The following is a 57,671-nucleotide window of genomic DNA, read 5'->3' as shown; positions in this document are numbered from 1 at the left end:
GCCACCTTCTAGGCCACCGTATGTAGGGAAACCTTCTTGAACCACACATAGAGTACGACAGTCAGTATATACATCCATGAAAGATTCATCTTTGAAGCACAATAAGCCGCCCATTTGAACCATCGCGTCTTTCTTCGCAGACATTGCTAGGCCATCAGCATACTTGTAAGACTCACGAGTGATCTCTTCGATAGTCCAATCTTTATATCCAGGTTCACGTTGCTGGACAAAGTATGCGTTTTCAGCATAGCGAGCAGAGTCCATAATTACCGGAATATCGTATTTTTGCGCGATTTCATATACCGCTTTTAAGTTCGCGATAGAGACTGGCTGACCACCCGCAGAGTTACACGTGATTGTACTTACGATATAAGGTACGTTAGCTGGGCCAGCTTCAATGATCGCTTCTTCTAGCTTCTCTAAGTCAAAGTTACCTTTAAAGTCTGCATTTACTGCTGTATCAAACGCGTCTTTTGTATAAACGTTCTTAGCTACGCAGCAGTTCACTTGAGTGTGACCTTGTGTAGTATCAAAGAAGTAGTTAGACAGTGCTACCATCTTTGAACGGTCCAAACCTTTCTCTTTTTCACGCTTTTTAATTAGTACTGGGATGTAAATCTGTTCAGCACCACGACCTTGGTGAGTCGGAATGGTCAGTTCATAACCAAAGATGTCTTTTACTGCGTTAGCTAGAGCGTAATAGCTGCGGCTACCACTGTATGCTTCATCACCGCGTAGCATTGCTGCTTGCATATCTTGAGTAATTGAACCTGTACCACTGTCTGTCAGTAGATCGATAAATACATCTTCACTATCTAGTAGGAATGGGTTCATGCCCGCTTTAATAATTGCTTCTTCACGGTACTCACGCGTCGTACGTTTTACTGGCTCAACAACGCGAATACGGAACGGTTCTGGTAGATGTTTGAAGTTTTCCATTTTAATTTACCTAATATATTTATTTCTTATCTAATATTTAATTAACCAACAGCAAGACAAGAAATATAATTAAAGAGAACCCTATCCAGAATATATATCCAGATACGATTTAGTTTTGTTTCTATATTTAATCTATGAACATACTTAAACCATTACGACAATAATGCACGTTATTGCATATTGATTCATTAGGGATAGCTGTACATAGGCTATGCGCACTGGACAGTGCGAGAGACAGGGTTATCTCGAAGGGAAGAAGAAAGCGATTTTGTAATCTAGAGTAATCCAGATACTTGTGATGTTGAACTTTTCCATTTGTTTACCTACTTGAGATGTTCAATACCTTGCTGAGTGAGGTATATTCCAAAGTAACTAAGTTAATTATCTATAATTAACCGTATATGTCATCACTATAGAATATAATTTGAGAAGTCGCTAACAAAAAAGTTGATTATGCAGGATATACGGCTGTTTAATAAAGTTTATTTTTGACGACGATCAACACAGCGTACTAGTTAATAAAAGCACTTCGAGACATTAATAAAAATAAATCTATAAATATCACTGTCTTTGAGCCATAAATTCGATAACTCGCACCATCATAGGTTCAAAGTAAGGATTCCAACTCAATCTAGCACTGATGGTATCTTCATCAAACAATCCCCAAGCTGAATAAGACAAGGTTGGCATCTTAGCGCAATCGACCATATAGACCTCTCCTTCTTGAGAGCCACCGCATTGTCTCATCCACCCTCTACGTCCATACAAGATATTATCATCACGATACAAGACCGAAATGTGTGAACCACTCTGTATGTTAGAATCTGGCAGTTTCATACTAAATTGCACGAAGCGCGAATCTGAGTAGTTCTGTTCACCAAACCAAATAAGTGAACTATTTTCGTTACGAAAGCGGGTTTTAAAGAGATCGTATATAACTTTGGAGTTTATTAACTCATCTGTTTCCGTCACTAACAGTAGGGCTGGCAATTCAAAAGTTTTTTCTTTTAGCGCGTCTTGAACATCAACCGCAGTTTGATAGTACAGTGCTGCCCCATTCATTGCCAATGAATCATAGCGAGTAAAGTTCTGCTCTTTCTCGAGACTTACCCAATCGACAAAATGACGCGCAAAACTCGCCATTGAAACGAGTGGGTCTTTTGGCGCAAACGCTGGCGAAAATAGCACAAGCCCTTGAATTGCTTTAGGATGAGCTAAAGCGTATTCAGTCACCAAATTGGTGCCTGTTGAAAAACCGCCTAACCATATTTTGTCGACATCATCACGCAGCAAGTTGACTTGATGTTCCACCGCCAAACGCCAGTCTTCATTGGTTGGATTCATTAGATCAGCCGGTCGAGAACCGTGACCCGGTAACAGCATGACATGAACTAAATAACCATGTTTTGCTAAGTAAGGTGCAATGTCGACAAAGGAGTAAGGCGAGTCTCCCAGTCCATGGACCAGTAATATACCTTCCCCATTAGGATTATCAGGTAGCAACCTGTAAGGGCTAACAACATCCATTTCGACTTGGTAACCGGCTCCATGAAATACTCTAGTCTCATCAAGCCAAGCTCTAGTCTCATCGACATATTGTTCAAAACTAGATTGTGTATAAGGAGCAATAGAGCCCGAACTGGTATACATTTCGGGCTCTTGTTGGATAATCTGATTACTACAACCAACCGTGACGAGTGCAATAATGAAAACGAAAAAACCTGTTACTTTACTCTTTTGCACTATACCGTCCTTGTTGTTGGCAGCAATACGAACTTAGCTGCTCGTAGATTGATGATCTCTGAAGTAGCTTTCTGCATCCATAACTTTACCGTCTGGGAGCGCACATTTGCTCGAATCTTGCATATAGACGCCACCTGTCGATTCACAATATCTCGCCGCCTCGTTTGGCATTTCCTTATGATTTTCTCGATAATAATCCCAAGCATCAACAGCCTCACCCGACTTTAACGTACATTGACCAGTTTGAAGGTCATAAGTACCATGCTCTTCGCAATAGACCGCGGCTGGATTGGCCATCCCGATAGGTTGCTCTTTGTTAACCTGGTCACTGCTTGAACATCCGGCTAATACCAGCGTAGATACCGCAATAAGACCAGCAAGGCATTTTAAGCTATTCTTTTTCATATTATTTCCTCTTACTTACCTTAGATAAAGTTAGATGAATCTAATCAAACTTCAACCTTTTCCGCACATTGTATGGGTAATCTAAGTTCTAGTATCTTCAAAGAATATTTGAAACTGCATCAAACTCCACGGTGTTTTTACTTGCGGCTGGTTTCGCTATCCTCGGGGTAACACCCGTTAAGTAGAGACACGTTTATGAACATTGCTGACAACGCTAAAAACCGCTATTCAACCAAAGCATTCGACCCATCTTTTAAGCTATCTTTCCAGCAGATAGATGCGATTAAAACACTCCTTCGATTCAGTCCATCCAGCGTGAACTCTCAACCATGGCACTTTATCATTGCCAGTACTGACGAGGCCAAACAGCGTGTTGCTACTGCCACACAAGACCGCTACAGTTTCAATGCTCCCAAAGTGCTTAACGCCTCTCATGTCATCGTATTCTGTACAAAAACAGAAATTGATGACAACTACTTACAGTTGTTACTCGAAAATGAAGAAAAGGACGGTCGGTTTGCTACTCCAGATGCAAAACAAGGACAACAGAATGGACGACACTACTTCGTTGATATGCACCGCTCCAACTTGAAAGATGCTCAGCATTGGATGGAGAAGCAAGTGTACCTGAATGTAGGCACGCTCCTACTTGGCGCTTCGACTCTAGGCATTGATGCCGTGCCTATCGAAGGGTTTGACAGTGCTGTTCTTGATAAAGAGTTCAACTTAGCCGCGCAAGGATATCGTAGCTCAGTTATCGTACCGCTCGGAAAACATAGTGAGCAGGACTTCAATGCAAAACTGCCAAAGTCGAGACACAGCTCAGACTACTTGTTCAGTGAATGTTAGCTATTTAAACGAGGTAAACAATAACTAGCCTTATACGATTAGGGCTAGTTATTTAAAATGTGACTGACCTTATCAAACTGACTTTGACACTTCTCTTTCAAGAACTTTTGGAACTCTCGAATAATTGGTCTTAACTGCCTTTTATCAGCACACACCATATACAGCGGCACCGACTCTCCTTGCCAATCAGGCAGAACTTTCCTCAAATTACCCTCAATAATGTCCTGACTAGCGTCGATTAACGACTTATTGACGATTCCTCTGCCTTTTAATCCTAAACGCCTCACAACATCGCCGTCATTGGCTGATATCGCCCCTTTGGTTTCTACAACAACTTGCTGAGAATCGTAGGATAACGGCCAATGATTATGTACCGAACCCGCGACCATAAAGCTTATGCAGTTATGTTGATTCAAATCGTTTGGGTGTAACACTGGTGAGTGATGACGAATGTAGTCAGGGCTAGCACAAAGTACTCGAACATTCTGTGGACATAGCGGTATTGCCACCATATTGGAATCTGGAAGTTCCCCATATCGAATAGCAACATCAATTGGTTTGCTATACATATCCACCAACTGATCAGATAACTCAAGACGAACCGTAACGTTTTCATGTAAGTCAGTGAACTCATTAATCCAATCAAGCAGTAAGTTTCGCCCAAAGTCGGACGGTGCAGACACATAAATGTTACCTGTTAGCGCGCCACGAGCATTTGCGATCTCCTCGACACCTTCATTCAAAGTTGCAAGAGCACAATTAACTTTGGCTAGGAATAGTTCTCCCTCTCCAGTTAAGCTCAATCTTCGTGTTGTTCGAACAAACAGCGGGAAGCCAACTTGCTCTTCTAAACGCTTTATTGATGCACTGACGGCTGCAGGCGTCATATCCATTTGATTCGCTACTTTAGAAAAACTACCTTGTTTGGCCGTTTCGGCAAACAAAGTCAGTTCATTCAGTGCTTTCATGTTACTTTCACCATATTCACTACAATCTTTTCCATCATATACAAAAAATACCTCGACTCATAAAAGAAGAGGTATTTTTAACTAACATGCTGATTGTTTAATCAAAGTTGATGGCAAGCTTACCGATCATAGCGCCACTTTCCATCAATCGGTGCCCTTGCTTTAATGACTCTGCATTGAAGCCATTGATCTCTTTGGTCAAGGTTGATTGAATTCGTCCAGAGTCAATAAGATTAGCGACTTGTTTTAAGATATCACCTTGCTTGTACATATCCTGTGTTTTGTATATTGAGCGTGTGAACATAAGCTCCCAGACAAAAGCGACTGACTTACCTTGAAGCTTACTAAGATCAATACCGCTATCAAACTCAACGATTGAACCGATCATGCCTTGAGGTGCAATAAGTTCTGCCATCGCATCCCAATGACCAACCGTGTCAGCGACATTGAAAATATAATCTACCGTCTCAAACCCCAATTCATGAACAGATTCAACTAAGTTTCTATGATTGGCCACATAGTCTGCACCCATCTCTTTTACCCAAGCTTCGGTCTCTGGGCGTGATGCTGTCGCTATAACCGTTAGGTTAGTGAGCTGTTTTGCAATTTGAGTAGTAATAGAGCCGACACCACCAGCACCACCGATAATTAATAGCGTTTTACGCTCTGACGGGTCTACACGAAGACGATCAAACAGAGCCTCCCATCCCGTTAATGCAGTCAACGGGACTACAGCCGCTTCTGCGTCAGTGAGTCCTTTTGGAGCTCTTGCGACAATTCGAGAATCAACAGCATGATATTGTGCATTGGTGCCTGGGCGAGTGACATCACCCGCGTAATACACTCGATCGCCCTCTGTGAAGTTGGTAACCTTACTGCCCACTGACACCACTTCTCCCACGGCATCAAAACCCAGAACACGTGGACTTTCTAATGTTTTATTCACTGCTGAACGAACACGTATTTTTGCATCTGCTGGGTTAACGGAAATGGCCGCAACTTTTACAAGTAGGTCGAATTCGCCGATTTCAGGCATAGCCATTTCAAACTCATACAAGCTGTTTTCTTCATCGATAGTTTTTGATTCACTAAAACCGATTGCTTTCATCATTGTTGTCATAACGTGTTCCTCTATAGTGTCTAGCTGCAAGTGTTCTTGCTCAATGAGTTAACTATAGGTTGAGAGTAGGAAGCTAAAAACCACCAAAGACTTGAAACACTTTCAAATAAAAACCGATGTATCTAACAAGCTCAACCATCCCATAGATGATAAGCATTCTTATCTTTACTTAACTTTACACATATGCACCTAGAACAAAAAAAGAGCATAAGGAATAATTATTGCCATAAGCCCACGACAAAAATATGGACTAATATGCTCAACAACAAACTTAGTAAACCTACCATGGTGTTTCATTGGCTAACTGCTGTTTTCTTTATAGCGACGCTTGCCATAGGACTTTATCTCGGCGATATGGCCAATGGCCCAGACAAAAATGAGCTAAGGAATCTTCATAAATCACTCGGAGTACTTGTGATGTTTGCAGCTTCACTCAGGCTAGTTTGGCGCCTGAAAGAAGGCATGATCGGTTCCATCAAACAGCTACCTGCGTGGCAAGAGAAATCTGCCCACTTTGTTCACTGGTTTTTGCTTTTAGCTACAATAATGATGCCCCTATCTGGAATCACTATGAGTATCGGAGGAGGACGTTCGGTCGAGTTTTTTGGCATAAGTCTTATCTCAGCAGGAGAGAAAATCGAATGGCTACAACAAATTAGCTCTACCATTCACTTCTCATCTGTGAACATTGTAATCGCTATACTTGTATTGCACGTTCTGGCAGCCCTAAAACACCAACTCGTTGATAAAGATGGCACACTCTCACGTATGTTAGGCAGAAGCTAAAATCATAATTTCAAATGATGAAAGTACCACTTCTTGGTCTTTCATCATTTGATGTCATTGGAAAACGGGGGGTAATTATTCGATTGTGAGAAGGTAACGGGGAGTATGTTACTTGTTTCTCTTTCCAATTCCTTGAAAATTCATGAGTAAATTATTAATAGAGGTTCTCACTCATGAATGGCATTCGACTGTGGCATTTCGCACAAGCTTCTCTTGGTATTGTCCAATGGGTTGGTATCGCGATTCTTCTCAACCCAATCATCATTGAAAGAACATCTAGTGGCGCACTACTAGGCCAAGTCATGGCGCTCATTGGAGGCGCAGGCTTGTTGGCACCGTTGATTGGTGGGATGGCTGATCGTTATTGTTGTCATCGACTGCTACAACGAATGGCCTTGTTTATTCATTTTATTGCTCTGTTAATTCTTTACTTCGCCGAGACAACCGCTGCGATCTACTGGACAGTGGGTATACTGATAGGCATTGGTAGCGTCGCATTGTTAGTACTGAATCCAACCTTCGTCATCGCGTCTAGCAAAAACCAAAATGATGAAGGCCGCGGTCTAGCCAGCTTATATCAATGTCAGTTCTTTGGTGTTGTTGTGACTGGTTTACTTATTTCTATTGCTGACTTCTACAATGTGCCAAGTGACGATCAGCTGCTTATACTTATGTCTTTGGTCATCATCGTGCTTTGTTTGGTTTCTGTTTGCCCTCCTCCATCCATTGAAACGGATAAATCCTACTTTGAGGGTGCTGAGAAGAAATTAGGTAATGAAACCACTTCACAACAAGGTGCAGCACCTTGGTTTCTCTTTTTGTTGGCAGTCTTCTTCTCAATGTTTCTCTCTTCTAACCTGATGGAACTTGGTCCTTTGCTAATCAAAGAAGTTTATCAAGTCAATATCGGCAACTCCGCACTTGGTATGGCTATCTCTGCCATTATCAGCATTTTTATGCTCGAATCGGCCGGAAGATGGATGCAAAGAAGCGGGCCATTTAAAGTTTGGTATGCCGCTCAAGTGATTTATTTAATAGTCGGCACTCTATTTTGGTTAACCGCTGGAAATGATGTTCAGGCTTTCGTGCCTATCGCACTGTTAGTGTTACTCATGCAAGCAATGTCTTGGAATGACATGATCATTCCATCCATCGCAGGTCGTTTGAGTCCCAATTCTCCAGCGTTAACTCAGGGTCTTTTGATGTTATGTATGGCAGGCGGTTTTGGTGTCGGCGCAATGCTTGCTGGCTTATCCATTGATAAATTCGGCTACGCATCAGTATTCACCTTGTCATTAATCGGGATTATCATTGCGCTCTTGTGTATAGGATTACTCACCCTGTCTACCCAGAAAAACCGACGTACCATTTCTGCCTCTTAAAGCCCCTTTCCGCTACACTCCCAAAGCACAGTAACTCGATACTGTGCTTTGATATTGCTCACATTCTTCCTTAACTGCCTATACTGTTTAGTATCTAGTGCTAATCTTAGAATATTATCAAAGGCTTAGTTCAAGGAAGACAGAATGGCCGATCTATACTTGGCATCGACCAGTGAGTTCACTGCCAAAGATTATAAGAACAATGAGTACCTAGTAACTCATGCGACAATTCAAGAGCGGTTCTTTGAACCTTTTGAGATCAATCTACAACTGGTCGCAAAAGGGCTCTCTGCCTCTGATCAACTCGGTCAGACAATGACGCTTAATCGCTATACTTTTGAGTCAGGCTCACAAAGCCTAGTGCGTAGCTTTCATGGCTACATCGCAAAGATCGTTTGTACGGGTTTCGATGAAACTCAGCAATATGCGTTTTACAACATCACTTTACGGCCTTGGCTATGGTTACTTAACTTTTCTAAGAAAAGCCGTGTTTTCCAAAACCAATCAACCAAAGATATCGTTTCTTCTGTGTTTAGTGATGCCGGTTTCTCAAGCCTATTTACAGCCAAATCTCTACCAAGTACCAAACGTGAGTACTGCATACAGTTCAATGAAACGGATTATGACTTTGTCTGTCGGTTGCTTGCTCAAGAAGGAATTCAATTTCACTTTGAACACACATCAAGCAGCCATAAACTGATCTTACAAGACGCGGAGAAACCATACAGCAAAGCGGATATCAATAAGTTCGATATGGCTAACCTACCCTCTGGTAGCAACCCACTCATTCAATCTTGGCATTCTGACCTTCAGTTTCACGGAACGAGTTTGGAGCTCACTGATTACGACTACAGTCAATCTAAGTTGCTCTCCAGTAAAGCAAGTAAATCGAGCAATAAAATCGCCAATAACACTAAACTAGCCGCAACACATTTTTCTAACGATAGCGTTTCTGGAGACATGACCGATCTGTCCACTCTGGTCAAACGTCGTGTTGAAGCGATAGAGAGCCAGTACAGTACAATACAGGCATCCAGTGATGTAGACGCATTTTATGTGGGACAATACTTTTCACTAGCCAGTCACACAGACAACGCACAGTTGGGAGAGTACTTAGTTGTCTCACAAACCGTTCAATATGATGGCCAGTCAAGCGGCCAGTCGAATTGCCAAACTCAAATCACTGTAGTGCCCAATTCCACTCCTTATTTACCAGCCGTCATTGACAAACCTTCAATTCAAGGTGTTCACAACGCTGTAGTTGCAGGAAAAACAAGTGGTGATATTAGTCAGGATGACCAAGGAAGAGTAAAGATCCAGTTTTTGTGGGACAACGAAACGAGCGGCGATGATACCAGTTGCTATGTTCGTGTTGCTCAACTAATGGCGGGGAAAGGTTACGGGACACAGTTTATCCCACGAGTTGGCCAAGAAGTGCTTGTCACTTTCATAAATGGCGATGCGGACAAGCCAATTATCACTGGCTCGGTATACAACAGTCAAAATTCCCCTCCATATAAGACAGCAAACTCTACTCAAACTGGTATTAAAACCATGCTTAAAGGTCAGAGTAACGAGTGGTACTTCGATGATAAAAAAGATAACGAACTGTTTTATCAACATGCCGCTAAGGACTTTACCTTAGAAGTAGAAAACAACGTCACCACGACCATCAAAGGTGAAGTCGCCTATAAAGCGACCAAAGCTATTACCTACACCGCTGAGGATGCGATGACGATGAGTGTTGCTAAAGCGTTTAGCGGCAAAGCCAAGACCGTCAGCATTGAGGGTGAAGACTCTCTGGAGCTAAAAGTAGGCTCAAGCAAAATCACCATCAGCTCTTCCTCTATCAAGATTGAATCTAGTGCAATCGAAATTAAAGCCTCTAACGCACTTAAACTTCAGGGCATGACGTTGGATGCCAAAGGCTCAACGTCTGCCAAATTGTCCGCTGCGTCTGTAACGGTAGACGCCTCGGGAAGTGGGACTATAAAAGGGACGAGCTTGACATTAGATGCCCAGACGACCTTAACCGCTCAAGGAAAGCTCTCAGCCGATCTCAAGTCAAACCTAAAAGCATCCATTAACGGTGCGGTCATGTCCGAAGTCAAAGGCGCTATAGTGAAGGTAAATTAATGATGACTCAACAACTTCAATATCGAAAGATACCCTACGTAAACCCTGAGCAAATCACACCATTGTTTAGTGCTTCAGAGGATCTCACCGAGATACTGGCTCAGTCACAGAGCATTGAAGATTTTATAGCGACATTACAAGAGAAAGAGCTCTATTTCGATCTGGTTCAATTTCTTGCACACGCTTTACCGGTAAGGGAAGCCATCCTTTGGGCTTACTTATGCCTTGAGATTCGGATGCCGGACTGGAACAAAACACAACAGACTTGCCTTGCAAGCTGCAAACAATGGGTATTTGAACCAAGTGAAGAGGGAAGGCGGCGCTGCGAACTCTATGCAACTCGATTAGAGTTAAAGTGTGCACCATCATGGTTAGCACAAGCTGTATTTTGGAACGGTGCTGGTAGTATTGTGTCACCTGAACTCCCCAGTGTACTCCCCGACCCCAAGCTATACGCCAAAGCCTGCGCTGGGGCCATTAACACCGCCGCTGCGATACCTGAATGGGACAAGCATGCCGACTATTATCAACAATCCATCGCAGTCGCTCTCAATATAGCTCATGGAGGCTTAGGAAAGTTATGACTTTGCCAGCAGCTCGTTCAACAGACATGCATGTCTGCCCAATGCAAACACCTGCAGTGCCCCCTATTCCGCACGTAGGAGGGCCTATTATTGGGCCAGGAGTACCAACCGTATTAATCGGTAACATGCCTGCCTCAGTCATGGGAGACATGTGTACATGCGTAGGGCCACCGGACAGCATAATTAAGGGCAGTGCGACAGTGCTTATTTGCAATCGGCCAGCAGCGAGATTAGGTGACACAACAGCACACGGAGGTACCATTGTTGCGGGAATGCCCACTGTCCTAATAGGGGGATAAACCCCTAATTTTATTATAGTTAATTAGCGTTCGCGTGTGACGTCGTTCCAATATTCCTACCGAAAAGTAAAAAAATGACGAAATTTCACAAATTTCCGAGACTTTCTGAAAAACGCTTCTAATATTAAAGCAATGTAATCATGTTGTTAAGCTATTGATACTTTAAAAAGTAAATAGTTTTGTTAATTGCTTTGATATGCATAAATGAAATAAACCAAGGAATGGTATGTACAGTTTCGATGACCTATCAGGCGCTCTATCGGAAGACGCTCCCAGTGGACAATACTTAAAGCTTGATCGCGGCGAATATAGAGCGATCAGAAATGGATATAACACCGCCCTTTCATCCTTTAGACAAATGTTAGAAGCCCCAGATGCATTTGCTGACGAAGAAAAGTCTGAACTCAATGATCAAAACTGGCAGCAGTTTAGAGAACAGCTCAACGAAGCACTCGGTTCGAAAACAAAAGATACGGAACTTTGGAGCTGGTACATAACTAGCTTGTCATTTGACCGAGAACCTATACCGAAGCTGATTGAAGGTTTTAAGCTTCTTCAAAACTACATTGACAACTTTTGGGATACCTTGCATCCAACACTGCCTGACAACAAGGTCAAGGCGACGGATGAGTCTGGAAAACAAAAAGAACTGGTGGAGTTTCGCATCAAACCGTTATCGCAGTTCATCGGTGACGCACCCGAGGCCTCCGCGCTCTTTATGCCAACACAGTTCATTCCTCTTGTTGGCAACATAACTTATTCTCGCTATTTCCAAGCAGAACGCAGCGGCACATTGAGTGATCTGCAAAACGAAGCTAACGACGCTTTTAGCCTTGAATGTACCGACTTGATTCTCGGCTTAGGGCAATTGGTAGAGCAGGTAAATCAGGTAGAAACTGTGCTAGCAGAACGTTGCCAAAGCCATGGCGTCCAAGCGCTCAGCTTTAAATTCGTCCGTGAAATCTTCGAAAGCCATTTAACGGCACTGCGAACATTAATCGGTAACCAATATAGTCAGTGGCCTTTAGACGATATGAACACTGAAGCAGCTTCTGGCGAGGCTCAATCTCAACCAGATAGCTCTGAGCAGTCAGACGCTCACGATAATATAGACTCGGTCAGTTCTAATCCAGATACCGTTAGTCTTCCCGATGCGACGCCTAATAAAGCACCAGTATCTGCCCCCCCTATTTCAGCGACAGTTTCAACTATCTCAACACAGCCTCTCACACGAGACGCCGCTTATAATCAATTGAGAACTCTGGCGGACTTCTTTAAGCAAACTGAACCACATAACCCAACTAGTTACCTACTTGAACGGGCGATTGTTTGGGGACAACTACCCTTACCAGAACTGATGAAAATTCTGGTAGGAAATAATTCCAATGCACTTAATCAAATCGATTCACTGATTGGAATGAATGACGCCCCTATAAACATGGAAAACAGTTCACTATCAACTCAGTCTGGTGGTCACTCTCAGCAGTACACAGAGTCTCCTACTAGCAACTCGAATGGTGCCGAATCCCCGGCATCAAACCAATCCAACAACAATGAAGTAACTCAAGCTACCGCAAATTCAGACGTTTCTGATTTTGAATGGTAACGGTTTAACGCGATACGCGAAGGAGAAAACTGATGGCTTCTATTTTTATGAGAATTGACGGAACCAAACCTAAAGGTGCAGCAACCGTTGAGAAAATTGGTGGTAAAGATGGGTTCTTTGCCATTGATAATGTGTCTTGGAGCGCCGTTCGTGGCGTAGGTATTGATGTAGGTAACGCTAACAATGCTGACCAAGGCATGGTGGCTCTGGGGGAAATCACAATTGGTCGTGGCTGTGATGGTGCCTCACCTTACCTAACGACTTTCTTATATGCGCCTGGTGCTGAAGGTAAAACCATTGAAGTGGTGATGACTAAACCAAATCGCGAAGGTTCTGGTGCTGATCCGTACCTTATCTTGACGCTGAAAAACGCACGTATGTCTAACTACACAATGACCGGAACAAACGGCTCACTACCAAGTGAGAGCTTTGCGCTTACCTACACCGAAATTTCCAAAGCTTATTATATCGAGGGAGAAGGCGGAAAAATCGAGAAAGGCCCAGAAGTCGGCTTTGACGCAACTGAAGCGAAAGTCACTTCAACCGCTAGCTAATTAATCAAGGAGAGATGTTGTGGCACTAAATTCTCAGCACAAACGCGTAAGTAAGAACCGCGTTAGCATCACATATGATGTAGAAACCAATGGAGCAGTGGAAACAAAAGAGCTGCCTTTTGTTGTGGGTGTAATCGGTGATTATTCTGGTCATAAACAAGACAAAGAAGATGTTGAAGATCGCACATTCTATAACCTAGACAAAGATAACTTCGATCATGTTATGAAACGCGTTGGTCCTGAGTTATCCATGAAAGTAGACAATGTTCTTGCCGAAGATGATAGTCAATTTGAAGCAAGCCTTAAGTTTAATTCTATGAAGGACTTCGAACCTGAAGCCATCATTGACCAAGTCGAGCCTTTAAAAAAGCTCGTAGAGACTCGCAATCAGTTGAAGGTACTACTTTCTAAAGCTGATCGCTCTCGTGATCTAGAAAAGCTCTTGAAAGAGGTGCTGCAAAGCGCAGACACCATCAACGCTTTATCTCAAGAACTTGGTATTGAACAGAAAGGAGCAGAAGAATGAGCACTGAATCAGACGTACAAGGCCAACCGTCCGCTGAGGAAGGCTCACTGAGTTTCCTTGACAGAGCGATTGAAGCCACAACACAAACTCCTGCGGATACAACTAAAGAGCTGTTTTCAGTGCTTGCTGAACAGGCTCTTTCAGGTACCGTGACGTGGGATAAAAACTTAACTAAAACCATCGAAAGCGCAATCAGCGAAATCGACAAGAAGCTGTCAAAGCAGCTTTCTGCAGTAATGCAACAAGACGACTTTCAAAAGCTTGAAGGTTCTTGGCGTGGTCTACAAAAACTCGTCAAAGAGAGCGATACTGGGCGTTCATTGAAAATCAAAATGGTTGATTTCTCACAAGATGAATTGCTCGAACAATTTGAAGATGCACCGGCGATCGACCGCAGTCCTCTCTTCAACGCACTTTATCAAGATGAATACGGCACAGCAGGTGGTGAGCCCTACGGCACATTCATCGGTGACTATGAGTTCAGCGCAAAAGACGAGGACGTAGCACTTCTTCGTTATATGGGTGAAGTAGCAGCGGCGTGCCACGCTCCATTCATTGCCGCAGCCAATGCGCAAATGTTTGAGTTCAACGATTTCTCTACATTTGAAGAAGGCAAACCTGTCGCAGCAGGCTTTGACTCTCCTGCATACGCTGCTTGGAACTCGTTTAGGGAAAGTGATGATGCACGTTATGTCACTTTGACGCTTCCTCGTACTATGGCGCGCTTACCATACGGACAAAAAGGTCTGAGCACAGACGTCTTCGCTTATGAAGAGCTGGATGTGGATATGGATGGTAATCCGAATCCGAAAAATAACGATGAGCTTGTCTGGTCTAATGCGGCGTATGACTTAGGTCTTAAAATGACTCAAGCATTCACTGCCTACGGCTGGTGTACTGCTATTCGAGGTCTTGATAACGGCGGTAAAGTAGAAAACCTACCTAACCTAACGTACAAGACTGAGGCTGGCGATTTAGTCCAGCAATGTCCAACAGAAGTGAATCTCACCGATGAACGAGAGAAAGAACTCAGTGACCTTGGTTTCCTTCCTCTAGTTCATTACAAGAACACCAACTATGGCGTTTTTATCGGCGGGCAAACTACCCAGAAACCGAAAACCTATACCGATCCGGATGCTACGGCTAACGCTGCTATCTCCGCACGACTGCCATACATCATGGCAAGTGGTCGAATTGCCCATTATTTGAAAGTAATGGGACGTGATCGTTTGGGTTCAAACATTGAAGCACCCGATATTCAACGTGAACTTCAACTTTGGATCGACCAATACACCAACGCAGGTGCGATTGGTAACGATTCTAGAGCTCGTACGCCACTGGCAGAGTCTCGTATTGAAGTGGTTGAACAACCGGGTAAACCAGGGGCTTATTCTGCGATTGCACACCTAAGACCATGGCTTCAACTCGAAGAACTCACTACCTCTGTTCGCATGGTTGCGAAGATTCCTGGTTAATTGTGATAAGCCGCAACCCTTGTGGTTGCGGCCAAATGCTGCGGTAGTTGATGTAGATGTTTAGTACAGACTGGCAAAAACAATTTAACGCGCTCGACCCCAAACAAGACTCATACTTGTTTGACGCACTCGCAATGATGGTCGAACTAGCTAAAAAAGAGCACCAACACTCTACTTATTCAGCAGAGCGTATTATTGCGCAAATTACTCAACTTATTCTTGTCTTAGATGAGCGTCTCTCTAAACAAATGGATCTCATTCTGCACAATGACGACTTTCAAGCTCTGGAGGCCAGTTGGCGTCAGGCACTTTACCTCGCAACACAACCCGTCAGCAGGCAAAGAACCAAACTCAAAATTCTTGATATGAGCTGGGAAGAGGTATCAAACGACCTCAATCAATCATATTCCATCAAACAAACTTTTTTATTCAATACCATTGGCAATAAAGAACTGAATACACTCGGTGGACAACCCTTTGGTTGTATCGCCTTCACACACCCTATTTCCATGGACCTAGACGTCAATAGCGAGTTTGACGACATCTACACATTGGGCTTAATTGGTCAGCTGGGCGAACAAACTTTATGTACCATGCTTGCTTCCCCTGATTCACTTTTTTTTGCCGACTCAGGCGCCGACTGGCTTTCCAATACTCAAAGAATAGAAAAAGTCTTAAACGGGCCCGACTACACAGCTTGGCAAGCTCTACGCAAGCAACCTAGTGCTCGTTTTCTTGGCTTAGCGATGCCACGCATCAAATTACGTCAACCGTATAAAGATCACCGCTGTGGATTCCTTTATCAAGAAAAAGGCGCCACGCTTTGGGGGTATGCCAATATCGCTTTCCTATCTACGGTCATGAAAGAACACCATCGTATCGGTTGGTTTGGCTTCCTAAAAGCTCGTTGGAACGATAAAGAACAAGGGGCTCTTCTGGCTTGGAAACACAAAACATCTGAGCTTACTTACAGCGAATGTGACAGTTATTTGTTTGGCAGAATCGCTAGCTTTTATTCCAATCAAGGTTTCATCTCTCTCGCGAGAAACTCATTAACAGGCAAGCTCTACTTCTCTGGTAACAATTCTGTATGGGCACCATCAAATAGCGATAACGACAAAGTTTTGGCTCAACTACAAACGACGCTGATGTGCTGTCGTGTTGCCCATTTTCTCAAAGTTCAAGTGCGTGAAATGATTGGTAACTTCAGTGATGCGCGAGAATGCGAACAATTTCTCCGTAACTGGATTGAGAAATTTTCCAGTAATGTGAACTACGCCAACGAAGAGACCTTGGCAAAATACCCGCTCAGCAAAGCACATATTGCTGTTAATGAGATCGAGTCCCTCCCCGGCCATTTCTCTTGCACGTTACGAATGGTTCCCCAATATCAGTTCGACCATTTCAATGGCGAAGTGATATTAACTACGGAGCTTGGGGAGGTCGGCCAGTGAGTTTCTACAGTGCTTTTATTCAATCATCTCGCCAAGACGATGAGATTGACGACATTCGCTACCATCTGACTCGATTGCTAGAGTCTGAAGCACCATTAATTGCGGTTGAAAACAGTCTTTCTGAGGTCAGACGCTCTAGCTTTACCTTTGGTATTACTGATGTTCAGCTGCTGACTGCCAACCTCGACCAAACACAGTTGGCAAGAAAAATAGAAACATGGCTTATCACATACGAACCGCGATTATCCGATGTTTCCGTGGAGATGTTAGAGCGCCGTGAAGGACAAAACTGTATTCAATTTACTATTTTGGCCAAACATCTATCTCAGGATGGTGAACAGACCCTCGTCTTTGACTCGAAAATAGCGCTTGGTGACTTCAGTGCCAAGATATCAGAGGAAGAATATGACTGATCCTTTGCTTCGATATTATGAAAGAGAGCTAGCTTTAGTGAAGCGTTCCTTAGGATTTTATGCCGAGGAGCACTCTCATATTGCCTCGCTACTCGATATGCATCAAGGACAAATCGAAGACCCTAGCCTCGCTCGTTTACTGGATGGCGTTGCCCTGCTCAACGCCAAAACAGAAATGGCATTGGAAACCCAATATTCGCAAGTTATCGATAGCTTGATAGACGTGATATACCCTTCCATCAATCAACGAGTTCCAAGTATTGGTTACGCAGAACTGAATGCACCGGATGGTATTACAGAGAATGCGAATATTCCAATAGGTAGTCAATTCTCAAATATGATTGGAGAGCAAGAGTGCCTGTTTCAAACGGTTGATAACTTAGCGGTTAACCCATTCACCATAACAGATATATCGGCAACTACTGCACCGTTTCTAGTCCATAAGCCAGAAGAGGCGGAGCTGGCCAATGCTGCGCTTCAGATTCAATTATCAACGGGGGATGAAGGTGTCCACTTTTCCTCGCTAACTTGTTCTGACTTAAACTTCTTTGTAAAAGGTTTTGCTAACAACGCAGACTTGTTAGTAGAACTTCTGCTCTCAAACTGTCTTGCTATCTCCCTATCAGACAGTGAAAACAACACAATTTCTGAGCTAAGCGGTGTGCAATTACAAAGCCGTGTCGGTGATCCTGACTTTAAGTTTTTACCCGCAAAAGGTAATCAGTTTGATGGTTTTCAAATCATAAGAGAGTTTTTCTTATTCAAAGAAAAGCGACAGTTTTTCGTTTTAAGAAACTTCGCGAGCGCTATTAGCAAGGTTAATGACCATCAATGTACTTTGAATATCTTCCTTAATGACATTCCTTCTGAGTTTTTGCGTTTATTTGATACCGACGTCATTCGTCTGAATGTTGTGCCCGTAATTAATACTTTCGAACACATAAGCGAACCGATTACTGTAGATGGGCGTCGCCTCGCTTATCCTATTCAACCTAATAGTGGCAATGACTCTGTCATCGACATCATCAAGATCCAATCAGTCAAACAAATCACTGCGTACGGAGATGTCGAACTGGTGCCTGTTCTCGGGGACAAATACAAACACAGCAAAAAGACGTACGGTACAAGCACTGCCTATTGGGAAGCGAAAATGAACTTAGAGCGACAGTTTGAAGTCGTCGTTTCAGAGTCTCTTTATCAATCGGAAAATGCCACGCTAATTGCCCGCTTATTGTGCTGCAATGACAAACTAGCCTGTAGTGCGTCTGGTGAGCTTGAATGCCGAGAGAGCATTGACCTTCCCGGAGTCATGACCCTGATGTACCCGCCATCCGCGCCGCAAGATGTACAAAATAGTGAAAAGTCATTAAGCCAGCTGATTGGACTTTTAACATGTAACTTTAACTCCTTGTTGCAAAGCGATGATCCCGCATCCATGCTAAAAGGGATTTTTAAGCTATTTGCTCATGATGCCAAAAACCTTGATGAAATTAACACCATCAACAATGTGAAATTCCAAACTCAAGTCTCTACGCTGCGAGTTCACAATAAAAATGTATTTGTCCCGGGTACAGAAATCACAGTAGAGCTCAACTCTGAGATGCCCTATCACTCGTTCTCAATAGTCATGAACGAGTTTTTCAAACAATTCTGCAGCTTTGACCGCTATATACAACTTAGTGTCAATCTATATGGTAAGCCGCAAAGCGGCCTCTGTTTTGCTAAAGTTCACGGGAATCAGCTATGTCTTTAAAACTATCTAGTTCGCCTATGAACGGCCTCTGCAATAAGCCCGATGATTTTGAGTTTGCTCAAGCTATTCGTGTTCTGCAGTCATATTGTTCTGACAATCCTCAGAACCGGACTCGATTGAAACTAGAACCAGAAGTCATTCCCAGTGGAGATTTAAGTGACGTTAGTCAGGTAGAAGTTACCAATAGACAAATACGTTTATCTATCGCAAAGACTGCTTTGTCCGGTGTATATGGTGTCATCCCTGATTACATCTATGAAGAATTGCTTGAAGCATTACATCAGGAAGACGAAGGATTAAAAGCCTTTCTTGATGTCTTCAACCAACGTCAGTTTGAGCTTACTTACAAACAAGAGACACGCGCGTGGTTACTACTTCAAAATGAGCAAAACAATAAGTTAAATACCACGCTTTATCATTTGTCAGGATTGGAAAATAGCAATCGTCATTTGATTCAATACACCATGCTACTCGGTCAAAATAGCCGAAACCTTCGTACGTTAGAGCAGCTATTAAACGACTACTACGAACTAAAGATCTCGGTACAAGTCACTCCGTACGAGACTCGAAAGCTACCTGAAGCCGCAACTAGTAATATTGGCAAATCTGTTAAGTCTAGGAAAAACAATAAATTAGGACACGGCTTATTAATAGGAAGTTGCTGTGACGTACCGAGTGCCAGCATTAAAGTTTATATCGAGCCTCAGAATAGACATGAAGTCGAACAGCTCAAACGGGATTCAAGATTGGCAAACGATGTGAAGTCGACGGTTCAACATTACCTCAAAGATGACACTCCAGTAACGATCTATCTACTCATTCTTAGGCAGCATCTAAATGCGCCAGTTCTTAGCTCCAACGCTTTGACCTCTGCGAAGCTGGGAGAAGTCGACTGCTTAGCTCCTGAGCGTTTTCCACAATCCAAGGTACGAATAAGGCTACGCTAGTCTAGCTTTAGGACTCTAGGGATATCAAAAAAGGGAATTTATACATGGCACAAGTAACACTCACTAATTTAGTTAGCAAGCTCTCACCCGAATTAAAGCAGGCTCTAGAAGTATCGGCTGGAGCAGCAATGAACCAAGGGGTGCCCGCTATCGAAGTAGAGCATTGGATTTTGCAGCTCATCTCGCAGAAAGACAAAGGTCTAGAAAACCTCTGTCGTTCTCAAAACATTGCTCAAGATGCCTTGGTTAATGAACTCACGGATAAAATCACTCGTCTTCCTAAAGGAAGTGAAGGACAACCAACACTAAGCCATGAGCTCACTGAATTGATTAAAGATGCGTGGATGATTGCCTCGGTAAACTACGGACATGGTGAAATAATCAGTCTGCACCTTATTCAGTCCATGCTTCAACAAAACGTGATGGGTGTTTCCACTTTGAAACTTGAGAGCTTGAAAGATGTTTCCACTGAATCTTTACAAGGTCTTATTCGGAAAAGTGGTGCGCCGACTTCTACCACCTCCCATGGCACTAGCACAGGTGGCGAGTCGTCTAGCGGTGGCGATGCGCTCTCAAAGTACACTATCAACCTGACTCAACAAGCTCAAGATGGCAAGATCGACCCCATTTCTGGACGCAACAGTGAAGTGCGTAAAGCTATTGATATTTTGTGCCGTAAGAGACAAAACAACCCTATTTTCGTAGGAGAACCCGGTGTCGGTAAAACCGCAGTGGTTGAAGGCTTAGCGCTTCGAATTGCAACTGGCGAAGTGCCAGCGGCGATTCAAGGTGTTCAAATTCACTCTTTAGACCTTGGGCTCCTCCAAGCAGGAGCAAGCGTTAAGGGTGAATTTGAAAACCGACTAAAAGATGTCATTAACGAAGTCAAAAACTCCGAAGAACCCATTATCGTCTTTATTGACGAAGCACATACGTTAATTGGTGCTGGGGGTGCAGCCGGACAAAATGACGCGGCGAACCTATTAAAACCAGCCTTGGCTCGTGGCGAATTCAAAACCATCGCAGCAACGACTTGGGCGGAATACAAAAAGTACTTTGAGAAAGATCCGGCTTTAACCCGAAGATTCCAAGTTGTCACCATTGAAGAACCAAACGCAGAAGATGCAATGCAGATGCTAAGAGGGGTTGCCGACTCACTTCAAGGACATCATGGTGCCTTCATTACCGAGTCAGCCATTGCAGCCGCCGTTAATCTGTCAATACGCTATTTACCATCACGACAACTTCCAGACAAAGCCATTAGCTTGCTCGACACTGCAAGTGCTCGAATTGCATTAACTCAAGGCGCAAAGCCAGAAATCATCGAGTCTTTAGAACAAATGATTCGCTATCAAGAAAACGAATTGATGGCATTGACTAAAGAGCAAGCGCTATTCGGTGGCAATGAAACCGATATTGCAGAAGTCACACAGCAAAAAGAGCAAAACCAAAATAAACTCGACGCCTTGAATATTCAGTGGAATCAAGAAATTGAGCTAGTTGATAAAATTAAAGAAATACAATCTGATATCAGCAACGCGAGCGAAGAAACCGAAAACCCTGCTCAACTTACGGCAGAGCTGAACAAGCTGCGAGATGAGCTGGCAGAACTACAAGGCGAGACGCCTCTGGTTCACGCATTGGTCGATGAAGGAACGATTGCTGAAGTGATTGCAAACTGGACTGGAATTCCCGTTGGAAGCATGTTGAGTGATGAAATTAATAAGCTGCTTACTCTGGAGTCCGAGCTCGATAAGCGTGTGATTGGGCAGAATGTGGCCAAACAAGAGCTCGCTAAGGCAATTCGTATCTCTAGAGCAGGCTTGACCGACAACCGTAAACCTATCGGCGTGTTCTTGATGTGCGGCCCAAGTGGTGTTGGTAAGACTGAAACCGCCATGGCACTTGCAGAACAGCTCTATGGTGGTAGCAACGACATGACCATCATTAACATGACGGAGTTTAAAGAAGAACACAAAATATCAATGTTGCTTGGTAGCCCCGCGGGCTACGTGGGCTTTGGTGAAGGCGGTGTATTAACCGAAGCGATTAGACGCAACCCCTACTCGGTTCTGTTACTTGATGAGATGGAGAAAGCGCATCCTGGTGTCCACGATCTCTTTTATCAAATCTTCGATAAAGGACATATCAAGGACAGTGAAGGCCGTAGTGTCGATTTCAAAAATACCATTATTATCATGACCTCAAATGCGGCTGACCAAGCGATTTGCGATGCTTGTGACGAAGCTGAATCCCAGCTTGATAACAGCACGCTGCTAGAAATGATTCGACCCGACCTTCAACGTTACTTTAAACCCGCATTTTTGGGCCGTACGACCATTGTGCCTTACTACCCACTTAACGATAGTGAGCTAGGCAAGATAACCGAAATATCACTGAATCGTATTAAGAAAAAACTGGCTGAGCAATACCAAGCATCATTCCGATGGGATGAGTCGTTCATTAACTACGTTGTGGAGAAAAACAACGACCCAACAACTGGCGGTCGCGCGGTAGAGCAGATCATTAATCGCTCGCTCATGCCCAAGTTAGCTGAAGAGTGTATTAATCGCTTGAGCAGACAAGAAGCCATAAATCATGTGGAGGTCTCAGGTGATGACAAAAATGGTTTCTCTTTGAGTATTAGCTAGCAAAAAGGCGATAGTGATGAGTCGACAAAAAACGGACATTCAGGATGAAAGTGCAAAGAGCAAGTCTCGCGGTATGTTACCGGGACTTAGCTTCAAGCTTTCTTTCGCTATTTTTGTCGTCTTGTCACTGTCTATTTTCCTGACCGCTAGCCTAAACTACCTAAATTTTGATAAGCGTTTAACTGAGACGACTGACTCCAAATATAAGGTGGTGATGCAAGAAACCTTGTCCGATATCAACAATGCTATTGCCTTCGGTGTTCCTTTGCATGGCATCAGCAATGTGCAGTCTCTATTGGAACGTCATTTAGCCAGCGTTTCTGGCCTTATCGCTCTTGAAGTTACCAATAGACAAACTGAGCGACTCTACTTTGCCAACCAAGCTGAGGTCTCTGTCACTGAGAGCCAAGCTAAACAGCTACGCACACCTATTTACAATGCATTCGGTCAGTTGGACGGCGAGATCTCACTCACTTACTCCCTCGAACATTTAGGCTCGTTGCGTAGTGGGCTCATTTCAAAAAGTGCGTTCTACGCTGTAATTTGGATTGCTATTGCGACACTGTGTAATTTAATTTTCATTCACGGCATCACAAAGCACATGTTGCGCCGAACCTCAGAGGTCGATCAATGCTTGTCATCGAAAGAAATTGCTGGATGTAAATTTGAACTTGCAAGCCAAATTATGGAAGGCAACCAACAGCATTTGACCCATTGGCAAAAATTCAGACAAAGACATACCACGATGTTGATTCTGGTGTTGGCATTCACCACCACTTTTGTTGCCAACTTTATGACTTCATTACAAATGATGGACTACTTCGCGGATATCTATCAACAAGAATTAAACGAAAAAGCCTCCATTATTGCCTACTCACTCGTTCAATTACTAGATTACCTCATAGCTAACGGCTTTGATGTTGCTAACCTACGTGGTCTTGATAGTGAGTTAGCCAACTATCTGGTCAATCACAATGACATTATCGCGATGTCTATCGTCCAAGAATCACAAACATTGGTGAACGCTGGTGCTCAATTCGATGAGTTGCAACTCAACACCCATTTATTCCCACTCAATAACCACGACACCATCGCCTTAACCATATCATCTGACAAGAATCTCGTTGCTACTCTCCTCAAAGAGAACTTGCTCGATATGTTATCCATATTGGTTGCCTCTTTGCTAGTCGTTACTGAAGTGATTCTTTTCCTATGTAACTATATGATCATGTCACCGTGGCACCAACTAAAACAATTAGTTGCTCGGCTCAGTAAAGGCTTTTCAGACACGACGGCTAAGGTCACAAGCCGTGATGAAATCAGCACGCTACTTTCGAAAATAAACCGAGCAACCCTAGCAACAAACACCTCGCAAACATCGGTAATTGAACATCAGAACTATCGTTTTGTCCGTCTACCATTATTTTTGTTTGTCTTTGCCGAAGCGGCGTCTCTTTCTTTCTTTCCCAACTATGTCTCGACCTTAGTCATGGATGTCTCTTGGATACCATTAAGTATGCAAGCGAGTTTTCCAATCTCGTTATTCATGTTGGTCTGGGCGATTTCTCTACCCTTTGCAGGATACTGGTCAGATAGATTGGGACGACGTAAAGCGCTTATCATCGGTGGTTTGGTTATTACTGTTGGCATGGTTTCCACCAGTTTGTGCAATACGTTATCCGCTATGCTTCTCAGCCGAACCATAACCGCATTAGGTTATGGGTTAGTATTTATTTCAGCACAAGGCTTTGTCAGTGACTATACCGACGACTCAAATAGAACCAAAGGTATGGCTACGTTCTTGTCTTCGTTCTTCTCAGGCTCTTTGTGCGGAGCAGCAATAGGAGGCTTATTTGCTGACCGTATTGGATATAGTGGCACTTTCTTTTTAGCTTCGGGAATCAGCATCGTTGGCGTGTTGTTAGTTTGGCGTTTCTTCGAACAAGGCGGCAATAACCAGTCCTCAGTGCCAATCAAGCTATCCGACTTTAGTGATTTGTTGAGCAATAAGCACTTTGCTCTTATCAGCTTTTGTAGCGCGATTCCTGCCAAGGTAGTGCTTACAGGCTTTCTCTATTATTTATGCCCGGTTTATCTGCAGCACCTTGGCGAGAGTAATGCCATGTCTGGACGTATTTTGATGATCTATGGGTTAGCCATTGTGGTTATCTCTCCCCTAACTGCGATATGGATAGACAGATTTAGAAACAAACTTGTCTTCGTAGTGATTGGCGGGCTGTTGTCCTCATTTGCTTTGCTCAACATCTATTACTTTAATGGCACCCTTGGATTACTAGTTGTTGTTCTCGTTGTTGGTGTCGCTCACAGCATCGGTATTTCACCACAGATCCCTTTGGTGATGAGTCTAATGAAAGTCTCCACCAGTGAACGGGGTAAAGCGATTGGTATTTTTAGACTTACAGAGAGAATCGGTAATGTAACAGGTCCTATTTTAACCGGAGCATTGCTTGGCATTTATGGGTTTATTAACACCGTAATGATTCTGGGCGGACTGCTATTTATCAGCACCATAAGCCTTGTATTGGTGTATTACTTTTGGCAAAAGAAAGAAAAAATATTTAGTGACGTTGAAGGGGCTTCCGCATGACTAGATCACTTCAATCCATCGCCTTAATCATAACGTTGCTGCTTACGTCAGTACTCTCGGCAAATGAAGATAGTCCTAGCTCTAATTTGTATGACTCCAAACATGTCGTCATGCTGCTTTGGCGAGGGGTGACTCAAGCAGAGCAAGGGTTTGTTGATGAAATGAATAAGAATGATAACGTCCGCATCACTATATTAGATGCGGATAAGAACCGAGAAACTTTGGCGAAGCACATCGATTCCTTGGAAGGCCTTGAGCCTGATCTTGTTTATACCTTTGGAACGACTATTACCTTGTCACTTTTGGGTAGCACTAATGCCCCTACGGAATTTAACAGTAGCGGTGAAGTTCCGGTTGTCTTTAATATTGTGAGCGACCCGATTGGTTCAAAAATAGTAGATAGTGTAGATAGCACACAAAGAACCCAGAACTATACCGGAGTTAGCCATATTGTCCCCTATGAAGTGCAGCTTAACGTCATCAAGGAGTTGGGGAATATCCGTACTGTTGGTATTTTGTTTAACCCACTAGAAAACAATTCACAAATAGCTGCAAACACTTTGCTGGCCGTCGCGACACAAAACGATATTAACGTCAAACGCTACCCAGTCAAGAAAACGACTAAAGGCATAGACGAGAACAATATTCAATCTCTGGTCGCTGAGATGAAGAAAGATAATGTGGATTTAGTATACCTGCCGGCGGACTCGTTACTAATCTCGAATGCCAAGGCCATTACCGATATTGTACACGGCGCGGGGCTACCTACTTTCTCAGCCACAGAATCACCAATACGCAATAGTGGTGCACTTGTTGGTGTTGTTAGCCGCTATTACTATGCTGGTCAATTTGCAGCCTTTAAAGCGCAGCAAATACTCACCGAAGATACTTTTGCTGGAGATATACCCATTGAAACACTCCAACAGTTTTCCTATATCGTTAATGCCGATACCGCAAACCTAATCGGGTATTTCCCCCCCGTTTCTATGTTAAAAATTTCAGAGTTAGTAAGGAATAAGGATGTTCTTGAAACCCAATAACATGACAAGTTATCTATCATTTTCAAGGCGATGTATCTTGTTGCTCGCTAGTGCCATGATTGCATATGGTGCTGCGGCTAATACGATAGGCCCATCTAGATTGATGTTAACAACCCAAGACTGGCCGCCCTATCAATATTATGAACATGCCGAGATGAAAGGTGTCGCCATTACCACAGTCAAATGCGCACTTGGCTCAATGGGTCAACCATACCAATTTACTATGACCAGTTGGTCTGATGCCCAAATGCGAGTCCAAAATGGCAATCAGCATGGCTTTTTTGTCGCAACTGAGACACTGGAACGAAATGAGTATGCAGCAGTTTCAACCCCGATCGCCGAACAGAAGATTAACTGGTACTTCGGAGCGGGTGTCGAACCCCAAATCACCGAATTGGATAAACTCAACCTCAAATTTTCTGCAAAATTTGGGTCAAATAAGTGGTTTTGGCTTAAAAGACAGGGATTTAACGTAGTGAAGCAGCCAAGAGATGCTAAAGTTTTATTAAAGCTGTTAAAACAACGTGAAATCGACATTGCACTTGAAGACCAACTGGTTTTCGAAAATGAGCTAGACGTAGCTGGGTTATCCAAAGACTACTTTCGCTCACAGCATATGGAAACCAAGAAGATGGGGGTCTACTTTTCAAATCGATTCCTCAACGAATACTCCGGGTTCTTAACAAGCTTTAATCGCGCAGTGGAAAAGTGTAAGGGGTAACTATGGCCATTAGTATTCATTTAGTGTCAATTCCGGAGCAGGAAGCTGTCGCGTCCCGAATTGTCCACCTTCCAGAAGAAGGTGGAGTGATTGGCCGCAGCCCTGATTGTGATGTCGTTTTGCCAGATCACTCTAGTCGAATATCACGTAAACATGCTGCCATCACACTGACCAATGACGGTTACTTTATTCAAGACTTAAGTCGCAATGGCATTAACTTAAATGACAAATCGGTACAAGGTGGGCTTCAGCTGCCCATTAGCGATGGCGATATCATTGCAATAGCAGATTACAGCCTTCTCGTCAGCACATTGACAGCCTCGAAAGCGGCTGAGGTCAATAAGGAAGTCGATGTTGATACCCTTAGTTTCAACATCAACGCCAGCGATGATGTTGATTTTCTTGAAACCAGCACACTCAGTTCAATACAAGTCGAACCTATGACCAACGATTTTTCTACCCAGAATGTACTGGCTGAAGACCCATTTTCATCGGATCCTTTTGACGGGTTTGAACAGGAAGAGATTTCTCGATTTGAAGAACCAATCAACAACGTACAACACGTCAACTTTAGCGAAGAAACAGAGCCCTCTTCGACTATTGAGTTCGTTCCCATGAATAGAGAAAACGACGACATTACCTCGTCGCTACAGCAGCTTATTGCACTATCAAAAGAAAACCAAAGCCTGTTGCAAAACCCATCATTTCAACACGACCAACTTTTTGCTGCCTTGGAACAAACCATAGAACAGTTTTTAGATGAGTTCTGCCCTGAGCAACTGGAGTCTCAGTTTAACGAATATGTAGGCAACAGTCTGTTTGTGAACAAAGAGAAGCGTTACTGGCGCATTTACAGAAAGACCTTCGAGCGCAGACAGAAGAATGGTGATTTTCGCCGCCAATTTAAAGCGCTGTTTATTGAAAATATGCAACGCGGAGGAGAAGACTAATGCGGTTATCAACGCTATCAACCGCTTTGTTTGTGCTCAGCATTACAGCATGTTCTTCTGACCCCGTCCCTGTGACTACGGCCTATAGCATGACTGTTAATGCGGACGATACTATTAACAAGTATCAATCTGACTCAGCCAACCCTGTCGTAGTGAGATTATATCAACTCGCGAGTAAAGAGAGCTTCGAACAAAGCAGCTTTATTACTCTGTATAACACCGACCTCCAAGCGCTAGGAAGTAGTCTGGTGGTCAAACAAGTTTTACCGTCAGTGATGCCTGACAGTAACCAAACTATCTCACTAGATATCAACAAAAATACCCAGTACATCGCCGCATTAGTGGAGTATGCCAACTACCGTGAAAGCAATGGAAAAGCAGTAACTGCTGTACCCACTGATGGTGAAAGTAGCATCGCGCTTAGACTATCTGGACTTAATGTAGAGCTTGACATCGTCGCTCCTGAGTCCAGTTGGTGGCAGATATTCTGATAGAACGATAAAAAGGATTTTTCGTGGACGCGCATAAGAAAGTAGTATGGAAAGAAGGCATGTTTATTGCCCCTCAACATTTTCAACAGCAGGATAGATTTGTCCAAAACTATGTGAGACAAAACGTCGACACTCTCTCTCATTTTGCCCCATTTTTTGGTTTGACGGAGCTCTCTATTAACACAGACCTGTTAAAGATTGGAAAGTTAGCCATCACCCAATGCTCTGGGATTTTCCCCGACGGCACTCAGTTTAACACCGTCAAAGAAGTCGCCATAAATATCCCTGTTGGTACTGTCGATAACACTATATATCTCGCTCTACCTTTAGCTCTGCAGGGCAATAACGATTATTGCGAGGATGAGAGTGGGACAAGCCGTTATGTCACCAAGTCCATCAATGTATTTGACTCAGCAACTCATGAAAACACCAGCCTTGAAGTGGATGTCGCAAGATTAAACGTTCAACTTCTGTCTGACCACGATGACCACTCAGGTCACTCGTTGATTCCTGTCGCTCGCATACTTGAATGTACTGAGGCAGGAGAAGTCATTTTAGACCGAGCATTTATCGCAGCGTGCCTTCACTACGGCGCGTCACGTTATCTAACGGATAAAGTCAAAGAAACACATGCCTTACTGGTCAGCCGAACACAAAACCTATTTAAGCGTATTCAAGCAGGTCAAAGTCAAAAAAGTGACCAGTCGTTAATGCTTGATTACCTATGGCTACAAACTTTGAATAGTTGGATGCCTTGGTTTGATTTGACGTCACAAAATGAGCGATATAGCACTTACGACTTGTACGTACACCTCAATCGTTTTCGTGCTGAGTTAATGGCATTAAGTCCTGAACTCGCCCCGGAGGCGAGCGCGCTAAAGGTGGATAAGTTGTACAGTAACTTCAGCCCGCTTTTCGCCGATTTACGTAACCTCTTGACGCTTGTTCAACAAGACTCGGTAATAGAGTTCACTTGGGATACTGCACTATTTGAAAAACGCCGACTACTTCGAACTATTATTAAAGACCCATTATCTGTCCAATCAAGGCGCTTTGTGCTTAGCGTCACCTCGTCATTGTCGGCCGGTGAACTCAGTGAAACCTTCATAGCTGCGGCGAAACTAAGTAGTAATACCCGCATTGTTGAATTGGTTCGTAACTCTCTCTCGGGTATCAGCCTGACCGCTCTTCCTGTTGCACCAAGCGAACTTAAACCGGTTCAAGGTACGACCTATTTTGAACTCAATACTTCAGACCCTATGTGGCAAGAGATGCTAACGATGAGGGATGCCTTGGCGCTTCACGTCGATACTCGCGTGCCTGATCTTGAAGTACATTTATATGCGCTGAGGTAATCCATGCTCGACTACTTGGATGAAGAGACCGTCATTTGGGAACAAGACCCAAAAAAGAAACTGTCAGAAGTTAGCTCTGATAAGCCTGCAGTATTTCGCACACCAGATGCTGGGAAAATGGAGTTTCTTAAGCAATTCGACAAATCAGAAAATCAGCTTATTAATATTAGTGCCGAGCTCTTGGCTGTGACATTAAAAATCGACAGTATTCCCGAACCAGATGATATCGCCGAGCTAAGAGAACAATTGGTAGCGAGGATTAGTGATCTCAAGGACAAGGGGAGTCACCTCAATTATCCCGTGGCTGTCATCGATAAGTTGTGCTTCTTATTTGCCGTAGTTCTTGACGAATTTATCGTCTATACCGATTGGGGTGAAAAGCGCGGCTGGGAAAACAAAACACTTCTCAGTGAGCTGTTTGGAATGAGAAATGGTGGTGAGCTGTTCTTCTCCGTGGCAGAAAAGGCCGTAAGACAACCCAATAAAATGATCGACCTTATCGAGATCATCTATCTTTTCTTGAGTATTGGATTCAAAGGGCAGTATCACTCACAAGGTTCTGAACAGCTTAAACGCTTTATCCACCAGCTAGAACAGATATTAAGTCAATACCGCCAATCGACTCGCATTCACTGTCAAACACGCGTGCCACACCCTAAAGTCCGCCGCCCTAGCCGCAAAAAGCGCTATGCCGTTATCAGCTTGCTGTTTGCTACACTTATCGGCTCAACGTTAGCCCTCACCTACTTCTGGTATAGTAAAACTCTACCACAACGATCCCGAGATTTTACTTATCTGCCAGATTTCAGCCAGCGATATATTCTGTCTGGGCAAGTTAATGATATTGTATTTATTTCAAGCGATAGCGACCTTTCATCCCCTCCTATTAGAGGAAGTCGAGTAGAGGCTCAACAGAGTCCGCGTGTTGCCGCCTCTCCAATCAGTAGCGACTCTAAACTCTGGTTAGTTCAACTCGCCACCTTCTCAAATGAACAAAATGCACAACTGTTTATTGAGCGTTTGAGTGCCAGCAAGTACGAGCCTCGAGTCGATGGTTATAAACAGTATTTTAGAGTAGTTGTTGATGTTGAGGATCGTTCGCAAGCGATTCAAACCCAAAAATGGCTCAAAGATAACCAAAATATTGATTCAATTGTGATCAAGACAAACAAAAAACAATAACGATCTAAAGACAGTTTTCAGGGAAGAAAATAGACATGGCAGATGGAAAAAAACAGAAGACAACTGCAAAGCCATTAATCAGCGGTATTTCCTCCGGATTTTTACTTTGTATATTACTTTTGGTAACTGTGTGGTTTACGCCAGCACTTAAGACCTACCTCGTCATAGCGATTGCTCTTTGCATCATTCTATCTGGCATCCTTGGTATCTTCGTCTATTGGTTTAGCCGAAAGAACAATAAACCTAGCGACCCTGATGAGAATAAAAAGAAAGAGCTTGTTACTAGACGATGTCAGTTACTGCAAAAACACTTTCAAAACGTACTTAAAGTTCAGAAGACAAACAAGAGACTACAGAGTCGTTATGATTTGCCCGTCTATCTTTGGTTCAGTGACAAACCGCAAAACGATTTCAATGTCATTACTCAAATGGGCTACGAAGCTTACCAAGTGGACGAGTTTGGCAATGATATCGAGTTCCCTATTCTTTTCTGGCTCAGCGAACACTCGTTGGTTATATCGGTTAGCCAAGGAGAGGACCAACACCCAGAATACCTCAAGACACTCTACAACTGCTTGAAAAAATGGCGTCCTAGACAGGCCCTCAACGGATTACTGCTAGCAACCAATGCTGACGCATTACTAGGGCAAAAAGAAGCCATAAAGATGAGAGCGGATCAGATAAAAGCCGATTTAACGCGATTGAATCGAACCTTTGGTTTGTCTATTCCGGTGTACAGCATTATCACTCACAGCAGCAGCATCAGTGACTTCTGCCAATACTTCTCTGGTTTTGAAGACGCAAAGCGTGAAGATGCATTTGGCTCAATGATGCCATTTAGAGAACACGGTGGCATTGACGCAGACTGGTATGATCATGCTTATGATGCCTTGATAGGTCAACTGATTGCCAATATGACAAGTGCCCTCTCAGGGCAGCTAAACCTAGACTACCGGAAGTCTATCGCCGCGGCTCCACTTCAATTTGGACTGTTAAAACAAAACTTGTGGCTACAACTAAACCGTATATTTGGCGTCAATCAGCTGGGTGATGGCTTGATGTTCCGTGGCTTTTTCTTCACTCATGAAGGAAGCGACAGTAAGAACGTCGATGCACTAGCCGCAACAATCAGTAACGACTTAGGTCATGAGTTCTATCATCCAAAATCTAGTCAACCAGTTCAGCAAGTACTTTTTGCCCAGCATCTTATGACTCATGTTTTGATCCCTGAACACATGCTTGTAGGAGTAAATAAGAACAAAGAAAACTGGTTGCTGACCATGCAAACCACTTATACACTCCTATGCGCTTTATTACTAATTGCAATACTCACAATCATCAAATTTGATTTCGACTTCCAAAGCCAGCGAGAAGCTCGCGCAGATGCTCTTCTAGAGCGCTACAAAGAAGCCATTACCGCGTCACCTTATGATGTGGAAAATCTTGCAGACAATATTCCTAACCTTTATTCACTTCGCAAGATCTACGAACTTTATAACAAGCCAGAACCTTGGTACGTCTTACCATTCATGCCTTCTTACACTATTAAGCCAGAAGTCGAAGTAGCCTATATCACCGAGTTACAAGCCGTGTTGATGCCTTCTTTAGAAAAGTCGTTGGCCAATGACTTATTCGTATACGTAAACCTTGAAGAGCAAGCAACAACACTTTCATTGCTCAATAGTTATCGTTTGCTATTTACTCCTAACAAGAACAATACCGAGGAGCTGAGAGCCTATTTTGTTCAATCTCTGGAGGATCAAGGAGTAGGTACAACGAGTACTCTCAATCAATTGACTAGCTTACTTGATGATGCCTTCGCTAATCATTTGATACCTCTGGAATCTAATACTGATTTGGAGCAACTGGCTCGTAAAGTCATTAATCAAACGGGTATTGAAACGCTGCTTTATCAACATATTAAGAGTCAAACCAAATACGCCAATCGAATAGATATTCGCTCAGAGCTCGGTAGCAACTACTCTCAAGTCTATTCATTTACTGCTGGCTTTGTAGGTTACCTTGTACCCCATATCTATACCCCGAGTGGATTTACCGAGTTAGATCTTTCCGTAGACTCCCCTATTATCAAGGAAGCTTTATCAGCCTACGCAGGTGTTGCTGGCGAAGCTCCGAGCGCATTGGAAATGTATCGGATTAGTCGAGACCTACGCCAACTCTATAAAAATGATTACATCAACTATTGGAAAGACTTCACCAATAACATCGTCGTCAATCCGGTTAAAGATGACACTGAACTCAGTCGCCTTCTAACATTATTGACCAACGCGGGAGATAACCCGATCCAAAATTATTATAATACGGTCAGTAAATATACGACGATAAACATAGAGCCAGTAGAGCCAGCGAAAGACGAGAAAGCCGCCGAAAAAGAACAGACACCGGTTGACCAAGATCAACTGGAAGCAATGAGACTGATTAATGTCAGTTTTTCCGATTTTCATAGCTATGTCAGCTCGGTAAATGACGCACCAAAACCAGTAGACCAATGGCTAGCTACAGTCAAAGCCGCGAAAGCTTACCTTGATACTTTCTATCAAGCTGAGGATGCTCGCAAACTCGCTTATGACACGTTGGCAAAGCCATTACAAAGTTCCAACCCGATAGCCGCTATACAACTCATTGCCTCAACTCAACCCACTATGACTAAGAATTTGTCTGATGCGATTACTCAACTTAGCAATGATGCTGTTTTATCACTGGCGCATCAGCATTTGAACCTGCAGTGGAAAAACTCAGTACTAACCACATTCCAGTCGAGCTTAGCCAGTTACTACCCATTCAGCAAAAATGCAGAAACTGACGCAAGTGTTGCTGACGTAAAAGCGTTCTTTTCTTCGAGTGGTGCTTTTGAGGCTTTCAATAAAAAATACTTAAACTCCTTCTTACAAGGCACAGAAGGAAGCCCTTACCTTCCCGGTCTGCTTCCTCGTTCTGGGTTAGAGATCACACAGGAAGTTTGGGATATGGTTGATGTTGCTAATCAAATACGCAGCGCGCTATTTTTGGCATCACCAGACAATGTTTCGGTTAAGTTCCAAATGAAAGCCTTAACAATGAGTCCAAAAGCGACAGAATTTATGATTTATAGCGATCAACCACTGTTCACCTACCGGCATGGGCCAACCCTGTGGAAGTCCATCAGTTGGGATGGAGAGCAACAGGCAGAGGATAACCTTAATATTGAACTTAAAGACAGCGTGACATCGTTGTCCCAGTCCAATTTCAGTGGTAACTGGAACTGGTTTAAGCTTATCAACTCACAATTAGTTAAGGCGGATAATCAAGGCGCGGAGATTTCCATTGGCAACAAAGGCGAGCAAATTCGTATTTCGGTGAAGACGCAAGGTCAAGTAAACCCATTTACACCCAATTTCTTTACTCAATTTAAGTTACCTGAAAATATATAACGATGTTTCGAGTTGAGTTTAGACATGATCAACAAGGACTATCACTCATAGCATCAGTCCTTGAAGTTCAACCTGAAAATATTGAATGGCATTCAGACCATGTTTTTGAGTGCCACTCAACAAAGTTCGGTCATTTGAGAGGCCGTTTAGGTCGAGGCATAACCGCTAAAAAACAGCTACAACTTGAAGTCGAACTAACTGCGCTCATTTCCCCACAAGATGTGTCACCGCGGCAATCTCTGATCTCTTTAGATGAGACTCACCTACTCCTAACGGCTTGGATAGAAGGCGAAACATTGAGTCAACTCGCGCGAAGCCATACCACACCTTTAAGTTGGCATCATGATATTGAGCAGCAAATCCTAGCTTTGCATCGTGCAGGTTACGTGCACGGTGATATCAAGCCCAGCAATATCGTCATTGGACCTAATGGACAAGCTACGCTAATTGATCTTTCAATGGCTATTAAAATTGGTAGTTCATTGGAAACACTGCCTTTTCGCCACTATTCACCGTCATACTCTCCACCACAGCAAATAGACGCGGTCGGTAACATAGAGCCTATATTGGATTGGTATGCCTTAGCTATCTGTTACTGTGCCACTCATCGTGCACATCCTTACGAGGGCTTAGATATTACTCAGCATCAAACAAGCAAAAAGTTGAAGTTTTTTTCACAATGCCGGACCAGTTATCAGAGAATTATTACTCACACACTAGCTGAGTTTCAGAAAGAAAAGCAAAATTCGTGTCATATCACATACTGGATGGACCATTAAAGCCAATTACTCATATATAATTCGTGACAATTGAGTTTAATCTAAGAGTATTATGTTTCTAGCTCCTTACGTTTCTACTAACAACGAACAATTCGAGTTCACACGCCAACAAGCAAGCCACTTTGCGAAAAAAGTAGCGGGCGACTTTAACCCTATCCATGACGAAGACAACAAGCGTTTCTGTGTTCCTGGCGATCTACTGTTTGCAGTATTACTGCAAAAAGAAGGAATCAGTCAGAAAATGCGCTTTGATTTCTCAGGGATGGTCAGCGATGGCGTCGCTCTAAACGTTGTAGAAAAGGGCGAAACAGAAAGTACCGTTGTAGATCAAACTGGCAAAGAATACCTTCAGATGACTCACGATGGTGAGACAAGCCACAACCAAGAGTTTATCGAACACGTAGTCACTAACTATGTTCAATTCTCTGGTATGAATTTCCCTCACATCATGGTTCCGCTCATGCAAGAGCAACAGATGATGATCAACTGCCAGCGCCCTCTAGTTATTTACGAGAGCATGGAAGTGGAATTTGAACACCTGAACCTCACCCACCCTGAAGTCGAGTTCACTGGCGCAACTTTTGATGTAGAAGGTAAGCGCGGTGTGGTTACGTTGAACTTTGCATTTAAAGAAGACGGGCTTGTTGTGGGCAAAGGCATTAAGCGAATGGTTGCAAGTGGTCTTAAACCTTATGACAACGATGCAGTTGATGACCTAGTATCACGTTTCAACGAAAGAAAGACCTATTTTCTTGAGCAGTTCAACAACGCGGCCTAATCAAAAGTAAAAGCAAAAATGAACATTCAAAGCCTCGACTTATGTCGAGGCTTTTTGGTTTGTTATGCACGCATTTTTCACTAGTTGAGCGTTATAGAAGCTGATTGAATATCTCGGTATTGCTTTAAGCTATCGAAATAGTAATGTGCTTTTTGCACATGCTCGAGCTCAAGCATCCAAGTGGCGTTTCTTTGGCAGCAGCAAAAATTAGCGATTTTGTCGAGCAACGCATTACTTTGTTTGTCCAATACTTCTCTGACACTATGTATCAGGGAAGTTTGCTCAATTGAAAGGAATTGAAAAGTAGCATGAGCATTGTTTAGTACATCAAACGCTTGGTGTCGCTTTCCTAATTGATTAAAAATAGCAGACTGTGATACCGCTGCGTCATATAAACCGGTCAACATGCAGGCAAACTGACAAGGCTTTATACTTGTATCATCAAGAGCAGCATAAATATGTTGAGGAAGGTGGTGCAAAACTTCATCAAAAAGATGGTAAGCCTCTGGCCAATGACCTTGTTCTACTAATTGTTCTGCTTTTAAAAAACGATTCCAACACGCCTCAATATTCATCGCTAAATAGTTCCAGTCCACAATACCGACAACCATTTAAATGTAAATTAGAATCAATTGCAAATAAATATCATTTGCAATTCTATATCCAACGCCTTACTTTCGATTTATACGAAAGATAATCATCACCAAATATTTTTTCCATCGCCCGCTCCTCGGGTTTAATCTGAAAACGGTTCATATACGGTATAAAAAACATCGACAAGAACAGGCTCAACCCATCTTCTAACCAGAAGCCCCAAGACAATAACAACGTAAATAAAGCAACATACATCGGGTTTCGAGTTTTCGAAAAAATACCAGTGTCGACCACACTACTTGCTTTAGTCGGCTTAGTTGGATCAACCGTTGTTTTAGCCTTCTTAAACTCAAGCACGCCTGAAATACCCATGTAACCACTAAAAACAAACAGTGCTGTAACCCAAATCGACTTAAGCGGAATATGTATATATAGCCAGCCGTTATCAATAGCAGCTAGTGCATACATCGAAACAGCAAACAGGATAAACAACAGTACTGGGGGGATTTTTAGTTCAAACGCTTTCATTGATTATTCCTTTATCAATAATAGAAGCGCCCCAATTTGGGGCGCTTCTAAGAGTTAGTTCAGTAGTTGTAGCAGAGCCTGTACAGGATGGTTGACCTTCACATCTTCAAACCTTTTTACCTGACTTCGACACGAATAACCTGTGACTAGGCAGCGCTCTTTTGGCAACTTGTCTAAATTTGGCTGCCAACTTAAGCCATAAATATCTTTCGACATTTGCAACTTGTCTGATTCATGCCCAAACGTTCCTGCCATACCACAACAGCCTACAGGTACTGTTGTTAGTCGACCGCCGAAATGATGGAAAATAGCGCCCCACTCTTTTTCCGCATTAGGCATCTTGGTTTTCTCTGTACAGTGTGCAAACAAATACCAATCTGCTTCATCCACCATCTCAAGAGCGTCTTTATCTCGTACCAAAGGCATGAGCCATTCGTGCGCGGTTAACACATTAAATGTCCCACGTTCCTCTTTAAGAATCTCTACATATTCATCGCGGTAGCACAACACTAAGGCGGGATCGACTCCAACCAATGGGATGTTCAACTGAGCCACCTGTGTTAAGAAATCAGCCGTTGATTTTGCCCCTTTTGCAAACTGACTTAAAAACCCTTTAATGTGAGCGGCTTTGCCATTGGGCTTAAAAGGTAACAACACCGGTTTCTTACCCATTTTGAGTATTAGTTTGGCAAAATCTTCGACCACTTCAGCGTCGTAGAAACTAGTAAAAGGATCTTGGACGATGCATACATAGTCACTGCGTTGACCCGCAGGAATAGCCTGTAACTGCTCCAGGCTAAACTGAGCAACAGGTTGCGATTTCAAACGTTGTTTGAGAGTAGGAACAGAAAGAAGCGGCGCGTCAATGTAGCCAACTGTTTTCTCGGTGAGCGTCTGAACAACTCTCTGGTTCAATCCAAAATTGACCACTTTGGGGAATTTGGCCATATATGGCAGTAGTGTCTCGATATTTGCCACTAAATAATCTTTGGCAGGTCTTTGATATCTAGAGTAATAAAGGTTTAGGAATCGAGCTCTGAAGCTTGGCACATCAACCTTTATTGGACATTGGCTAGCACACGCTTTACAAGCGAGGCAACCATTCATGGCATCATATACTTCGTGGGAAAAATCATATTCATGACGTTTATTAAATGTATTACGCCACTTCTCAATTAACCCTTTCGCACTATTTGAGCGATTAATATTGGTCTCTAACTCAAGAACGTCGAAACCCTGTTCCGATAGCTGTCTTAACCACTCGCGCACTAAGCCAGCCCTACCCTTTGGTGAATGGCGTCGGTCTGCGGTAACTTTCATAGAAGGACACATAGGCGAAGCGGTGTCATAGTTAAAGCACAGACCATTACCGTTACATTCCATTGCTTGGGCAAAACTATCACGAACTTCAATCGGGATCTGTCTGTCGTATGTTCCTCGCTTGGTATCCGAGACTTTAACGAGCTCATCCGTACTCTCTAACGGAGTACATATCTTACCGGGGTTCATTTTGTTCAACGGGTCACACGCGGCTTTAATGCGTCTGAGTTCATTAAACAGTTGCTCACCGAAAAAATCAGGGCCATATTCAGAACGGAAACCTTTCCCGTGCTCCCCCCACATAAGACCGCCATACTTGGCGACAAGCTTGACGACTTCATCTGAGATTTGATGCATCAACGATTCTTGGTCAGGGTCGCACATATCAAGCGCAGGCCTTACATGAAGCACACCTGCATCCACATGACCAAACATGCCATAATTCAACCCGTGCCCATCGAGTAAATCGCGAAACTCGGCAATAAAGTCAGCCAAGTTCTCCGGTGGCACACAAGTATCCTCTGCAAACGCAATAGGTTTCGCGCTGCCTTTCACGGCACCCAAGAGGCCAACCGCTTTCTTACGCATATTGTAAATGCGTCCAAGACTAGCAACGTCGCTGGTCACTTGGTAACCAATGATACCGTCCTGCTCTGTCTTCAGTTTCTTATCTAGACTCTTAGTTAAAGCCGCTACCGCTTGGGTCACCTCTTCTTCATCTTGCCCCGCGTACTCAACCATATTGATACCCTGCATTTCTTTGCCTGGTACATCGCTAATGAGGTCGCTCACTGTATGCCAAACAATATCCTGCTTGGCCAGATTCAATACGCGTGAATCAACTGTTTCCACAGATAATGCATTTGCTTCAACCATGAAGGGAGCATTTCTCAATGCAGCATCAAAACTGTTGTACTTGACGTTGATGAGAGTACGAGCTTTAGGGATCGGCGTAAGATTCAGCTTAGCTTCAGTGATAAATGCCAGTGAACCTTCTGCACCACAAAGAATTCGCGTAGCATTGAAACTCTCTGTCTTTGGATCATAAGCGTTTTTTAGATCATAGCCGGTTAAGAAGCGATTTAACGGTGGAAACTTTTCGTCAATCAGTACGCGGTTTTGCTTACATACCTGTTCAGCAACCTGCAATGCATTGGCAGCGAAACTGTCTTGCTCTAGCTGATTCAATGAGCCGTCACTTTCCAAAAGCGAACCGTCAGCAAACACCGCTTGCAGCGATAGCACGTGATCCGATGTCTTACCGTACTTTAATGAGCCCTGACCGGACGCATCGGTATTGACCATTCCACCCAGCGTCGCACGATTACTGGTAGAAAGATCTGGGGAAAAGAAAAAACCATAAGGACGCACGGCATCATTTAGCGCATCCTTTACAATACCAGTTTGAACTCTTACCCACCCTTCTTGTTCATTAATCTCAAGGACCTGGTTCATATGTCGGGATAAATCGACAACAATGCCTGACGTCAAGGACTGCCCGTTAGTCCCTGTGCCGCCGCCTCTCGGAGAAAACGCAATAGCCGCGAATTTTTCTTGATTAGCAAGTTTACCTATAAGCTGTACATCGGCCGTAGTTTTTGGATGCACTACCGCTTGCGGTAATTTTTGGTAAACGCTGTTGTCCGTTGCAACGGCAAGGCGACTCGAATATTGAGTTTCGATATCCCCGGTAAACCCTTCAGCCTCAAGCTGTTTCAGATAAACCAGTACGGTGGGGTTAATGTCGGTTTGAGAGTGTAATCTTGGTAACATTTAGCTTCCTGCCCCTAATTCTGCTGATCCGCTCAGCAAAGGAGTGTATGTAAAATAAAAAGTTCACCTACTTAGTCGCATGGTCGTTTAAATAAACGCGCTTTTAATTATTGTACGTAGCTGAAACCGAATAGATTTTATAGGTATTGGACACTTTACAACAATTAAAAATGTGATCAAATCGGAAAGTCATAGCGATTGACTATGGTTTATGCCTTTTCAAGAGGTTTGCTTCGTGACACACTCCTTTAACCACGGAAGAAATGATTAAACGAAGTAATCAATAATGAAAAAAACCAAAGTAATCACCACCGAAGATATTCTGTTAAAACTCTGCCAGTCCGTTTCAACTGTTTTGACCTCTGCGACACAATCAAGTGTGACATACTCAGCAATGGTTCAGAAAATCACCAAAACCACGTTAAAACCTGACTTTGGTTGCTTCGTCCTCTTTGATGGCGGTTTCTCGGGTTTAGTGGTTATTAATTTCACTTCACAAGCAGCACTTGAAGTTTACAGCAATTATATGCGTCACATGGGTATGCCTGAGGAAGAGCTCGCAATTCACCACAATGCAGATGAAGTTGGCGATGTCCTCGGCGAACTCATGAATCAGCTTGTTGGCGACTTCACCAACAAAGTTCGCAAAGAACTGCAGACCAACATTACCCAAAACCAACCGAAAATGTTATCGATCAACAAGCAAGTGGTTCTGTCAGTCGACACAAACTTAGAACGACCTCAAGCCCGTCGAGTTACTTTCTCTACAGCTAATAACAACATTTTTTATCTTGAATTTGCTATGGACAAAACCGAGTTTATTCAAATGGAAGAGTTTGAGGTTCAACCAGACGAATGCCCAGATACCATTATTGAGCAAGCCATCGCAGCCAAAAAACAGCGTACAGACACCAAACCAGAAAACGACAATCAAGATTTGCTCGATGAACTAGGTATTTAAGCGGCGGCTCTACGAATTCTTTTGGGGCTCTAGTTACCGCTTAGAGTCCCACCCTTCCCCTTTTAGCCTTCCCCTTTTAGCCGAAAATCGTTAAAATAGTGCCCTTTTTCTTTCGCGGTACAGAGAACTCAGATTGTCGATGGATAAACAGAAAGCCCTCAAAAAGATTGCTAAGTGCTTAGAATTAGGTAACTCAGCGAACGTCAATGAAGCAGCCAATGCCATAAAAATGGCACACCGCCTCATGCTCAAATACGGCCTAGATAAGGACGATATTGAGTTTATTAAGATGGGTAAAACACAATCGACGCACTTACTGCCTACAACGATAAGTTCTACGTTACTGCGCGTAATCCGAGGCATCAATACCAAATTTGGCGTCGAAGCTGTTTTACTCAACCATAAAGGCCTAAAGCGAGTTGAGTTTATCGGCGAAGCTGACCGGGCCATCTTTGCAGCTTTTGCTTTTGATATCATTTATCGTGAGATGAATGAGCAAACGGGTCAATTTAGAAATAGCTTCGCAGGTTCTGGGACTTCAAATACAGAAGTGACAAAGCGTGTTAATTCGTTTGTCTCCGGGTGGATAGAAGGCGCGCTAGAAAAACTGCCTGTTATTGCCCCTGATGATGAATCGGCAAATAAAATTAATAACTATATCGATAAAGAGTTCAAAAACATCGATAGAGAGACATTCAAACAGCAGCTAAAAGAAGCGATGAAAAATATCACCGCTGACTACGAAGTTGGGCTAAAAAAAGGTCGAAAAGTATCGGTTAATCGTCCGATAGACGGCGCTCAAGCACCAAAGATGCTGAAATAGCAAGACCACACAACAAGGAGAGCGATAAATATGAGGATCAACTTGGCAAAGACATGCTCCAAGTTACTGTTTGTCTTTATCGCTTTGTTACTTTCATTCTCCTCTCTCGCCTCCATTGCACAGCTTGAACAACAAGCACAACTTAACAATGCTGAAGCTCAGTACCGTCTAGGACTGGCATATGAGACTGGTGAAGGCGTTCGCAGAGATCTCAGTTTAGCGGCTCACTGGTATCAACAAGCGAGCGAAAACGGACATCGCGCAGCAACCTATAATTACGCACAAGCACTAGAATATGGACGCGGTATAAAATCCAATCCTGCAAAAGCCGTTTTGCTCTATACGAAGCTCGCCGCTGAAGGCGACCCTTCTACTTACGGAAAAATAGCTCGGCTTTACCGCGATTTTAATATCGACATTGCCAACGAAGATCAAGCCGTGCTTTGGTATGGCCTCGCAAGAATCCAATCAACCGAGTTTGACGCCGAATACGCGCTCGCTTTGAAAAAACAATTCGATGCTCATCAGTTAAAGCAAATTGCCGCGCTTAAGCAGCAAGAGCAATCTGTCACAATTACACAGAAGAGCCTAACAACATCTAACTCAGTACCAACTACCCCAAGCATAAACTGGTCATTACATCTAATCTATATCTCAATTCTATTGAGCGCTTGCTTCGCCGCATTGATCTTTTTCAAGAGATTCAATATGGCAAGCCAACACCGCCGCTCATCGATTCAAGAAATGAAAACAAGGCTCTCTCAACAACAAGACCTGATCACTAAGCTCAAATTACAACTTAAGAACGCTGCAAGTCTTCAGAAAAGAGCATCATCCACAGCATCTAGTTCAACAACTTCTGCACTTAATGATGCTTACCTTCGTTTTGGCTTCACTCAAGGACAAATTAACAACTTAACACCAAAGCAAGTAAAAGCACGCTATAAGCAGTTGTGCCGTATTTATCACCCTGATGCTCAAGGTAGTGATGATGAAATGAGGCAATTAAACCTTGCTTTCAAAGCCATCGTGGAGCATCTAAAAGCCACACAAAAGATCCATTGATATACCAATTTCTCAGAAAATCGCGATCTTGAAAAACATTTGAAACAAATTAAGAAACATTTATTTAACATTGCATGCAATTTTATGTCATAATACGTCCCGATAATAACACCCGAACAAATAAGGGTGGGGAGTAAAAATGCATACATTCACTATCGAAGGTTTCTGTGATTGGTGCCAAACGCCAAGTTTTGTGACCAAGCATGAGTATATAGACGGCCTATGTCACCACTCATGTGAAAAGTGTCTGAGTTTCGCCATTATGGACGTTAAGCAGTTCAATCAAGCAGAAATCGAATTTAGAAACCGATCGTCAGCTCAATCCTAAAGGAACCGCGCCTCTCTTAGAGAGGCGTTTTTGTTTCTCAATATCCTTATCTATTGTCACCCAGTAAAAACCATTGCTCTATACAGTATTCTTATACAGTAGTTGTTAGCTTATACCTGTGTAAAACGAAAAAGTATGAGATTTCCGCCCATTCCAATAGAAATTTTAACAATTAAATATCAACAACTTAGTTTCTTTTGTCGTTTTTTTATGCAAAAAGTGCTTGATCTTTTTACGCCCAAAAACTACTGTATACACATACAGCATGTATAAAGGAACAGGGTTATGTTGCTCAACAATACAATTCACTCACAATACAATGTCCCAAACCAATACCGAGTTTTTGATGATCAAGGAACGTCACAACAGCTTCGTCGAATTCAGGATGATGTACTCGAAAAGGTTTCGCAATTGGCTTCTAAGCCACAGTGGATTTTGTTGACAGCAGAATGTCCTCGCCCTTCAGTGGGACAAATCATGCATTTTCATAAACTAGGTAACCATATGGTTCAGATGAAGGCTTCATTGCATTTATCGCAGTATCAGGTTGTCAAAAAAGCTATTCGCTCAGGTAACGCGTGTGCTGTTATCGCAAATGGTGACTTCTCTCTAACAGAACAAAATCAACTTCAAGGATTGGCCGCTGACTATCAATGCGAAGTCATCTTTCTTGGTAAAGACAGTTATTTACATTAATCCAAATTCCGACCACTCGTTAAGTTAATCATGTAATCCCCTTTTTAATGACGGTAAGTACTTGTTCAATAGTACTTACCGTATTTTTTATCCTCTCTTTAGACAACTTATATAAAAATTGCGCAAACGTTTGCTATTTTTCTGGCAGCATAGAATAGTTCTGGTATGATGCGTGCAGCAAAGAGTATTACCACTCCCCCATAATCGTCGCACTTTTTACGACACAACATTAGATAGGAATGTCTCCATGAGTCTCGCTGATCAAGTTCTAGCTGTAAACGATGATCTACCAATCCGCACTGATAAGCCTGTTCATAGCGGCAAGGTTCGTTCGGTTTATTGGTTGACCGAAGAGGATAGCCGCCGCCTAATCAAAGACAAAGGCTACGATGTAGCAGAAGATGCACCGTTAGCCATTATGGTTATCAGTGATCGCATTTCTGCCTTTGATTGTATATGGCGAGGTGAAGGGAACTTAAGGGGCGTTCCTGGCAAAGGCGCCGCACTCAACGCGATTTCTAATCACTGGTTCCAATTGTTTAAGGATAATGGTTTAGCGGATAGCCACATTCTAGATATTCCTCATCCATTTGTCTGGATCGTTCAAAAAGCAAAACCTGTAATGATCGAAGCTATCTGTCGCCAATACATTACCGGTTCTATGTGGCGTGCTTATGAGAAGGGTGAGCGCGAATTCTGTGGTATCACTTTACCTGAAGGCTTAAAGAAAGACTCTAAACTGGATGACGTCCTAATTACGCCTTCAACAAAAGGTATCTTACGTGGTATCCCTGGCGTCCCTGAAGCAGATGATGTAAACATCACACGCGACAACATTAGCGACAACTTTGCAGCGTTTAATTTTACGAATGCAGCCGACATCGATGGCTATGAAAAACTTCTTAAAGAAGGCTTCTCCGTCATCAGTAACGCTTTGGAAGCTATCGATCAAACGTTTGTTGATACCAAATTTGAATTCGGCTACGTTACCGATTCAAAAGGCGAAGAAAAGCTCATCTATATGGACGAGGTTGGAACACCGGATTCTTCCCGCATTTGGGATACTAAAGCGTATCAAGAAGGCGATATTGTTGAGAACTCAAAAGAAGGCTTCCGCCAGTTCCTGCTAAACCACTTCCCTGATCCTGATATCCTTTTAAACAAAGAGCGTATGCCAGAGCGTGAAGCACTTGCAGCCGACAACGAACTTCCCCTATCCGCGCTTATGGATGTTTCCAAAACATATGTTGGTATCGCAGAGAAAATCACTGGTCGCAAGATTGAATTAAGCAGTAATCCAAAGCAAGAAATTATAGACATACTTCGTACCAACTACGACCTCATCGCAGACTAGGGTCCTAGTCGCAGCGCACATCAAAAAAGGGAGCTTAAAGCTCCCTTTTTGGTTAAATAGCACAACGTGATCTAGTGAAATTCAGCGATTAATACATCTTCGTTAGGTATCACGACAATTTTCACGTTACCTTTATCCTGAATAAGCTGAATCTGTTCAGATTCTAATGAGTAAGGCATAACAACCTTAAGACACGCGATGTTTTCTTTGCGAGCGATTTTCATTAGCGCGACCAAATTCGACTCGTCACTTCTTCGACTCGATAAGGCACTCAGCGCTTTCTCCCAAAGACGGCTATCTGGATCAATATTCTGATTTTTTGTGCTCTCTTTCCACGCTTCACCAAACACTGGCGCTACAGAAGTCAGCGCTTCAAGGAACGTCCATTTTTTACTACAAGATGCACCGAGGAAACTGGTGTAATCAAATTCTACCGGTGATATTTTCTTGTCACACATAACCACTCCCAATTACAGAATGCTATGCAACTACTATTATTCAAACTTTCTTATATAGCAATAGGATATATAAAAATCATCTTTTATACCCTACTTAGACATCAAAAGGTGATATAAAAATCCAAATAGCAACATAATGTGAACAAAAGTACATCACCACAATGCCACTTGGTTAACTATGTATAGCACATCTATCAATAGCAGCATTCGCCACTCTTTTGTTGACTAAAACATCATTGGCTCAACGAAGATCTAACACTCGGCTCGCCTTCTTGTACTTTACTTTCCATCCAGACCAAGCAGGCAGTTCTTTGCGTTTAGGATCGTCTTTTCGAGAGCCTGAATGGAACTGGACGTGTATAAGCTTGCCTTTGCCAAAATACTCGACAGTTAAACGCAGACCACTTAACTGAATGACCAATGGGTACTTAGCTGCAAAATCTGAATACTCCCAATCTGGAACGCCGTTAAACACAAAATCTCGCTCATCAATAAGCTCAAGATCTTCAAATGAACTTACACCGAGCATTGACAGTTGTTCAGCTATCCAAGACTCCAATGATACTTCGTCTACTGACCCGGTTTGGTCAGATAGACCTAGTTCAACATACAACTTCCAATGCAGCATACGTTCGGTAAGCTGTTCTGCCAACGTGGGAAAGATAGCTCCTTCACTGATCGATTTGGCGATGGCTTTCAAAGCGACATCGCCTTCAGGCGCAATCCTGCGCTCCGCCAGCTTGCGACCTGCATACATCAGATGTTCACAATGCTGAAGACCCTTGTCGGTCTCGATCGTTTCTCCGCTCACCCATACCCCAACATTAAGTTCTTTAAGCTGAGTTATGTCGACTGGTAAAAGTAATGTGGCCAGTGTCATCGTCTGTTTAACGCCTCGGCCAGGTAAGCTATGAGTGGCTAATACCAGCCCTGCTTCTGTTTTCGGTTTAATTCGATTCTGTCGTCCTAACAACACTTCGACAAAACCGTTACCAAAAGCGTCACGTCGCCGCTCTCGTCTCACATACAGCAAGGCGTTGTTCGCTTGGATAATTTGCTTTATCAATTCATCACGTTGATATCTAGAAGCCACTTCCAGACTCGGCAATTCAAATACACTACGCATCTGCTCCGATAACCCTTGTGCTTCACGCAAACAATCTTGGTCGACCGTCAGACCTGTGTACCGCTTGCCTCTTACTAGGCCAATAAGAATACTTGCGTCACAACCTAACGGCTCTTCTAGGTCCAGCTTGATCAATAGCTCTTCATTACTGGTGATTTGAAACAGTTTACCTGTCGCACATAGTGCAGCAGTTAGGTCAATCATAGCCTCCTTTAGCGCCCTAGAAGGCATCTTAGTGACCAAATCAGCGTAAATAGTATCAATCGGTAATGGGTATAACTTTTTCCCATGCTCGGTAATACCAATGTCATCTATCGCACCAAGTTGTACTAACTGCTCTTTGGCGGCTTGAAGTGATTTCTCAGGTATCGCATCAATGAATTCGAGATCGTTAAGCGCTAATCCACATGTCGCAGCAGCCAACATAGGCTCGACAATCGATTCACGTTGAAGTTCTGGTGGGGTGACCAGATCAAGAGCAGCATGCTCACCATAAAGACGGATACATGTCCCTGCCATTACTCGTCCTGCTCGGCCAGAACGCTGAGCAGCACTCGCTTTAGAAATATGAGTCAGCATTAACGTGGTTTGTCCATTACGCTGTACATTTCTTCTTTCCAATCCCGAATCCACAACAACCGCGATATTAGGAATCGTCAAAGAGGTTTCCGCAACATTTGTTGCAATCACGACCTTGCGCTTATCTTGAACTGACATTGCAACAGAACGCTGTTGCTCAGTCACAGAAGCATGCAGCGGCGCCAGAATAACGTCATACTGATCCGCAAGAGGTTTTAGCGAGGATACTATCTGCTGAATTTCCTTTCGCCCTGGAACAAATACCAAGATATCTGCTGCAAGCTCGCCTAACAATGGCTCAATCGCACTTTTAACACGTGTTTCTAGATGCCTTGCATCAGGCAGTTGTCGACTGTCATTTCGATGGTGCTGAACTACCACATCAAACACTCTTCCTTGTGCAACCAAGCGCTGGGCATCAAAGTAGTCAGCTAGCTTTTGACCTTCAATAGTAGCCGAAGTAATCACTGTTTTATGAGTTTGATTGCGCTTTAACATCGAAACCAATAAGTCAGTGTCCCACCGTCGTTCATGAAACTCATCCACAATAACCACATCAAAGCTCTTCAGGCGGTCTTCGGCATACCACCTCAAGGCGACACCTGGTGTGACAAACACCACTTTTGACGCCTCGGTATAACAGTTTTCAAGCTTGATAGCATAACCAACGCTTTCTCCAACCTTTTCACCAAGTCCATCTGCCACGAAGTTAGCCAGTGATGTACAGGCAATTCGTCTCGGCTCTACCACCAGCACTCGTCCTTGATCCATCGACCAAAGAGGCAGTCTCGTCGATTTTCCTGAACCCGTTTCAGCTTCAACGATAAGGTGTGATTGTTTCAAGGCTTGTTTAAATTCTTGTTCAATAGAATCAATAGGTAAGACTGTCATTTTGCTTTGCTAATCAAGGTCGTTGTGAAGGAGTATACCCATAGGAGGATTAACATTCGACTCACTTCGCTTTTTACCGCAAACCGAATACAAATAGTTAACATTTCGTCATCGCTTAGAATAGGTAATTGTGTTAAATTAACCCGCAAATTGTTCCCAATCCCAAATGACTGTTCCTAGACAGGTAACCGAATGAACAACAACAAAAGACCGCTCTATATCCCGTACGCGGGCCCTGCACTTCTCAGTACCCCACTTTTGAACAAAGGCAGTGCATTTTCTGCTGAAGAAAGAATGTCCTTTAACCTTGAAGGGCTTCTACCTGAAACAACAGAAACAATTCAAGAACAAGTAGATCGCGCTTACAAGCAATACACCAGCTTTGAAAGCGATATGGATAAACACATTTATCTGCGTAACATCCAAGATACTAACGAAACTTTGTTTTATCGCTTAGTACAAAATCATATCTCTGAAATGATGCCGATTATCTACACGCCGACTGTAGGCGCTGCGTGTGAGAACTTCTCCAACATCTATCGCCGTGGTCGTGGTCTTTTCATTTCTTACCCAAATCGTGATCGTATTGACGATTTGCTAAACAATGCACGTAACCACAACGTAAAAGTAATCGTTGTAACCGATGGTGAGCGTATTCTAGGACTGGGCGACCAAGGGATTGGTGGTATGGGCATTCCTATCGGTAAACTGGCATTGTACACAGCGTGTGGTGGCATCAGCCCAGCTTATACACTGCCTATTGTTCTTGATGTTGGTACGAATAACCCACAACGTCTTGCTGATCCAATGTACATGGGCTGGCGCCATCCGCGAATTACTGGTGATGAATACCGAGCGTTTGTAGAAGACTTTATTCAAGCGGTTCAACGTCGCTGGCCAGATGCACTCGTGCAGTTTGAAGACTTTGCACAGAAAAATGCAATGCCGTTACTTGAACGTTATAAGGATCGTATTTGCTGTTTCAACGATGATATTCAAGGCACCGCTGCGGTGACCGTAGGCTCTCTACTTGCAGCATGTAAAGCAGCAGGTAGCAAGCTTTCTGAACAGCGAGTTACCTTCTTAGGTGCGGGTTCTGCAGGTTGTGGTATTGCTGAAGCGATCATCGCGCAAATGGTGTCTGAAGGCATCAGTGATGCGCAAGCGCGCTCTCAAGTATTCATGGTTGACCGTTGGGGACTTCTACAAGAAGGCATGCCTAACCTACTCGACTTCCAACAACGTCTGGTACAAAAACACGAACAAACCAAAGAATGGACATCGGAGAACTCAGGCTTCTCATTACATGATGTTATTCGTAATGGTAAACCTACGGTCCTTATTGGTGTGTCAGGTGCGCCTGGTCTATTCAGCAAGGAGATCATCCAAGAGATGCATCAACATTGCGACCGTCCAATCGTATTCCCGCTGTCGAACCCAACTAGCCGTGTTGAAGCAACGCCAAATGACATCTTACGTTGGACAAATGGCCAGGCACTGGTTGCAACAGGCAGCCCATTCGACCCTGTAGCTGTCGAAGGTAAAACCTACCCTATCGCGCAATGTAACAACAGCTACATCTTCCCTGGTATTGGTCTAGGCGTACTTGCAGCGCAAGCATCACGCGTTACAGACGAAATGTTGATGGAATCAAGTCGTGCGCTCGCAGAGTGTTCTCCTCTTGCACAGAAAGGATCAGGTCAACTGTTACCGCCACTTGAAGAGATTCATTTAGTGTCTAAGAAAATTGCTTACGCCGTGGCGAAAAAAGCCATTGAACAAGGAGTGGCGAAAGAACGCTCAGATGAAACTCTGCGTGAAGCTATTGACGACAACTTCTGGCAGCCGGTTTACCGTAAATACAAACGTTCAGCATTCTAATCTGAATCGACATCACATTTAGGCTCTTGTTTACAAGAGCCTTTTTTTTGTTTAATAGTCAGCTCATTTCTATCGTTATACTGCAGCAAGGACATTGACATGCTCGATATTTTCGCTCCGGGAGGACGCTTTATTGCTCCTTATCTTTTTGAAGTTTCTACGGCACTAATCGCATGTTCTCTTGTCGTACTAGGTGCGGATATCAACCGCCTCTTAAGGAACGCATTACGAGATACAAATTTCGTAATTCGGACGGTCTGCTTTATACTACTCAATGCATTTGGCTATGGGTTGATCATTATTAAAGCCACCCCATTGTTAAAGAACGTATTAGTTAATACAGAACCAGGCTTGATGTTCGCCATCGTGGTTCTAAGCTTTGTGAGTATAGGTATTTGGGCTCAAAGGAATCGTCAGATTTAGTGACCTTTAGATTTAACAAGGAAACGTTGTTATCCAGCACCGTGCTTTCTTTCTTAAAGAGAGCACTTCGTATCGCTTGTTATACAGTTGTTTTGTTCGTCGTCTTCATCGCGTCCATTGACCGTTGGGTGAGTTGGCAAGCCGAAGACCGCATTCTCACCTCTATCGACGATATTGATAATGTTCAGGTCGCAGTCGTTCTTGGCACGAGTAAGTATCTAGGTCGAACTCTCAACGAGTACTATTCCCATCGCATTGAGGCGGCGATTGACCTTTACAACGAAGGTAAAGTGTCTCATTTCCTACTCAGTGGCGATAACGCCCACCGTTCATACAATGAACCATGGACAATGAAACGAGACTTGTTGAGAGCAGCAGTTCCTGAGCCAGCTATCCACTTGGACTACGCCGGATTTAGAACGCTAGATTCGATTGTTCGTGCCAAAAAGATCTTTGATACCGATGACTTCTTAATCATCACGCAGAAGTTTCACTGTGAACGAGCTCTGTTTATCGCACGATCATACGATATTAATGCAACATGTTTAGCGGTGTCTGGACCGACATCCAAGTCAGGGTTTTCAGTAAGATTAAGGGAAGTATTTGCCAGAACTAAGGCGTTTTTGGATTTGTATATTATGAATACTCAACCGAAGTTTTTGGGGCCGAAGGAGCCGATTATGGACACGGAAGAAGAAGGGTTAGTCGATGAACCAATTGCACCGTATGAAAAAGGCCTTCAGGAATAAAACCGAAGGCCTTGCCAGTTTATAGCGGGTTATACTGTTGGAAAGTAATCATCTAAAGAGGTTTCAGCTTCGCCTATCTTGATAACTTCAACATTTTTGATGATCGTAAAGTCATCAGTACCATCGACACTAACTTTATACTCATTTCGATAAGTAGCCCCATGAGCTTCAACGGTAATTGCCGTTCCAGCTGCAAATACCAAACTATCTACACCGTGTCCGCCATCAACATAATCTTCACCTGAGCTTGCGTGGACCGTATCATCACCATGCATAACATTGATAATATCATCGTAATCGGAGCCAGTGACTGTATCCTCTCCAGCACCGGTCCACTTGTCAATATAGGTCATTCCATGCCCTAATCCACTGAAATCAATGACATCATCACCTCGGGTCCCGTGTAATACCTCCACATTTTTCACAGTATCTGTTGCAACCTCAGTGTCATTGTCTTTTGCAATGACAGACATAACTCCTTTGTTTGAAGTTACTTCTAGGTGAGTCGCCCCAACTAAATTGTCACTATAGTAAAGTGTATCAATACCATCGCCACCATCTACATAATCATCGGCCATTTCAGAACGTAAATACCCAGCAACTTTAGCGTCCGCGTAAATTACATCATCACCGTTTCCTGCATAAATTTTGTCCTCATCGTTACCACCGTACAGTTCATCATTACCACCAGAGCCACGCAGTTCATCATTGCCATCACCGCCTCGCAATATGTCATGAATATCTGTCAGGTCATCATCATGTACGGCGTAATATCGACCTGCAGACAAAAAGTCGTTGCCACTACCACCTACAAGTAAATCACTGTGATTACCACCATGTAATTTATCATCACCCTCTTCACCATAGAATTCGTTGTTGCCACCACTCGCTTTTATTACATCATTACCTTTACCGCCATAAGCAGTATCATTACCCCACATTAGGTCAAATATATCAGCATGATCACTTCCTACCATGCTTTCATCACCAGCATCAGTCCATTTATCTTTATAGACAATGCCATGATTTAAACCACTAAAATCACCGACATCGTCACCACGAGTGCCCTGAATCTCTTCGATGTTTTTGACCATATCAGTTGACAATATATTACTTATCTGTCCAGAGTTATCCACGGCAGAGATCTGGATGGATTGGTAACCCCCATTACCCTTCACAGACATATTGAGAGCAGCATCAGTACCTAGTCCATTTACTAAGTGATCATTGTAGAAAAGTATGTCGTAGCCATCTCCACCATCAACAATATCATCTTCAACTGAGCCTCTACCGTCCGTCTCGAAGTAATCGTTACCCCCTCCACCACGTAGGGTATCCTCACCAGACCCTCCTATCAGTGTGTCATCGCGATCTTCACTGCCATCACCATAGTAATTACCGCCAACGATGTAGTCGTCTCCATCACCACCGTTTAGATAGTCACTGTGGTTACCACCATTGAGATGGTCGTTTCCTTCTTCACCGTAAAGCTTGTTGTTTCCAAGGGTTACTTTCAGAGTATCGTTACCCTTTCCACCGTAAATGATGTCATCACCAGACACTAGATTTATATCATCATCAAAATCACTACCTATTGCAAAATCGTTACTGGCTGCTTCACTGGTGTCGGTAATCGTAATACCTTTGCTCGTTCCTGATAATGGATCAACTAAACCACTGAAGTCATACTGATCTTCGCCACGAGTACCTATGATTTTTTCAACCGAAATAAGCGTGTCGGTGAAATCCGCAGCACTTTCTGTATTCGAATGCTCTTTCGATGTTAGAAACTGCTCCAGTTTGATACTACCATCATCATTTACCGAGGCATGAATGTGTCCCTTTTGATACCAGTAGCTCGCGGTATCAAACCCTTCGCCACCGTCAAGGATGTCATTACCCAGTGAATGTCCCCCATATTCCTGAAACTTATCATCGCCTCCAAGTGCAAGAACATAGTCATTTCCGTCAGTCGTAAACGCCGGTAACGATTCCGAGGGCGATGCACCGATAGTTTCATCGTCATTGGTGCCTGCAGCAGTCGCGTCTGGATTAGACAAAAGAGCAATAATAGATTCGGTGTTTCCTAAAGCTAGGTGCGCACTTATTTGGTCCGCAAGAGGGCCAGAATTTGTTACGAAAAAATCTTTTAGAGTTATGTTTGTACCTAAGTTTCGCTTCGCATCAGCATCATAATCTAGAAATGTGAGAATTAAGTCGCCACTTTCATTCGAGCTGATGTCCAAGTGATTATCTATCGACTCTTGCACGAAGCTATCTGCGTCTGTGACGTTTTCCATGTCGGCTTTGCCAGCGGCTTTCAATACTTGGGCTTCAAGCTGTTCTCCAATTTTCGTTTCACGCTCTTCAACACGATCAGTCTGGCTCTGATTCAGGTCCTCTGTGTCAAATTTTGCTTTGAGTCTTTCTGTGACGACGTCGTTTTCTAGGACATAGTGTTTACGATTAAACACAAGCTGCAGCTTATCTTCTCCCAAGGTAAAATCGGATATTGTGTTATCACCACCTTTCCAGATCCGCATTGAAAACGTATCAGCATCATCACCGCCAATCAATGTATCATTGCCGACCCCGCCGAAAAGAAGATCCTCACCACTACCTCCTTTTAAATCATCATTACCTCGGTTTCCTTCAACGATGTCGTCGCCTTTCCCACCTTTGATTTTATCATCGCCTTGTTTACCTAGAATAAAGTCATTTCCTTTGCCACCATCGATTAGGTCATCAACGGAGCTGTTGTCACGAATAAAGTCATTACCATCGCCGTATTTATCTACCATTTTCTCTGACATAATTTGATTTCCTTTCTAACGTTGCTCTATATCTCTCTCATCCCCTTCTCCATACTCTGTATCAGCGGAGAAAGTAGATAATCAAGAACAGTGCGTTCCTCTAGTACTATTTGTGCTTCTACCGGCATACCCGGTTTCAGATCTAAGCCAAGATCCAGAAGCTCCGTTGCATCGAGGGCTATCTTTCCTTGATAGAAATGACCGCCTAGCCGCTCATCTACGATGCTGTCCGCGGAGAGGTGTATAAGCTCACCTGTTACCGCTGGGACTTGTCGAAAGCTGTATGAAGTCAGGCGGATGTTTGCCGACAAACCTTCATACACCGATTCGATATCCTTGGGTTGAATGTTAACGCTTGCGACCACTCGGGTATTGTTAGGGACGATCTCCAGTATCGTGCTTGTTGGAGCAACAACACCACCTTGAGTGTGAATAACGAGATTGATCACATCGCCTCCAACTGGAGCGCGTACTTCTATGCGGTCGTTTAGCGTATTAGACGCTTTTAGCTGTTTTAAGATTGCTTGCTCTTCCGATACTAGCTCTTGCTTTTTCTCTTGAGCGGTGCGCATAAAGTCTATTTTTAGTGCGTCCATTTGAGATTCAAGCTCAGCAACTTTGTTATTGGTTCTTTTGATTCGAGTACGGTGCTCCGCTATTTTTGCCACCAAGCTTGAGTACTCTCTCTTTAGTTCAAGAAAGGCAACTTTTGATACATACCCTTTTTCTAATAGAGCTGAGTTCGCTTCGATTTCTTCGTTGAGCAATGTCAGAGAATGTTCGTCGCTTGAAAGCCAAGCCTTGTAGCTGTCTCTATCATTCTCTGATTGAGCCATTTGCTGGCGGAGTGACATCATTTGTTCTTTATGAATCAGACGATTCTGGTTTAACAGTGATGCTTGATCACGACGTATCTGACTTTGAATTGGAGTCAGGTTCTCCTCGTTCCCCCAATTAATCGCCTCTCCTGAAAGCTCTGCGTCAATTCGAGCTAGGCGAGCTTGGACGATAAAACGTTTTTGATTCAGTTGTTCGAGTTGGCTAACAAGCAATGGATCCGAGAGCACCAGTAACAAATCTCCTTTTTCGACACGCTGACCTTCTTTGACGAGAAGCGTTTCGACTACCCCTCCGGTATGATGCTGCACTTTCTGATTCTCGAGCTCTGTCACCAATTTCCCTGGTGCCAACGAGGCTGAACTTAATGGTGCGCTATAACTCCAATAACCAATTCCAATAAAGCAAACCAACAATACGAGCCAACCAAACAGAATGAAGTAGGTCAAAGAGAGATTGAACGAACGAGATGTCTCTGAATGATTTAGTTTCATGACACACTCCCTATGCTGTTTGCTGACGATGCAGGAATATTTAAGATCTCGGTCGTTTTACCGTATTGCTGGAGGCGCCCTTCACCTAACACCATGCATAAGGTGGTATGCTGAATAATCGACATGCGGTGTGAAATGACAATGACGGTAATTTGCTTGTGATGTGCATGAGCAATGAAATCAATCAGTGCCGCCTGCCCTGGATGGTCAAGATTAGAATCGGGCTCATCCAATATAAGTAAGGCTGGTTTTGTATATAGCGCACGAGCCAAGGCAATTCGTTGCTGTTGTCCACCAGACAATCGGATTCCTAGTGCACCAACCAGTGTTTGATAGCCATTTGGGAGTGACAGAATCATCTCGTGAACACCAGCTAATTTGGCTGCATCGACGATGTCCTTCGCATCAACATTCTCATCGAATCGGCAAATATTTTGCGCAATCGTGCCCGATAACAACTGACTATTTTGGGAAACATAGCCAACTTGCCTCCCTAGTTCTGATACTTGGCGCTGGTTAAGTGTTGCGCCATCAATGCGCACCTCACCGCTTACAGGTTTAACCAAACCTAGAATAGCTTTGACCAATGTTGATTTGCCTACACCGCTACCTCCAACAATAGCTACCGATGCACCAGCAGGAATGGAAAAAGTAAGATCTTCGAGCAACGGCTTCTCACTACCTTGGTGACCTAAGAAAACTTTGTCGAATCCGACAGCGCCTTTAATCTTTGGTAGTTCGACGACTTCTTTTGGTTGTTCGAGATAAGACTTGCGTAATCTTTGATGTGCTTTCCAACCTTCTAACCAGCTTTGCCAGTTATGGATCGCCTGCTCAACTGGCGCTAAAACTCGGCTCATAATCATCGATGCGGCAATTAATACTCCAGCACCAACTTCGTTCTCTAATACCAGAATGACCGAAACGCATAGCACTCCAATTTGCAACAGCATCCGAGCATACTTAGCAAGTGCTAAAATCGCTCGAGAAATTCTGTCTGCGTTCGCTTTGTCTACTGTCGGATTTATTGATTCCTTACGCCACTTCGCGACCAAATTGTCATTCATACCTAATGCTTGAACAATCTCAGCGTTTTTAAGCCAATCACTAGTTAATGTATTGAACGTACTCGCATGCTGGCTTGCATTATTCTGCAAGCGCTTCGTCACTATCATACTTATGATCGATATAACAAAGAGAACCGTTGCGCCTGCTAACGCAAAGTGTCCAAGCAGCGGGTGCATGAGATACATGACCGCTAAAAAAACAGGTGCAAATGGAGCATCAAATAACGCAAAGATGCCAGGAGAAGTGAGAGTTTCTTTAACTCGAGATAAATCAGTTAGAGATTGGCTGAATATTCCATTGCTTTGTTGTGACTTGAGCATAGAAACATTAAAGGCGAAGTCTGCGGACTGTTGCTCAACGCCATATCCATAACGCAACATTACTTGCCCACGAACCCAATCGAGTAGCGCTTGAATAGATAAGAGGAACAATGCAACTATTGCAAGCATTACAAGCGTTTCGCGACTTTCGGAAGAAAGAACACGATCAAAAACTTGCATCGAAAACAAAGGAAGCACAAGAAAAAGCACATTTACCGCAATAGAAACCACGGTAATAAAAATAAGAACTTTCTTGTTTATTTTAAAGTACTGCGTATTATTTAAACTACCAGCATCCTTGCTTAAAGTAGACGTCATGTTAGCCTCAGACGGTTATTTATCCTGTCATTGATTTAATAAATAAGAATGACAAAGGAATTATTTAAATATTGCCGACTTCGATATTAGACCTATTTCTGACACTTTATTTACAAAATGCTCGGCTAACCCTAACCAACCACACTTGTTCCACTTTTTGAGACCTGTTGCATAACTGTTACACAATTAACGCGTTAATTATCACAAAAATCAGCAATATTGTGATACAAATCGCATTTTGATAACTATATTAATAAACTTTCGTTTAATACCAGACTAACAATTTGAAATTAGAGATGACTGATTCATATAATCTAAAAAGCTAATTAACCTAGGCATTACCATGA

At 43.3% G+C, this 57,671-nt stretch carries 48 protein-coding genes (1 of these 48 only partly in view); 34 read left to right on the top strand and 14 right to left on the bottom strand.

The window, feature by feature from the left end; genetic code table 11:
• The 4 genes from tnaA to HW45_RS23755 form a co-directional block, all read right to left on the bottom strand.
• On the bottom strand, positions 1 to 939 hold the 5' portion of the coding sequence (gene tnaA / locus HW45_RS23765) for a tryptophanase (RefSeq protein WP_006070744.1). Its footprint begins 522 nt before the window's first position; the window shows 939 of its 1,461 coding nt (coding positions 1-939); its start codon is at positions 937 to 939; its stop codon lies beyond the left edge, outside the window.
• A gap of 240 nt (positions 940 to 1,179) precedes the next feature.
• Positions 1,180 to 1,254, bottom strand: coding sequence for a tryptophanase leader peptide (gene tnaC, locus HW45_RS30400; protein WP_081411542.1), 75 nt, complete (start codon positions 1,252 to 1,254; stop codon positions 1,180 to 1,182).
• A 246-nt stretch (positions 1,255 to 1,500) separates the two neighbouring features.
• A complete protein-coding gene (locus HW45_RS23760) occupies positions 1,501 to 2,682 on the bottom strand; it encodes an alpha/beta fold hydrolase (RefSeq protein WP_051868337.1) in 1,182 nt (393 codons plus the stop codon).
• 33 nt (positions 2,683 to 2,715) lie between these two features.
• Positions 2,716 to 3,087 carry a DUF333 domain-containing protein gene (locus HW45_RS23755; RefSeq protein WP_038230315.1) on the bottom strand — a complete coding sequence of 124 codons (372 nt, stop codon included), beginning with the start codon at positions 3,085 to 3,087 and terminating at the stop codon, positions 2,716 to 2,718.
• Between the two features lie 195 nt (positions 3,088 to 3,282).
• On the opposite strand from HW45_RS23755, the gene HW45_RS23750 reads away from it, so the two are divergent.
• Positions 3,283 to 3,936 (top strand): oxygen-insensitive NAD(P)H-dependent nitroreductase NfsB, encoded by a 654-nt coding sequence (locus HW45_RS23750; protein ID WP_038230313.1) that lies wholly within the window; start codon positions 3,283 to 3,285, stop codon positions 3,934 to 3,936.
• Between the two features lie 44 nt (positions 3,937 to 3,980).
• On the opposite strand, the gene HW45_RS23745 is transcribed toward HW45_RS23750, so the two are convergent.
• Together HW45_RS23745 and HW45_RS23740 are read right to left on the bottom strand one after the other, a co-directional pair.
• Positions 3,981 to 4,904, bottom strand: coding sequence for a LysR family transcriptional regulator (locus tag HW45_RS23745; protein WP_038230312.1), 924 nt, complete (start codon positions 4,902 to 4,904; stop codon positions 3,981 to 3,983).
• Positions 4,905 to 5,001: 97 nt separating this feature from the next.
• Positions 5,002 to 6,024, bottom strand: coding sequence for a zinc-binding alcohol dehydrogenase family protein (locus HW45_RS23740; protein ID WP_038230309.1), 1,023 nt, complete (start codon positions 6,022 to 6,024; stop codon positions 5,002 to 5,004).
• A gap of 255 nt (positions 6,025 to 6,279) precedes the next feature.
• On the opposite strand from HW45_RS23740, the gene HW45_RS23735 reads away from it, so the two are divergent.
• From HW45_RS23735 to HW45_RS23620, 24 genes are all read left to right on the top strand, one after another.
• Positions 6,280 to 6,810 carry a cytochrome b gene (locus HW45_RS23735; RefSeq protein WP_038230307.1) on the top strand — a complete coding sequence of 177 codons (531 nt, stop codon included), beginning with the start codon at positions 6,280 to 6,282 and terminating at the stop codon, positions 6,808 to 6,810.
• 173 nt (positions 6,811 to 6,983) lie between these two features.
• Positions 6,984 to 8,192 carry an MFS transporter gene (locus tag HW45_RS23730; protein ID WP_006070751.1) on the top strand — a complete coding sequence of 403 codons (1,209 nt, stop codon included), beginning with the start codon at positions 6,984 to 6,986 and terminating at the stop codon, positions 8,190 to 8,192.
• Positions 8,193 to 8,336: 144 nt separating this feature from the next.
• A complete protein-coding gene (locus HW45_RS23725) occupies positions 8,337 to 10,328 on the top strand; it encodes a type VI secretion system Vgr family protein (RefSeq protein ID WP_038230306.1) in 1,992 nt (663 codons plus the stop codon).
• The gene (locus tag HW45_RS23720) at positions 10,328 to 10,912 is read left to right on the top strand and encodes a DUF6931 family protein (protein ID WP_006070753.1); all 585 of its coding nucleotides are present in this window, start codon (positions 10,328 to 10,330) and stop codon (positions 10,910 to 10,912) included. The genes HW45_RS23725 and HW45_RS23720 overlap by 1 nt, the downstream gene beginning before the upstream one ends.
• Positions 10,909 to 11,211 carry a PAAR domain-containing protein gene (locus tag HW45_RS23715; protein ID WP_038230304.1) on the top strand — a complete coding sequence of 101 codons (303 nt, stop codon included), beginning with the start codon at positions 10,909 to 10,911 and terminating at the stop codon, positions 11,209 to 11,211. Before HW45_RS23720 ends, HW45_RS23715 begins: the two co-directional genes overlap by 4 nt.
• A gap of 226 nt (positions 11,212 to 11,437) precedes the next feature.
• Entirely contained in the window at positions 11,438 to 12,817 is a 1,380-nt protein-coding gene (locus tag HW45_RS23710; RefSeq protein WP_051868335.1) for a type VI secretion system protein TssA, read from the top strand.
• A 32-nt stretch (positions 12,818 to 12,849) separates the two neighbouring features.
• Complete coding sequence (locus tag HW45_RS23705; protein ID WP_006070756.1) at positions 12,850 to 13,371, top strand: type VI secretion system tube protein Hcp; 522 nt, start codon at positions 12,850 to 12,852, stop codon at positions 13,369 to 13,371.
• Positions 13,372 to 13,390: 19 nt separating this feature from the next.
• Positions 13,391 to 13,897, top strand: a complete 507-nt coding sequence (gene tssB, locus HW45_RS23700) for a type VI secretion system contractile sheath small subunit (RefSeq protein WP_006070757.1) — start codon at positions 13,391 to 13,393, stop codon at positions 13,895 to 13,897.
• The gene (gene tssC / locus HW45_RS23695; protein ID WP_038230302.1) at positions 13,894 to 15,372 is read left to right on the top strand and encodes a type VI secretion system contractile sheath large subunit; all 1,479 of its coding nucleotides are present in this window, start codon (positions 13,894 to 13,896) and stop codon (positions 15,370 to 15,372) included. Before tssB ends, tssC begins: the two co-directional genes overlap by 4 nt.
• A gap of 56 nt (positions 15,373 to 15,428) precedes the next feature.
• Complete coding sequence (locus HW45_RS23690) at positions 15,429 to 16,826, top strand: type VI secretion system contractile sheath domain-containing protein (protein WP_038230299.1); 1,398 nt, start codon at positions 15,429 to 15,431, stop codon at positions 16,824 to 16,826.
• Positions 16,823 to 17,239 carry a type VI secretion system baseplate subunit TssE gene (tssE, locus tag HW45_RS23685; RefSeq protein ID WP_038230298.1) on the top strand — a complete coding sequence of 139 codons (417 nt, stop codon included), beginning with the start codon at positions 16,823 to 16,825 and terminating at the stop codon, positions 17,237 to 17,239. Before HW45_RS23690 ends, tssE begins: the two co-directional genes overlap by 4 nt.
• Positions 17,232 to 18,992, top strand: a complete 1,761-nt coding sequence (tssF, locus tag HW45_RS23680) for a type VI secretion system baseplate subunit TssF (protein WP_038230297.1) — start codon at positions 17,232 to 17,234, stop codon at positions 18,990 to 18,992. The genes tssE and tssF overlap by 8 nt, the downstream gene beginning before the upstream one ends.
• A complete protein-coding gene (locus HW45_RS23675) occupies positions 18,983 to 19,939 on the top strand; it encodes a type VI secretion system baseplate subunit TssG (RefSeq protein ID WP_051868333.1) in 957 nt (318 codons plus the stop codon). Before tssF ends, HW45_RS23675 begins: the two co-directional genes overlap by 10 nt.
• Before the next feature lie 44 nt (positions 19,940 to 19,983).
• Positions 19,984 to 22,590, top strand: a complete 2,607-nt coding sequence (gene tssH / locus HW45_RS23670; RefSeq protein ID WP_038230296.1) for a type VI secretion system ATPase TssH — start codon at positions 19,984 to 19,986, stop codon at positions 22,588 to 22,590.
• Positions 22,591 to 22,606: 16 nt separating this feature from the next.
• Positions 22,607 to 25,198, top strand: a complete 2,592-nt coding sequence (locus HW45_RS23665) for an MFS transporter (protein WP_038230295.1) — start codon at positions 22,607 to 22,609, stop codon at positions 25,196 to 25,198.
• Complete coding sequence (locus HW45_RS23660; RefSeq protein ID WP_038230292.1) at positions 25,195 to 26,238, top strand: ABC transporter substrate-binding protein; 1,044 nt, start codon at positions 25,195 to 25,197, stop codon at positions 26,236 to 26,238. Before HW45_RS23665 ends, HW45_RS23660 begins: the two co-directional genes overlap by 4 nt.
• Positions 26,239 to 26,293: 55 nt before the next feature.
• On the top strand, positions 26,294 to 26,959 hold the full coding sequence (locus tag HW45_RS23655) for a transporter substrate-binding domain-containing protein (RefSeq protein ID WP_231892977.1): 666 nt from the start codon (positions 26,294 to 26,296) through the stop codon (positions 26,957 to 26,959).
• 2 nt (positions 26,960 to 26,961) lie between these two features.
• The gene (locus tag HW45_RS23650) at positions 26,962 to 27,909 is read left to right on the top strand and encodes an FHA domain-containing protein (RefSeq protein WP_038230290.1); all 948 of its coding nucleotides are present in this window, start codon (positions 26,962 to 26,964) and stop codon (positions 27,907 to 27,909) included.
• Positions 27,909 to 28,400: a type VI secretion system lipoprotein TssJ gene (tssJ, locus tag HW45_RS23645; RefSeq protein ID WP_038230288.1), complete on the top strand. Its 492-nt coding sequence runs from the start codon at positions 27,909 to 27,911 to the stop codon at positions 28,398 to 28,400. The genes HW45_RS23650 and tssJ overlap by 1 nt, the downstream gene beginning before the upstream one ends.
• 23 nt (positions 28,401 to 28,423) lie before the next feature.
• Positions 28,424 to 29,755 carry a type VI secretion system baseplate subunit TssK gene (tssK, locus tag HW45_RS23640; RefSeq protein WP_038230287.1) on the top strand — a complete coding sequence of 444 codons (1,332 nt, stop codon included), beginning with the start codon at positions 28,424 to 28,426 and terminating at the stop codon, positions 29,753 to 29,755.
• A 3-nt stretch (positions 29,756 to 29,758) separates the two neighbouring features.
• Entirely contained in the window at positions 29,759 to 30,937 is a 1,179-nt protein-coding gene (gene icmH / locus HW45_RS23635; RefSeq protein WP_038230285.1) for a type IVB secretion system protein IcmH/DotU, read from the top strand.
• Between the two features lie 35 nt (positions 30,938 to 30,972).
• On the top strand, positions 30,973 to 34,368 hold the full coding sequence (tssM, locus tag HW45_RS23630) for a type VI secretion system membrane subunit TssM (protein ID WP_038230282.1): 3,396 nt from the start codon (positions 30,973 to 30,975) through the stop codon (positions 34,366 to 34,368).
• Positions 34,369 to 34,370: 2 nt separating this feature from the next.
• The gene (locus HW45_RS28490) at positions 34,371 to 35,147 is read left to right on the top strand and encodes a protein kinase domain-containing protein (RefSeq protein ID WP_051868331.1); all 777 of its coding nucleotides are present in this window, start codon (positions 34,371 to 34,373) and stop codon (positions 35,145 to 35,147) included.
• A gap of 52 nt (positions 35,148 to 35,199) precedes the next feature.
• Entirely contained in the window at positions 35,200 to 35,925 is a 726-nt protein-coding gene (locus HW45_RS23620) for a DUF3581 domain-containing protein (protein WP_038230280.1), read from the top strand.
• A gap of 80 nt (positions 35,926 to 36,005) precedes the next feature.
• On the opposite strand, the gene HW45_RS23615 is transcribed toward HW45_RS23620, so the two are convergent.
• From HW45_RS23615 to ydiJ, 3 genes are all read right to left on the bottom strand, one after another.
• Complete coding sequence (locus HW45_RS23615) at positions 36,006 to 36,500, bottom strand: hypothetical protein (protein WP_038230642.1); 495 nt, start codon at positions 36,498 to 36,500, stop codon at positions 36,006 to 36,008.
• An 82-nt stretch (positions 36,501 to 36,582) separates the two neighbouring features.
• Positions 36,583 to 37,047, bottom strand: a complete 465-nt coding sequence (locus HW45_RS23610; protein WP_038230278.1) for a methyltransferase family protein — start codon at positions 37,045 to 37,047, stop codon at positions 36,583 to 36,585.
• Between the two features lie 54 nt (positions 37,048 to 37,101).
• Positions 37,102 to 40,140, bottom strand: coding sequence for a D-2-hydroxyglutarate dehydrogenase YdiJ (ydiJ, locus tag HW45_RS23605; protein ID WP_038230277.1), 3,039 nt, complete (start codon positions 40,138 to 40,140; stop codon positions 37,102 to 37,104).
• A gap of 286 nt (positions 40,141 to 40,426) precedes the next feature.
• Here ydiJ and HW45_RS23600 point away from each other — a divergent pair, with 286 nt between their 5' ends.
• The 6 genes from HW45_RS23600 to HW45_RS23580 all read left to right on the top strand — a co-directional run bounded on the left by HW45_RS23600 (position 40,427) and on the right by HW45_RS23580 (position 45,367).
• Positions 40,427 to 41,101: a DUF3334 family protein gene (locus HW45_RS23600; protein WP_038230274.1), complete on the top strand. Its 675-nt coding sequence runs from the start codon at positions 40,427 to 40,429 to the stop codon at positions 41,099 to 41,101.
• Between the two features lie 139 nt (positions 41,102 to 41,240).
• The gene (locus HW45_RS23595) at positions 41,241 to 41,924 is read left to right on the top strand and encodes a DUF2786 domain-containing protein (protein WP_038230272.1); all 684 of its coding nucleotides are present in this window, start codon (positions 41,241 to 41,243) and stop codon (positions 41,922 to 41,924) included.
• A 30-nt stretch (positions 41,925 to 41,954) separates the two neighbouring features.
• Positions 41,955 to 42,989 (top strand): J domain-containing protein, encoded by a 1,035-nt coding sequence (locus tag HW45_RS23590; protein ID WP_038230270.1) that lies wholly within the window; start codon positions 41,955 to 41,957, stop codon positions 42,987 to 42,989.
• Positions 42,990 to 43,128: 139 nt separating this feature from the next.
• Positions 43,129 to 43,317 carry a hypothetical protein gene (locus HW45_RS29085; RefSeq protein WP_006070780.1) on the top strand — a complete coding sequence of 63 codons (189 nt, stop codon included), beginning with the start codon at positions 43,129 to 43,131 and terminating at the stop codon, positions 43,315 to 43,317.
• 285 nt (positions 43,318 to 43,602) lie between these two features.
• Positions 43,603 to 44,013 (top strand): hypothetical protein, encoded by a 411-nt coding sequence (locus HW45_RS23585; protein WP_038230269.1) that lies wholly within the window; start codon positions 43,603 to 43,605, stop codon positions 44,011 to 44,013.
• A 247-nt stretch (positions 44,014 to 44,260) separates the two neighbouring features.
• Complete coding sequence (locus HW45_RS23580) at positions 44,261 to 45,367, top strand: phosphoribosylaminoimidazolesuccinocarboxamide synthase (protein ID WP_038230268.1); 1,107 nt, start codon at positions 44,261 to 44,263, stop codon at positions 45,365 to 45,367.
• A 71-nt stretch (positions 45,368 to 45,438) separates the two neighbouring features.
• Here HW45_RS23580 and HW45_RS23575 read toward each other — a convergent pair whose 3' ends face one another.
• Positions 45,439 to 45,825: a hypothetical protein gene (locus HW45_RS23575; RefSeq protein ID WP_038230265.1), complete on the bottom strand. Its 387-nt coding sequence runs from the start codon at positions 45,823 to 45,825 to the stop codon at positions 45,439 to 45,441.
• Positions 45,826 to 46,066: 241 nt separating this feature from the next.
• Positions 46,067 to 48,421, bottom strand: coding sequence for a DEAD/DEAH box helicase (locus HW45_RS23570; RefSeq protein ID WP_038230263.1), 2,355 nt, complete (start codon positions 48,419 to 48,421; stop codon positions 46,067 to 46,069).
• A 192-nt stretch (positions 48,422 to 48,613) separates the two neighbouring features.
• Between HW45_RS23570 and HW45_RS23565 the strand changes: the two genes are divergently transcribed.
• The 3 genes from HW45_RS23565 (at position 48,614) to HW45_RS23555 (ending at position 51,474) form a co-directional block, all read left to right on the top strand.
• The gene (locus HW45_RS23565) at positions 48,614 to 50,302 is read left to right on the top strand and encodes an NAD-dependent malic enzyme (RefSeq protein ID WP_038230260.1); all 1,689 of its coding nucleotides are present in this window, start codon (positions 48,614 to 48,616) and stop codon (positions 50,300 to 50,302) included.
• Between the two features lie 99 nt (positions 50,303 to 50,401).
• Complete coding sequence (locus tag HW45_RS23560; RefSeq protein ID WP_006070787.1) at positions 50,402 to 50,725, top strand: DUF3392 domain-containing protein; 324 nt, start codon at positions 50,402 to 50,404, stop codon at positions 50,723 to 50,725.
• Positions 50,726 to 50,796: 71 nt separating this feature from the next.
• On the top strand, positions 50,797 to 51,474 hold the full coding sequence (locus HW45_RS23555; RefSeq protein WP_038230640.1) for a SanA/YdcF family protein: 678 nt from the start codon (positions 50,797 to 50,799) through the stop codon (positions 51,472 to 51,474).
• Between the two features lie 29 nt (positions 51,475 to 51,503).
• Here HW45_RS23555 and HW45_RS23550 read toward each other — a convergent pair whose 3' ends face one another.
• The 3 genes from HW45_RS23550 to HW45_RS23540 are packed head-to-tail and all read right to left on the bottom strand — an operon-like array spanning position 51,504 to position 57,324.
• Positions 51,504 to 54,287 carry a hypothetical protein gene (locus HW45_RS23550; RefSeq protein ID WP_038230259.1) on the bottom strand — a complete coding sequence of 928 codons (2,784 nt, stop codon included), beginning with the start codon at positions 54,285 to 54,287 and terminating at the stop codon, positions 51,504 to 51,506.
• 26 nt (positions 54,288 to 54,313) lie between these two features.
• Positions 54,314 to 55,618 (bottom strand): HlyD family type I secretion periplasmic adaptor subunit, encoded by a 1,305-nt coding sequence (locus HW45_RS23545; RefSeq protein WP_038230258.1) that lies wholly within the window; start codon positions 55,616 to 55,618, stop codon positions 54,314 to 54,316.
• On the bottom strand, positions 55,615 to 57,324 hold the full coding sequence (locus HW45_RS23540; protein ID WP_038230255.1) for a type I secretion system permease/ATPase: 1,710 nt from the start codon (positions 57,322 to 57,324) through the stop codon (positions 55,615 to 55,617). Before HW45_RS23540 ends, HW45_RS23545 begins: the two co-directional genes overlap by 4 nt.
• Positions 57,325 to 57,671 lie beyond the last annotated feature (347 nt).

Origin of the sequence: Vibrio sp. ER1A (genome assembly GCF_000733315.1) — a bacterium.
GTDB classification, from domain to species: Bacteria; Pseudomonadota; Gammaproteobacteria; order Enterobacterales; family Vibrionaceae; genus Vibrio; species Vibrio mediterranei.
Note: the sequence above shows the minus strand (reverse complement) of the source record. Positions and strands in the feature narration are given on the sequence as shown.

Bases quoted from the DNA above. Each gene is read 5' to 3' on its own strand.
- HW45_RS23755 (WP_038230315.1), bottom strand. From the start codon at position 3,087: ATGAAAAAGAATAGCTTAAAATGCCTTGCTGGTCTTATTGCGGTATCT.
- HW45_RS23750 (WP_038230313.1), top strand. From the start codon at position 3,283: ATGAACATTGCTGACAACGCTAAAAACCGCTATTCAACCAAAGCATTC.
- HW45_RS23745 (WP_038230312.1), bottom strand. From the start codon at position 4,904: ATGAAAGCACTGAATGAACTGACTTTGTTTGCCGAAACGGCCAAACAA.
- HW45_RS23740 (WP_038230309.1), bottom strand. From the start codon at position 6,024: ATGACAACAATGATGAAAGCAATCGGTTTTAGTGAATCAAAAACTATC.
- HW45_RS23735 (WP_038230307.1), top strand. From the start codon at position 6,280: ATGCTCAACAACAAACTTAGTAAACCTACCATGGTGTTTCATTGGCTA.
- HW45_RS23730 (WP_006070751.1), top strand. From the start codon at position 6,984: ATGAATGGCATTCGACTGTGGCATTTCGCACAAGCTTCTCTTGGTATT.
- HW45_RS23725 (WP_038230306.1), top strand. From the start codon at position 8,337: ATGGCCGATCTATACTTGGCATCGACCAGTGAGTTCACTGCCAAAGAT.
- HW45_RS23720 (WP_006070753.1), top strand. From the start codon at position 10,328: ATGATGACTCAACAACTTCAATATCGAAAGATACCCTACGTAAACCCT.
- HW45_RS23715 (WP_038230304.1), top strand. From the start codon at position 10,909: ATGACTTTGCCAGCAGCTCGTTCAACAGACATGCATGTCTGCCCAATG.
- HW45_RS23710 (WP_051868335.1), top strand. From the start codon at position 11,438: ATGTACAGTTTCGATGACCTATCAGGCGCTCTATCGGAAGACGCTCCC.
- HW45_RS23705 (WP_006070756.1), top strand. From the start codon at position 12,850: ATGGCTTCTATTTTTATGAGAATTGACGGAACCAAACCTAAAGGTGCA.
- tssC (WP_038230302.1), top strand. From the start codon at position 13,894: ATGAGCACTGAATCAGACGTACAAGGCCAACCGTCCGCTGAGGAAGGC.
- HW45_RS23690 (WP_038230299.1), top strand. From the start codon at position 15,429: ATGTTTAGTACAGACTGGCAAAAACAATTTAACGCGCTCGACCCCAAA.
- tssF (WP_038230297.1), top strand. From the start codon at position 17,232: ATGACTGATCCTTTGCTTCGATATTATGAAAGAGAGCTAGCTTTAGTG.
- HW45_RS23675 (WP_051868333.1), top strand. From the start codon at position 18,983: ATGTCTTTAAAACTATCTAGTTCGCCTATGAACGGCCTCTGCAATAAG.
- tssH (WP_038230296.1), top strand. From the start codon at position 19,984: ATGGCACAAGTAACACTCACTAATTTAGTTAGCAAGCTCTCACCCGAA.
- HW45_RS23665 (WP_038230295.1), top strand. From the start codon at position 22,607: ATGAGTCGACAAAAAACGGACATTCAGGATGAAAGTGCAAAGAGCAAG.
- HW45_RS23660 (WP_038230292.1), top strand. From the start codon at position 25,195: ATGACTAGATCACTTCAATCCATCGCCTTAATCATAACGTTGCTGCTT.
- HW45_RS23655 (WP_231892977.1), top strand. From the start codon at position 26,294: ATGATTGCATATGGTGCTGCGGCTAATACGATAGGCCCATCTAGATTG.
- HW45_RS23650 (WP_038230290.1), top strand. From the start codon at position 26,962: ATGGCCATTAGTATTCATTTAGTGTCAATTCCGGAGCAGGAAGCTGTC.
- tssJ (WP_038230288.1), top strand. From the start codon at position 27,909: ATGCGGTTATCAACGCTATCAACCGCTTTGTTTGTGCTCAGCATTACA.
- icmH (WP_038230285.1), top strand. From the start codon at position 29,759: ATGCTCGACTACTTGGATGAAGAGACCGTCATTTGGGAACAAGACCCA.
- tssM (WP_038230282.1), top strand. From the start codon at position 30,973: ATGGCAGATGGAAAAAAACAGAAGACAACTGCAAAGCCATTAATCAGC.
- HW45_RS28490 (WP_051868331.1), top strand. From the start codon at position 34,371: ATGTTTCGAGTTGAGTTTAGACATGATCAACAAGGACTATCACTCATA.
- HW45_RS23620 (WP_038230280.1), top strand. From the start codon at position 35,200: ATGTTTCTAGCTCCTTACGTTTCTACTAACAACGAACAATTCGAGTTC.
- HW45_RS23615 (WP_038230642.1), bottom strand. From the start codon at position 36,500: ATGAATATTGAGGCGTGTTGGAATCGTTTTTTAAAAGCAGAACAATTA.
- HW45_RS23610 (WP_038230278.1), bottom strand. From the start codon at position 37,047: ATGAAAGCGTTTGAACTAAAAATCCCCCCAGTACTGTTGTTTATCCTG.
- ydiJ (WP_038230277.1), bottom strand. From the start codon at position 40,140: ATGTTACCAAGATTACACTCTCAAACCGACATTAACCCCACCGTACTG.
- HW45_RS23600 (WP_038230274.1), top strand. From the start codon at position 40,427: ATGAAAAAAACCAAAGTAATCACCACCGAAGATATTCTGTTAAAACTC.
- HW45_RS23595 (WP_038230272.1), top strand. From the start codon at position 41,241: ATGGATAAACAGAAAGCCCTCAAAAAGATTGCTAAGTGCTTAGAATTA.
- HW45_RS23590 (WP_038230270.1), top strand. From the start codon at position 41,955: ATGAGGATCAACTTGGCAAAGACATGCTCCAAGTTACTGTTTGTCTTT.
- HW45_RS29085 (WP_006070780.1), top strand. From the start codon at position 43,129: ATGCATACATTCACTATCGAAGGTTTCTGTGATTGGTGCCAAACGCCA.
- HW45_RS23585 (WP_038230269.1), top strand. From the start codon at position 43,603: ATGTTGCTCAACAATACAATTCACTCACAATACAATGTCCCAAACCAA.
- HW45_RS23580 (WP_038230268.1), top strand. From the start codon at position 44,261: ATGAGTCTCGCTGATCAAGTTCTAGCTGTAAACGATGATCTACCAATC.
- HW45_RS23575 (WP_038230265.1), bottom strand. From the start codon at position 45,825: ATGTGTGACAAGAAAATATCACCGGTAGAATTTGATTACACCAGTTTC.
- HW45_RS23570 (WP_038230263.1), bottom strand. From the start codon at position 48,421: ATGACAGTCTTACCTATTGATTCTATTGAACAAGAATTTAAACAAGCC.
- HW45_RS23565 (WP_038230260.1), top strand. From the start codon at position 48,614: ATGAACAACAACAAAAGACCGCTCTATATCCCGTACGCGGGCCCTGCA.
- HW45_RS23560 (WP_006070787.1), top strand. From the start codon at position 50,402: ATGCTCGATATTTTCGCTCCGGGAGGACGCTTTATTGCTCCTTATCTT.
- HW45_RS23550 (WP_038230259.1), bottom strand. From the start codon at position 54,287: ATGTCAGAGAAAATGGTAGATAAATACGGCGATGGTAATGACTTTATT.
- HW45_RS23545 (WP_038230258.1), bottom strand. From the start codon at position 55,618: ATGAAACTAAATCATTCAGAGACATCTCGTTCGTTCAATCTCTCTTTG.
- HW45_RS23540 (WP_038230255.1), bottom strand. From the start codon at position 57,324: ATGACGTCTACTTTAAGCAAGGATGCTGGTAGTTTAAATAATACGCAG.